Origin of the sequence: Solirubrobacter soli DSM 22325, from assembly GCF_000423665.1 — a bacterium.
In the GTDB taxonomy this organism is placed as follows: domain Bacteria; phylum Actinomycetota; class Thermoleophilia; order Solirubrobacterales; family Solirubrobacteraceae; genus Solirubrobacter; species Solirubrobacter soli.
In genome coordinates, this window is sequence record NZ_AUIK01000031.1 from 1 (window position 1) to 57,671 (window position 57,671).

The 57,671-nt window shown below is 71.4% G+C and carries 51 protein-coding genes (1 of these 51 running past the window's edge); 28 read left to right on the forward strand and 23 right to left on the reverse strand.

Annotation, left to right across the window (positions count from 1 at the left end; genetic code table 11):
- Positions 1-1,082, forward strand: a 1,082-nt coding sequence (locus G569_RS0124575) for an IS110 family RNA-guided transposase (protein WP_211233068.1), incomplete at its 5' end; no start/stop codon positions are given.
- Between the two features lie 835 nt (positions 1,083-1,917).
- On the opposite strand, the gene G569_RS0124580 is transcribed toward G569_RS0124575, so the two are convergent.
- From G569_RS0124580 to G569_RS0124610, 7 genes are all read right to left on the reverse strand, one after another.
- The gene (locus G569_RS0124580; protein WP_028065388.1) at positions 1,918-2,313 is read right to left on the reverse strand and encodes a hypothetical protein; all 396 of its coding nucleotides are present in this window, start codon (positions 2,311-2,313) and stop codon (positions 1,918-1,920) included.
- Between the two features lie 60 nt (positions 2,314-2,373).
- Positions 2,374-2,553 carry a hypothetical protein gene (locus tag G569_RS0124585; protein WP_028065389.1) on the reverse strand — a complete coding sequence of 60 codons (180 nt, stop codon included), beginning with the start codon at positions 2,551-2,553 and terminating at the stop codon, positions 2,374-2,376.
- Positions 2,554-2,640: 87 nt separating this feature from the next.
- On the reverse strand, positions 2,641-2,979 hold the full coding sequence (locus G569_RS0124590) for an STAS domain-containing protein (protein ID WP_053226933.1): 339 nt from the start codon (positions 2,977-2,979) through the stop codon (positions 2,641-2,643).
- A gap of 138 nt (positions 2,980-3,117) precedes the next feature.
- Entirely contained in the window at positions 3,118-3,411 is a 294-nt protein-coding gene (locus G569_RS0124595) for a hypothetical protein (protein ID WP_028065391.1), read from the reverse strand.
- Between the two features lie 306 nt (positions 3,412-3,717).
- Positions 3,718-4,152 carry an SRPBCC family protein gene (locus G569_RS0124600; protein ID WP_053226934.1) on the reverse strand — a complete coding sequence of 145 codons (435 nt, stop codon included), beginning with the start codon at positions 4,150-4,152 and terminating at the stop codon, positions 3,718-3,720.
- A gap of 433 nt (positions 4,153-4,585) precedes the next feature.
- Positions 4,586-5,191 (reverse strand): hypothetical protein, encoded by a 606-nt coding sequence (locus G569_RS58845; protein ID WP_053226935.1) that lies wholly within the window; start codon positions 5,189-5,191, stop codon positions 4,586-4,588.
- Between the two features lie 360 nt (positions 5,192-5,551).
- On the reverse strand, positions 5,552-5,836 hold the full coding sequence (locus G569_RS0124610; RefSeq protein WP_157592280.1) for a hypothetical protein: 285 nt from the start codon (positions 5,834-5,836) through the stop codon (positions 5,552-5,554).
- 253 nt (positions 5,837-6,089) lie between these two features.
- Between G569_RS0124610 and G569_RS0124615 the strand changes: the two genes are divergently transcribed.
- The 3 genes from G569_RS0124615 to G569_RS0124625 are packed head-to-tail and all read left to right on the forward strand — an operon-like array spanning position 6,090 to position 10,509.
- Positions 6,090-6,974: a hypothetical protein gene (locus G569_RS0124615; protein ID WP_157592281.1), complete on the forward strand. Its 885-nt coding sequence runs from the start codon at positions 6,090-6,092 to the stop codon at positions 6,972-6,974.
- Positions 6,971-8,407 (forward strand): hypothetical protein, encoded by a 1,437-nt coding sequence (locus G569_RS0124620; RefSeq protein WP_028065395.1) that lies wholly within the window; start codon positions 6,971-6,973, stop codon positions 8,405-8,407. The genes G569_RS0124615 and G569_RS0124620 overlap by 4 nt, the downstream gene beginning before the upstream one ends.
- 56 nt (positions 8,408-8,463) lie before the next feature.
- Positions 8,464-10,509, forward strand: a complete 2,046-nt coding sequence (locus tag G569_RS0124625) for a transglycosylase domain-containing protein (RefSeq protein ID WP_028065396.1) — start codon at positions 8,464-8,466, stop codon at positions 10,507-10,509.
- Between the two features lie 52 nt (positions 10,510-10,561).
- On the opposite strand, the gene G569_RS0124630 is transcribed toward G569_RS0124625, so the two are convergent.
- The 4 genes from G569_RS0124630 to G569_RS0124650 all read right to left on the reverse strand — a co-directional run bounded on the left by G569_RS0124630 (position 10,562) and on the right by G569_RS0124650 (position 13,825).
- Entirely contained in the window at positions 10,562-11,371 is an 810-nt protein-coding gene (locus G569_RS0124630) for an SAM-dependent methyltransferase (protein ID WP_028065397.1), read from the reverse strand.
- Positions 11,368-12,174, reverse strand: a complete 807-nt coding sequence (locus G569_RS0124635) for a hypothetical protein (RefSeq protein ID WP_028065398.1) — start codon at positions 12,172-12,174, stop codon at positions 11,368-11,370. The genes G569_RS0124630 and G569_RS0124635 overlap by 4 nt, the downstream gene beginning before the upstream one ends.
- A 256-nt stretch (positions 12,175-12,430) precedes the next feature.
- Positions 12,431-13,432 (reverse strand): serine/threonine-protein kinase, encoded by a 1,002-nt coding sequence (locus G569_RS61450; protein WP_157592282.1) that lies wholly within the window; start codon positions 13,430-13,432, stop codon positions 12,431-12,433.
- Between the two features lie 204 nt (positions 13,433-13,636).
- The gene (locus G569_RS0124650) at positions 13,637-13,825 is read right to left on the reverse strand and encodes a hypothetical protein (RefSeq protein ID WP_028065400.1); all 189 of its coding nucleotides are present in this window, start codon (positions 13,823-13,825) and stop codon (positions 13,637-13,639) included.
- Between the two features lie 162 nt (positions 13,826-13,987).
- Between G569_RS0124650 and G569_RS0124655 the strand changes: the two genes are divergently transcribed.
- Entirely contained in the window at positions 13,988-16,858 is a 2,871-nt protein-coding gene (locus tag G569_RS0124655; protein ID WP_028065401.1) for a helix-turn-helix transcriptional regulator, read from the forward strand.
- A 78-nt stretch (positions 16,859-16,936) separates the two neighbouring features.
- Positions 16,937-17,464: a hypothetical protein gene (locus tag G569_RS0124660; RefSeq protein ID WP_028065402.1), complete on the forward strand. Its 528-nt coding sequence runs from the start codon at positions 16,937-16,939 to the stop codon at positions 17,462-17,464.
- A 5-nt stretch (positions 17,465-17,469) separates the two neighbouring features.
- On the opposite strand, the gene G569_RS0124665 is transcribed toward G569_RS0124660, so the two are convergent.
- On the reverse strand, positions 17,470-18,207 hold the full coding sequence (locus tag G569_RS0124665; protein WP_169542233.1) for an FHA domain-containing protein: 738 nt from the start codon (positions 18,205-18,207) through the stop codon (positions 17,470-17,472).
- 41 nt (positions 18,208-18,248) lie between these two features.
- On the opposite strand from G569_RS0124665, the gene G569_RS0124670 reads away from it, so the two are divergent.
- Positions 18,249-19,124: an NAD(P)-binding protein gene (locus G569_RS0124670; RefSeq protein ID WP_084285512.1), complete on the forward strand. Its 876-nt coding sequence runs from the start codon at positions 18,249-18,251 to the stop codon at positions 19,122-19,124.
- Between the two features lies 1 nt (position 19,125).
- Here the strand turns inward: G569_RS0124670 and G569_RS0124675 are convergent, their stop codons facing one another.
- The 5 genes from G569_RS0124675 to G569_RS0124695 are packed head-to-tail and all read right to left on the reverse strand — an operon-like array spanning position 19,126 to position 24,054.
- On the reverse strand, positions 19,126-19,719 hold the full coding sequence (locus G569_RS0124675) for a hypothetical protein (protein ID WP_028065405.1): 594 nt from the start codon (positions 19,717-19,719) through the stop codon (positions 19,126-19,128).
- Between the two features lie 18 nt (positions 19,720-19,737).
- The gene (locus G569_RS51275; protein WP_053226937.1) at positions 19,738-20,304 is read right to left on the reverse strand and encodes an HD domain-containing protein; all 567 of its coding nucleotides are present in this window, start codon (positions 20,302-20,304) and stop codon (positions 19,738-19,740) included.
- Between the two features lie 46 nt (positions 20,305-20,350).
- Complete coding sequence (locus tag G569_RS0124685) at positions 20,351-22,285, reverse strand: hypothetical protein (RefSeq protein WP_028065406.1); 1,935 nt, start codon at positions 22,283-22,285, stop codon at positions 20,351-20,353.
- Positions 22,286-22,330: 45 nt separating this feature from the next.
- Positions 22,331-23,623 (reverse strand): MFS transporter, encoded by a 1,293-nt coding sequence (locus G569_RS51280; protein WP_053226938.1) that lies wholly within the window; start codon positions 23,621-23,623, stop codon positions 22,331-22,333.
- Positions 23,620-24,054 carry a MarR family transcriptional regulator gene (locus G569_RS0124695; protein WP_028065407.1) on the reverse strand — a complete coding sequence of 145 codons (435 nt, stop codon included), beginning with the start codon at positions 24,052-24,054 and terminating at the stop codon, positions 23,620-23,622. Before G569_RS0124695 ends, G569_RS51280 begins: the two co-directional genes overlap by 4 nt.
- A 47-nt stretch (positions 24,055-24,101) precedes the next feature.
- Here G569_RS0124695 and G569_RS0124700 point away from each other — a divergent pair, with 47 nt between their 5' ends.
- From G569_RS0124700 to aspS, 6 genes are all read left to right on the forward strand, one after another.
- On the forward strand, positions 24,102-25,028 hold the full coding sequence (locus tag G569_RS0124700; RefSeq protein WP_028065408.1) for an aminopeptidase: 927 nt from the start codon (positions 24,102-24,104) through the stop codon (positions 25,026-25,028).
- Positions 25,028-25,810 (forward strand): glutamate formiminotransferase, encoded by a 783-nt coding sequence (locus G569_RS64005; protein ID WP_306765226.1) that lies wholly within the window; start codon positions 25,028-25,030, stop codon positions 25,808-25,810. Before G569_RS0124700 ends, G569_RS64005 begins: the two co-directional genes overlap by 1 nt.
- Before the next feature lie 5 nt (positions 25,811-25,815).
- Positions 25,816-26,178, forward strand: a complete 363-nt coding sequence (locus G569_RS0124710; protein ID WP_028065409.1) for a hypothetical protein — start codon at positions 25,816-25,818, stop codon at positions 26,176-26,178.
- Positions 26,179-26,181: 3 nt separating this feature from the next.
- A complete protein-coding gene (locus tag G569_RS0124715; protein ID WP_028065410.1) occupies positions 26,182-26,817 on the forward strand; it encodes an MBL fold metallo-hydrolase in 636 nt (211 codons plus the stop codon).
- A gap of 67 nt (positions 26,818-26,884) precedes the next feature.
- Entirely contained in the window at positions 26,885-28,129 is a 1,245-nt protein-coding gene (gene hisS / locus G569_RS0124720) for a histidine--tRNA ligase (protein ID WP_028065411.1), read from the forward strand.
- Positions 28,126-29,901 carry an aspartate--tRNA ligase gene (gene aspS / locus G569_RS0124725; protein ID WP_028065412.1) on the forward strand — a complete coding sequence of 592 codons (1,776 nt, stop codon included), beginning with the start codon at positions 28,126-28,128 and terminating at the stop codon, positions 29,899-29,901. The genes hisS and aspS overlap by 4 nt, the downstream gene beginning before the upstream one ends.
- On the opposite strand, the gene G569_RS58850 is transcribed toward aspS, so the two are convergent.
- Positions 29,891-31,069, reverse strand: a complete 1,179-nt coding sequence (locus G569_RS58850) for a hypothetical protein (RefSeq protein ID WP_053226940.1) — start codon at positions 31,067-31,069, stop codon at positions 29,891-29,893. The two genes, aspS and G569_RS58850, sit on opposite strands and share 11 nt — an antisense overlap.
- A gap of 114 nt (positions 31,070-31,183) precedes the next feature.
- On the opposite strand from G569_RS58850, the gene G569_RS0124735 reads away from it, so the two are divergent.
- Genes G569_RS0124735 through G569_RS0124745 form a run of 3 tightly spaced genes read left to right on the forward strand, consistent with a single transcriptional unit; the run spans position 31,184 to position 34,651 of the window.
- A complete protein-coding gene (locus tag G569_RS0124735; RefSeq protein WP_157592284.1) occupies positions 31,184-32,236 on the forward strand; it encodes a hypothetical protein in 1,053 nt (350 codons plus the stop codon).
- Positions 32,237-32,248: 12 nt separating this feature from the next.
- Positions 32,249-33,670, forward strand: coding sequence for a tRNA 2-thiouridine(34) synthase MnmA (gene mnmA, locus G569_RS0124740; protein WP_053226941.1), 1,422 nt, complete (start codon positions 32,249-32,251; stop codon positions 33,668-33,670).
- Between the two features lie 51 nt (positions 33,671-33,721).
- Positions 33,722-34,651: a type IV toxin-antitoxin system AbiEi family antitoxin domain-containing protein gene (locus G569_RS0124745; RefSeq protein WP_169542234.1), complete on the forward strand. Its 930-nt coding sequence runs from the start codon at positions 33,722-33,724 to the stop codon at positions 34,649-34,651.
- Here G569_RS0124745 and G569_RS0124750 read toward each other — a convergent pair.
- Positions 34,596-35,117, reverse strand: coding sequence for an NUDIX domain-containing protein (locus G569_RS0124750; RefSeq protein ID WP_028065467.1), 522 nt, complete (start codon positions 35,115-35,117; stop codon positions 34,596-34,598). The genes G569_RS0124745 and G569_RS0124750 overlap by 56 nt on opposite strands.
- 24 nt (positions 35,118-35,141) lie before the next feature.
- Here G569_RS0124750 and alaS point away from each other — a divergent pair, with 24 nt between their 5' ends.
- The 9 genes from alaS (at position 35,142) to G569_RS0124795 (ending at position 50,749) form a co-directional block, all read left to right on the forward strand.
- Positions 35,142-37,766: an alanine--tRNA ligase gene (gene alaS, locus G569_RS51295; RefSeq protein WP_037498892.1), complete on the forward strand. Its 2,625-nt coding sequence runs from the start codon at positions 35,142-35,144 to the stop codon at positions 37,764-37,766.
- Positions 37,763-38,167, forward strand: a complete 405-nt coding sequence (ruvX, locus tag G569_RS51300) for a Holliday junction resolvase RuvX (protein ID WP_037498895.1) — start codon at positions 37,763-37,765, stop codon at positions 38,165-38,167. Before alaS ends, ruvX begins: the two co-directional genes overlap by 4 nt.
- A gap of 15 nt (positions 38,168-38,182) precedes the next feature.
- The gene (locus G569_RS0124765) at positions 38,183-42,865 is read left to right on the forward strand and encodes a PAS domain-containing protein (RefSeq protein WP_084285521.1); all 4,683 of its coding nucleotides are present in this window, start codon (positions 38,183-38,185) and stop codon (positions 42,863-42,865) included.
- A gap of 101 nt (positions 42,866-42,966) precedes the next feature.
- The gene (gene mltG, locus G569_RS58855) at positions 42,967-44,976 is read left to right on the forward strand and encodes an endolytic transglycosylase MltG (protein WP_157592285.1); all 2,010 of its coding nucleotides are present in this window, start codon (positions 42,967-42,969) and stop codon (positions 44,974-44,976) included.
- The gene (gene aroE, locus G569_RS0124775) at positions 44,973-45,767 is read left to right on the forward strand and encodes a shikimate dehydrogenase (RefSeq protein ID WP_037498898.1); all 795 of its coding nucleotides are present in this window, start codon (positions 44,973-44,975) and stop codon (positions 45,765-45,767) included. The genes mltG and aroE overlap by 4 nt, the downstream gene beginning before the upstream one ends.
- A gap of 80 nt (positions 45,768-45,847) precedes the next feature.
- Positions 45,848-47,566: a GspE/PulE family protein gene (locus tag G569_RS0124780; protein WP_028065418.1), complete on the forward strand. Its 1,719-nt coding sequence runs from the start codon at positions 45,848-45,850 to the stop codon at positions 47,564-47,566.
- Positions 47,567-47,618: 52 nt separating this feature from the next.
- Positions 47,619-48,728, forward strand: coding sequence for a type IV pilus twitching motility protein PilT (locus tag G569_RS51310; protein ID WP_053226943.1), 1,110 nt, complete (start codon positions 47,619-47,621; stop codon positions 48,726-48,728).
- The gene (locus G569_RS0124790) at positions 48,728-49,939 is read left to right on the forward strand and encodes a type II secretion system F family protein (RefSeq protein WP_028065419.1); all 1,212 of its coding nucleotides are present in this window, start codon (positions 48,728-48,730) and stop codon (positions 49,937-49,939) included. Before G569_RS51310 ends, G569_RS0124790 begins: the two co-directional genes overlap by 1 nt.
- Positions 49,940-49,978: 39 nt before the next feature.
- Positions 49,979-50,749 (forward strand): hypothetical protein, encoded by a 771-nt coding sequence (locus G569_RS0124795; protein WP_157592286.1) that lies wholly within the window; start codon positions 49,979-49,981, stop codon positions 50,747-50,749.
- Here the strand turns inward: G569_RS0124795 and G569_RS0124800 are convergent.
- Together G569_RS0124800 and G569_RS0124805 are read right to left on the reverse strand one after the other, a co-directional pair.
- Positions 50,742-51,176 carry a hypothetical protein gene (locus G569_RS0124800; RefSeq protein WP_028065421.1) on the reverse strand — a complete coding sequence of 145 codons (435 nt, stop codon included), beginning with the start codon at positions 51,174-51,176 and terminating at the stop codon, positions 50,742-50,744. The two genes, G569_RS0124795 and G569_RS0124800, sit on opposite strands and share 8 nt — an antisense overlap.
- The gene (locus tag G569_RS0124805) at positions 51,173-52,075 is read right to left on the reverse strand and encodes a M91 family zinc metallopeptidase (protein WP_028065422.1); all 903 of its coding nucleotides are present in this window, start codon (positions 52,073-52,075) and stop codon (positions 51,173-51,175) included. Before G569_RS0124805 ends, G569_RS0124800 begins: the two co-directional genes overlap by 4 nt.
- Before the next feature lie 85 nt (positions 52,076-52,160).
- On the opposite strand from G569_RS0124805, the gene G569_RS0124810 reads away from it, so the two are divergent.
- From G569_RS0124810 to G569_RS0124820, 3 genes are read left to right on the forward strand one after another with little or no spacing between them, the layout of a single operon-like run.
- Positions 52,161-53,147, forward strand: a complete 987-nt coding sequence (locus G569_RS0124810) for a hypothetical protein (protein WP_028065423.1) — start codon at positions 52,161-52,163, stop codon at positions 53,145-53,147.
- Positions 53,148-53,174: 27 nt separating this feature from the next.
- Positions 53,175-54,881 (forward strand): SulP family inorganic anion transporter, encoded by a 1,707-nt coding sequence (locus tag G569_RS0124815; protein WP_028065424.1) that lies wholly within the window; start codon positions 53,175-53,177, stop codon positions 54,879-54,881.
- Positions 54,881-55,984 (forward strand): peptidoglycan-binding domain-containing protein, encoded by a 1,104-nt coding sequence (locus G569_RS0124820; RefSeq protein ID WP_157592287.1) that lies wholly within the window; start codon positions 54,881-54,883, stop codon positions 55,982-55,984. Before G569_RS0124815 ends, G569_RS0124820 begins: the two co-directional genes overlap by 1 nt.
- Here the strand turns inward: G569_RS0124820 and G569_RS0124825 are convergent.
- Together G569_RS0124825 and G569_RS51315 are read right to left on the reverse strand one after the other, a co-directional pair.
- Positions 55,971-57,143 carry a hypothetical protein gene (locus tag G569_RS0124825; protein WP_028065426.1) on the reverse strand — a complete coding sequence of 391 codons (1,173 nt, stop codon included), beginning with the start codon at positions 57,141-57,143 and terminating at the stop codon, positions 55,971-55,973. The two genes, G569_RS0124820 and G569_RS0124825, sit on opposite strands and share 14 nt — an antisense overlap.
- A gap of 66 nt (positions 57,144-57,209) precedes the next feature.
- Positions 57,210-57,671 carry the 3' portion of a YceI family protein gene (locus G569_RS51315; RefSeq protein WP_084285525.1) on the reverse strand. Its footprint extends 213 nt past the window's final position, so only the last 462 of its 675 coding nucleotides appear in the window; its start codon lies beyond the right edge, outside the window; it ends in the stop codon at positions 57,210-57,212.

Sequence of the window (57,671 nt, forward strand, 5' to 3'; positions counted from 1 at the left end):
GGTGCGAGATGGTTCGCGCAGTTGGCAATTGCCGGAGCTCGGAGGAGGCCCTGATGGCGATCGTAGCCGGGTTTGATGTGCACCGTAGGCAGATCACGTTCGACGCGCTCGAGACCGACACAGGTGAGGTGATGCGTGGCCGGATCGCGGCCACGCCGGCAGCGGTGACCGTGTGGGCGAAGCGCTTCTCCGGTCGCGAATTGCACGTGGCGGTGGAGGCCTGCACCGGGTGGCTGTTCGTGTGTGACGCGCTGACCGCGGCAGGCGCGGTGGCGCATCTGGCCGAGCCGGTAGAGACGCGCGCGTTGCGGGGTCGCAAGCGCCGGGCCAAGACCGATCGCGAGGACGCCCGCTGGCTGCGGGAGCTGCTGGCTGAGGGTCGCTTGCCGGAGGCGTGGATCCCGCCCGAACACGTGCGTGAGTGGCGCTCGCGGGCGCGGCTGCGGCACACGCTGATCGGCGAACGCACGCAGTGGATGCAACGCATCCAGGCGACGCTCTATCACCACGGCGTCAGCGGCACACCCGAGAAGCTGCGCACCGATGAGGGCCGCGCCTTCCTGGCCGCGCTGCGCCTGCCGATCGACGCGCGCGAGCGGATCGAGGTGGCGCTGACGATGATCGATGCCATCGAGTCCCAGATCGCGCCGCTGGAGCGCGACCTGCGCCAGCTCGCGCGCCGCCAGACGGGCTGTCGCGCCCTGATGGGTCTCTACGGGATGGGCGAGTTGACCTCGCTCGTGACGCTCTGCGAACTCGGCGACGTCGCCCGGCTCTCAGCATCGCGCAAGGCGGTCCGCCTCGCCGGGATCGACATCGGCGTGCACCGCTCCGACCGCCGCGCCCGCACGGGCAAACTGACCCGGCAAGGCTCCCCACAGCTGCGCTGGGCGCTCTACGAAGCCGCGCTGGCAGCCTGCCGGCCCAGCAGCCCAGACCACGCCGACTACCTCGCACTCAAGGCCCGCGGCCTCAGCCACACACGCGCATCACTGACGATCGCCCGCAAGCTCGCACGGCGCTCCTACCACGTCCTACGCGAACTCGGCCCCAGCGCGCTGGACCGAGTCGCAACGGCCTGACCGCAACGGCTTCAGGGTCGCTTCGCCACGCCCACCTTCTCAGATGACCACCACCCTTCCGGCCAGCTCCCGCAGCTGCTGCGGCTCCCGCCCACGGACGGCGGCCCACCAAAGACCGAGCGGCCGGAGTCACTCCAACCGGACTGACCCATCGACCATCACGTCACCGACCCCCGCCGGGTCGCGGACCCAGATAAGGCCGGGCATCCACGGAGCCGACCCGCCAGCCAGCGAACACAACCACTCACCACCACTGCCCCTTGACACCCAGCCCGATTCAGATAAGGAGCAGTCGTCTCTTGGCGCTGCCCGAGTGCTCCTCGTTTCTTGACTGAAGCATGACCTGGAAGCAGTCGAGAGTGCTGCAGGCAGGCGGAAGCGTCCTGGCCTGCTTGCATGGCGCACATACGAGGCCGGCGCCGCGTATCCCGACGACGCCCACCATGGCCTGGCTCGATCGGACGGCGGCCGCGCACGGGCGACGGCAAGGAGACGAAGACGCATCGAGACCGGTCCGGGGCGTTCGTTCACCGACCCGGGGGCAGAAGCACGGAGCGGTCCTTCGACTACGCCGGGCTGCGCGAGTCGCCGACCTCAGCCAGATCCAGACGGGTGATCCGCTTGAGCCCTGGCCGACAAGGCGATCCTTCGCTCCCCGAAACCGTGTACACCCTGTCGTGCAGGCGGGACCGCGACACACAGGCTGACACTTGTGTCCACCTGTGTGTCCACCAGTACTGATTGCGCCTTCTATTGAGCCAAATCGGCCGGGAATCATGGTCCGCGTGTCGGGGGTTCGAGTCCGGCATCCCGCAGTTTCGCGGTTTTCTGCGCTCTAAGTGGGTTCGAGATCGATCTCGCGAGCGAGGTCCCGAGCTGCGTCCTCTTCGGGGCCCGACGTCGGGTTTCGAGGATCGGTTTCGAGGAGCAGTTGCATCCGAGCGCTCGGTTTCTCGATCATCTCGTAGCCGTCGAAGGATCCCACGACGGTCTCCAGGTCAGGAATGACGTGGCCGGGGAGAACCGCGAAGTGCCGCGGGTCACTGCGGACTGCTTCGTACTGCTCGCGCGTCAGTTCGATTCGTTTGCGGCACGGCTGCTCGGCGCACTCGCAGAGGTAGAGTTCCGTTCGGCCTTCGGAGTGGCGCTCTTCCCATCGCGCCGTACGTTCGTTCGCGATCCGGAACGCTGCTTCGATCAGGCCGATTTCACGTGCACGGTCGGTTGACATTGATTCTCCTTAGTTCGGCGGCTACGGCAGAGCCAGACGGGCGACCGTCGGGCTCAAAACTCAGGCCAGGGGATTTCCGCCGGTGACCGCGAGGATCTCGCCCGCGACATCGTGCCGTTCGATCATGACTACTGGTCGATCTTCCGCGGACACGAGCGAGACGTCGGCGAGGCACTTGTCGATGGCCACCGCCGCGTCCACGAAGCCGAGATGAACGAGCGCCGGCGAACGCACGGCCATCCTGCGCACACTGCGCGTCCCACGGCGACGTGACCGATCGCGCCTCGCGCCACGCCCGTGACTGGAGCATCTGAAGGCCTCGGCGGGTCAGTCGCGCGCGACGTCGCCGATACCCGTCAGGTCCAGAAGTTTGCGGACGGGCCCTGAGACCCGGGCGAGCTGAAGCTCGATGCCGCGCTGGCGCGCGTGGTCGCGGAGCGAGAGCAGGGCGCCCAGCCCGGCGGAATCCACGAAGTCCACCTGAGCGAGATCCAGGACGACCGACTCGACGCCGCCCGCGGCAAGGTGCGCGTCGACCGTGGACTCGAAGCTGAATGCCGCCGTCATGTCGAGCTCACCCGCGACGACGAGCTCGAGCGAGGCGTCGCGGACCGTCGAGTGCAGGGTGAAGCGGCTGGCGGAGTCCTGCGTGGCGTGGTCTTGCATGCAAGGACCCTGCCCGCGACGGCCGTCGACCAACCGGACGGTGTCAGCGCGATTGCTTCGGGCGGGAGCGAATGTCACTTCCGGATCGAGCACAACGAAGGCCCAGCGAATGCTGGGCCTTCGGTACTGCGACGGGTATCAGGCGTGGTCGTGCGTGGAATACGGCTCGCGGCTACCCGACTTCGCCAGGCCACGGCTGACCATGTAGCCGACCGTGAGGATCGTCACGTACAGCCAGGCCTGCTTGGCGCCGAAGCCGCCGGCGTTGGTCTCGTCGACGACGGCCGCCGCGACGAGAACGCCGATCGCAACGGCCAGGAACGCAAAGAACTCGGTCGTCTTGAACGACGCCTTGGTCTCGGTCGAAAGGCGGCGAACGGTGTCGGCGCGGCCGTTGGTGTGCTCGGCGTTGCGGCTGCTGATGGTGCTCATGGGGTGACTCCAAAGTGTTTGAGACGGACCGAACGACCGCCACTCACCTGTCCCGGGAAGGGACCTGCGGAGTCGTGCCAACGGAGAGGAGGAAACGCGGCGAGATCGCTTGAGCGCTCCCTGCCCCAAGGCTGCCCGTTCGCAGTGCGCCCCCAAACGTATGTTCCGCTGTGTGAGCGGTCGCACATACAAATACATGCGCCTGAATGCCGCGAACGTCGGCGACGGGACCAGCTCGGACGAGGCCGCCGACGAGCGCCGCAGGTGTCCGACTTGCAAGCGCGCGTCAGCTAAGGGTCAGGCGAGTTATACGCGGCGTTCAGCGAGGCGGCGCAGTCGTTGAAGCGATCGGACGTTGCGAGCGTGGACGAGCGGGTCCGAGAGGCGGTTGAGCAGGAGCCGGCTGGGTGTGTCTCCGGCGACCTCGGTCATCCGGACTCGGGTGCCTGCGCCCTCGGCAGCGAGGCGCAGATCGACTCGAGCGGTGCCGAAGGGCCGCGTCTTGGCGCGCAGGATCAACTTCGACGGTGTCTCGTGTTCCAACACCTCGGTGTGATCGTTGAGCACGAGCGGCGGGACGCCGACCTGGTGGTGAAAACGTGAGCCGACGGCGGGGAACTGCGGGTCGGCATCGCGGATCTTGCGCGCTCCGACGACCCAGTTCGCATAGCTTCCGGCGTCGCTGAGCACGGCGTGGACCGTCGCGGGCGCCGCGTCGATGTAGATCTCGTTGTAAGCCATCGCAGGCGGGTCTACCCATCCGATCGAGGTCACCGCACTCCGCGGGGCCGGAAGTAGGCGGGAGCTGGGTGCGCGGCGCGCCAGGCTCGGCGCAGGAGCTCTTCGTCGTGAGCGCCGAAAGCGCGCCGCCCTGTGACATCGTCGAGGACGCAGCAGAGCACCTCGCCGGACGCACCGGCGGCCAGGATGGCCGGACGATTAGGGGTGGCGCGTCGTGATCAGCGCCATCAGCCGCTTGCTGCCGGACCTCGCCTGCCCGAGCGCGGCCAGCCGGCCGCACCTCTTCGCGCGGACAGGCGAGCGCGTCTCGGACCTCGCCGTCGACGGACACGGCGCGCCCCTGGTTCGCGCACCAGCAGATGCTCGTCTTGGGCGGAGCCCTCCGCCCAACGACGAGGCGTCTGAGCGCGCCGCAAGGGCGGTCGACAAGTTGTTAGGCGACGAGTTCGCGGGCGACAGAGGCCTGCGCCTTGGCCACGTCGCGCGCGAGGTCGGCCTGCGCCGACGCGACGGTGGCGATCCAGTCGACGTTCGTCGCGCGTGCGGCGTTCTCGTAAGCGTCCGTGATCGAGAGCCAAGCTTTCTCGTAGGAGTCCAGGTACGCACCGAGGGTCGGCCTGCCGACCTCGACGGGCTCTCCGTGTTGGGCCTCGGGCCGGGTGGTGGCCTTGGCCTCGGAGGGCGCCTTGCGCTGGGCCTGGGCCTGTGCGGCGGGCTTGGAGGTCGTCCGCGCTGCGGGCTTGGAAGTCTTCCGCGCTGCAGGCTTGGAGGTCTTCCGCGCCGCGGGCTTGGAGGTCTTCCGCGCCGCGGGCTTGGAGCTCTTCCGCGCCGCGGGCTTGGAGGTCTGCTGCGCTGCAGGCTTGGAGGTCTGCTGCGCTGCAGGCTTCGATTCCTGCTGCGCTGCGGGCTTGGCGGTCTGCTGCGCCGCGGGCTTGGAGGCCTGCTGCGCCGCGGGCTTGGAGGCCTGCTGCGCCGCGGGCTTCGATGCCTGCGCCGAGGCGGGCTCGGGCTTGGGCTTGGGCTGAGTCGGGGCGGTCATTGGGTTCTCCGGGGTCGTGGCTTGTTAGCCAACTTAGCAAGCTCGTTGCTAACCCTCTGCATAAAATGACTTCAGGTCAGGAATAGTACGTTCCTGTCGACTTCAGGTCCGGCTTCTCGGGTGGCCTGCCGTACGTGCGTATAGGTGACTTCAGCTCAAAATGAGCACGCTCGCATCGTCTCCCCGGACGTCAACTCCGCCTCGGCCGGTTCGTCAGCGGAGTTCCCGGTGTGGGCCGCCTCGCGGACTACGCGAGACGATCCATGAACCTGAAGAGATGATCTTCAGGCTGCGGGTAGGCCGGGAAGGTGACCTCGGGTTTTCGGCTGAGCGATCCGGAGTTGAGCCGGGATCTGAGCCTTACGGGGCGGTGCCGGGACCAGCGGTGGAGGGATCCGCCGTGCGTTGGCCGAGCGCCTCGATGCTTTCCTGGATCTCGGCCAGGACCCCGTAGATGGCCAGCAGCGCGTGCGTGTTGGCCTCGGCGGCGGTCTTCTCCCAGTTCGACACCGCCATCTGCATCCGGCGGTTGTCCGCGAGGCGCGCGTGTTCTTGGTGCGACGTGCCGCGGAGCGCTTCGCTCGGGGTCTTGTTCTTGCCAAACATCGTCACGTCCTTTCGATGCGGCGGTTCTCGACCGGCCAACGCTATCCGCTCCGTGACACGGCCGCATGCGCAGCGGCCGAACTGGCTGCAGAGGCAGGGGTTTGCGATCGCTCGCGCGACCTGAGAGGGTGACCTGACGAGGTCCGCTGCGCTACCCCTGGTTGCGCTCGTCCTGTTCGTTGAGCTGGGGCGCATGTCGTCGTCGGCGGTGGCGGCGAGTCCTCCCGTCTCGGGCGGGCGGTTCGATGGCCAGGTCGACGTCCACACCGCGTGCGCGGACTGCGATCACCGCGTGACGCTGGTCGTGGCCGACGATCGCGCCTCGCTGTTGTCCCCCTCGAGCATCGAGTACGCGGATGTCTGCCCATCGGGCACGCCGGGCGCGCCGGCGGCCACCACCGTCAGCGATGCCGAGGTTCCGGAGGGGACGAGGATCACGCGTCGCGGCCGGTTCGCGTGGCGCGAGCGCCTCGGCCGGACGCGTCTGGCCGTCGCGGGAGGCTTCGAGCGTCGTGGCCGGGTGGTGCGTGGAACGCTGACCCTGCGCTCGTCCGATCCGGCTCGCGCGGCGTGTCCTGAGGTCGTGCTTTCCTTCCGCGCTCGGCTCTCCGGGCGACCGTATCGGCCGCGCGCCGGACGCGTGATGCGTTGTCCGCGGCCCTTTGGCTTCTTCGGCTTCGGGATCAATGTCCAGCCGCTGCACGTCAAAGGGGGCTGCACCGCGGCGATCGAGCTTGCCGATCGTTGGCGCAGGAAGCGCGCGTGCCGCTCCGGTCCGACGCGCCTGCACCGCTGCGTGGTGGCTGGGCATGTGTGCGAGCCGACGTGGGCCGCGGAGCTGAGTCCGTTGGCCGGCGTGCGCTGCAGCGACGCCCGTCACCCGGCGGCGCGCTACGAACTGGTCGTCGGCTGGGGGTGCAACGGCGTCGACACCGAGCTGGTGGCGGAAGCGATCAACGTGTCCTGCGCGACCGCGCGTGCGGTGCTCCATGCATGGGCGGACGAGACGGCGTGTTCGGAGCCCCGCGCGGTGGGTGCGGCGTGCACGCCGCTGACCGGGTGGCGCTGCCGAGCACTGGTCGCCGACTTCGAGCCGGCCGGGCTGGTGAGCTCGCGCTGTCGCCGCACCGGGTCCGTGCGCGAGGCGGTCGAGGTCGCCTGGGTGTTGCCGCCGTGACCGTGCGGGCCGTCACGCACCGGGTCCGCCGCGCCCATCGATGGCTCGTCCGCAACCTGCGGCCGGGAGACGACGGCTGCGGAACGTTCTCGTGGGTTCGTCGCGGTCTCGTGGTCTTGGCGCTCGCGTCGGCGACCCTGCCCGACGGGGCCGCGGCGGAGTGGGGGCGGCCGAAGCAGATCGCCCCATGGGGTGATGAGCCGCTGGCGTGCTCGACCGGTGAGGTCGTGTTCGGCAACGGCGCGCGTCAGCGTTTCTCGTACGTTCGCTGGTCGGCGGGCGCGTTCTCCCGGATTCGGAGGCTCCCGCAGCTGCCGGGGCGAACGACCGACCCGGAGCTCGCGTGCGACGGGCGCGGACGGTTCCTCGTCGCCGTCGTCCAAGGGCGTCGCATCTCTGTTGCCCGCAGTGCTCCATCAGGCGCGTGGTCGCGCCTGCGATCGGTCTCGTCTCCGCGCCGCGATGTCGGGCCGCCCGAGCTGGCGGTGTCACTTTCGGGCCGCGCCATCGTGGCGTACCCGGCGCGTACCCGACGCGGCTGGCGGGTCGAGGCGAGCACACGCGCGCGCCGTGACGGGCGCTTCGGATCGCCGCGGGTGTTGAGCGCGTCGGGTCCCGACTACCCGTCGGTCGATGTCGCGATCGGGCAACGCGGCGACGCGCTCGTCACGTGGCACGTCGAGCAAGAGGCGGACGGCCTCCTCACCGGGAGCGAGGGACCGGTGTGGGCGTCGTTCAAACCGGCGGGCGGTCGCTGGGCGCCGGCTCAGGCACTCGGCGACGGCGGGGAGTTCTCGAGTCTCTCGTCGGCGGTCAGCCCCACGGGCCGGATGCTCGTGGCCTGGCTCCCCTGGTACTACGGCACGCGCGGTACTGAGGAGCCGTCGCGGCTCATGATCGCCGAGCGGGCCCCCGGCGGCGCGTTCGCCGGCGCGCGCGAGCTCGCCCGCTCGACGCCTGGCGCCGTCGAGGATGGAGGCCCGGTCACGAGCGTCGCCGACGATGGCCGCGCGTTGGTCGCATGGGTGCGTCCGGCCGGTCCGATCGCCTTCGGCACCGGGCTGTCGACCGTTGAGGCGTTCGCCCGGCCGGCGGGCGGCGACTTCACGAGTGAGACGTTGACCTCCCCTGACGGAGTCCCCGAGTTCCCCGTGTTGTCGGTGCGACGGGATGGTGCGCTCGCGCTCGGCTGGACGCAGGCGTCGCCGGGCGGTGTGCGAGTCGTGTTCTCGCTCGGCGAGCTCGGCGCGAGGCTCGGGCGACCGCGTCCGGTTTCGTCTCGCCGAGACGAGCCGACGTGGCCGACAGTGGCGTTCGCCGGCACCGGCGACTTGATCGCGGCGTGGCTGAAGGGCGGTTTCGGCTCCGGCGAAGTCATGGCCGCCGTCGATCACGGCAGGGACGTGGGTCACTCTGCGGCTGCCGGCGGTTAGCCTGGATTGCCTTGCCGAGCCTGGCGTTGAGGCGAAGGCGACGGAGCTCGCCGTGGATGTGGCTTGTACTCATCGCAGGCCTGCTGTTGGTGCTTGCCGCGGCGGCGGCCGGCGCCGGAGCCATCTGGTTCCTGCGGATCTACAACTCGGCTCCGGCGATCAGCGATCTGAAGCCTCGCAAGCAGTCGCTGGTGACGAAGGTCTACGCCGCTGATGGCACGCAGCTCGGCGTGATCCATTCCGAGACGATTCGTGAGCCCGTGGCGGGCGACCTCATGTCGCACTGGGTCAAGGACGGCACGATCGCGATCGAGGACAAGAACTTCTACAAAGAGGGCGGGATCGACGTGCAGGCGATCGTCCGCGCCGGCTGGCGCGACGCGAAGGCCGGCGGCAAGCCGCTTCAGGGCGCCTCGACGATCACGCAGCAGTTGGTGCGCAACCTGTACATCACGAACCCGAGCGAGACGATCCGGCGCAAGATCGTCGAGGCACACCTGGCCAACGAGGAGAACGACGCCAACTCGAAGGACACGATCCTCACCGAGTACTTGAACACGGCTCCTTACGGCACCAACGCGGGCGCCACCGCGCTCGGGGTGCAGGCCGCCGCCGAGACCTACTTCTCGCGCCCGGCGAAGCGGCTGACGCTGCCTGAGGCGGCGCTGATAGCCGGGCTCCCGCAGGCCCCGTCGGAGTACAACCCGCTGCTCCATCCGAAAGCGGCGCTGACGCGCCGCAACGACGTGCTGAAGGCGATGCTCAAGCAGCACTACATCAGCGCGACCCAATACACGAGCGCGGTGACGCACAAGCTCGCGCTGCATCCGTCCAAGCGCTACACCCAGATCAAGCAGCCGTACATCTTCGACTTCGTCCAGAAGGAGCTGATCCAGCGGTACGGAGCCAACGTGGTCCGCACCGGCGGGCTGAAGGTGTACACGACGATCAACCCACGTCTGCAGAAGGCGGCGCAGAGCGCGGTCGACGCGTGCGCGGTCTGCAGTCCGAACGGGGGACCCGCGTCGGCGTTGGCCTCGGTCGATCCGAAGACCGGCGAGATCGTGGCGCTCGCGTCCAGTCAGCACTACTCGGGCGAGAGCCAGTTCAATTTCGCCGCCCAAGCGCACCGGCAACCGGGGTCGTCGTTCAAGCCGTTCGTCCTCGCGACCGCGATCAAGCAGGGCGTCGACCCGAGCTCGACGTTTTACGACGGCAGCGCGCCGTTGACGTTGACGCTCCCGGGCGGCAGCTCGTGGACGGTCAACAACTCCGAGCCGGGGAGCGGGACGATGTCACTCGTCGACGCGACGGTGGACTCGGTCAACGCGGTGTTCGCCCAACTGGTGCTCGACGTCGGCGTGCAGCAATTCGCTGACACCGCGTACTCGATGGGGATCACGTCGCGTCTCGGCGTCACCGCCAAGGGCCATGCCTGCAAGCGCGGCCCGAACTGCTACATCCCACCGGCAGCCGCGATCGGCGGGCTCAGCGAAGGCGTCACGCCGCTCGAGATGGCCAGCGCCTACGCGACGCTCGCCGACGGTGGCGTCCGCCGCACTCCGACCATGATCGCCAAGGTCGTCTTCCCGGACGGTCACGTCGAGCGGCCGGCGAGCGCTTCCGGCCACCGCGTGCTCACCGAGGGCGAGGCCTATGAGGTCACGAAGGTCCTCGAGGGCGTGATCACCAAAGGCACCGGCGCCGGATACACCTCGATCGGCTGCAGCTCGGAGGCGGGCAAGACCGGAACCACCGACGGCCTCTCCGACGCCTGGTTCGTCGGCTACACGCCGCTCTACTCGACCGCGGTGTGGACCGGGCATCCGCTCTCGCGTAGCTACACCGGGTTCGGCGGCCCGACATCCGGACCCATCTGGCGCTCCTACATGAAGGCCGCCCAGGGCCGCGACTGCCCGGACTTCAAAGTGCCCGCCGAGCTGCCGTCGCTCACCGCGCTGCACAGCACCCGCACGGGCGCCCGGCCAACACCGACGCCCAGCCCGGGCACGACGACGAGCCCGACACCTCAGGGCGCGACCGCCGGCCCGAGCCCGACCGCCGGTGCCAGTCCGACCGCCACGCCCACACCGGGGAAATGACCCGCACGAGCGCGGCGACGAACGCGGCCGCCGCCGACACTCGTGGTGTGCGTCAGACGACGCTCTGCGGGGCCATCGCTCGCATACGGGCGTAGATCATCGGATCTGACACCGTCGGGAACGCCGGTGGGATGTACAGCGTGTACCCGGCCGATTTCGGGACCTCGCCCAGGGTGCGCAACGGGACCGGGTTGATGATCGGTTCGCAGCCCGGGAACACGGCCGCCTCATACAGGTAGACGATGTGGTCGGGGGGATAGATCTGCAGCAGCCGTTCCATGAGCAGCGGGAAGGCTGAGAGGTCGTATCCGTAGCGTTTGTACGTCGCGTCGCCGACGACGCCGATCTGCCACAGGATGACCGAGCTCGTCGGGTCGATCCTCCGGCCGTTGGCGAGGAAATCGGTCGCTTCGTAGGACTGGCAGCCGTAGATGCCGGGGTCGATCCCGAGGTCGGCGAAGAGGCAGTCCTCGGCTGAGATCCCGGGCAGCATGCGGGCGGAGTATCCCTCCATGCGGGCGCGGCGGATCGACTCGTGCGAGGGGTACACGAAGACGCCCGGATGCCCGTAACACGCGAGGCAGGTGAGCATGCCCGCGCGCACGCACTCGAGGATTCGCTGGATCATCTCCTCGTAGGTCGTCAGGCGCGACTTGTTCTCGGCGTAGAACCCGGACAGCGATTCTGCGCCATCCGGGTTGAGCTTGGCGATCATCGCCTCGGCGACGGGATCGCCGATCACGTAGAGCACCCGATCGGCACGCTCGATCCACGCGATGGCTTCCACGGTGAGCTGACCGACGGTCCGGATTCCCGTCCCGACGACGACCAGCGAACCCACCTGCTTGCCGTTCTCCGTCATGACTGGCCGAACAGCGGGGCGACGATCTGGGGGGCGACCTGCGGAAAGATCTGGGGCAGGATCTGCGGGTGGACTTGGGGGAAGATCTGCTGCGGGTGGATCTGCGGCAGGATCTGCGGCGCGACCTGCGGGAAGATCTGCTGCGGGTGAATCTGCGGCAGGATCTGCGGCGCCACCTGCGGGAAGATCTGCTGCGGGTGAATCTGCGGCAGGATCTGCGGCGCGACCTGCGGGAAGATCTGCTGCGGGTGAATCTGCGGCAGGATCTGCGGCGCCACCTGCGGGAAGATCTGCTGCGGGTGAATCTGCGGCAGGATCTGCGGCGCGACCTGCGGGAAGATCTGCTGCGGATGGATCTGCGGCAGGATCTGCGGCGCCACCTGCGGGAAGATCTGCTGCGGATGGATCTGCGGCAGGATCTGCGGGTGGATCTGGGGGAAGACCTGCTGCGCCAGTTGGACCTGCAGCGGCACCTGCTGAAGCGCCGGCGCCGCAAGTCCGCGGACGGACACATTCTGCTCGCCCTCGGCTCCCGGCAGGAGGTCGATGATGAGGATGACCATGGGCGGCGCGCCGCCCATGCCACCCGCCAGACGGGTGTTGATGGCTCCCGCGTTGCCGCTGGCGAGGACGGCCTGATCGGCCGGATCCAACTCGGCCGCGGACATCGACGCCTGGGGATCCTTGACGAACCGCCCGAGCTCTGCCGGGTCGGTCGCCAGGCTGACCAGGAAGTCGCGCAGACGATCACCCTTTTTCTCGGGATCGTCGCCGCCGGAACGTCCGGAGCCACGCGTGGGCATGAGACTCTCCTTCCCGCTGCTTGTAGCGTCGCGGTCGGCAACGCTCGGCATAAGCTCAGCAGTTGAGTCCTACGCTCGCGAATGGTCTAAGTCAAGTCAACGCATACGAAGACGTGCCCGCGGCCTCAGCAGGCCACGCCGTCCCCGCCTCGGTCGAGGCCGAAGTCGTCAGGACCCACGACCTTCAGCGGCCCGGAGACGTAGTTCGGCCCGTTGCCGCCGTTGCCCACGCAGTCGTAGTCGCCCGCGTCCTGCTTCAGACACGCCCCCTTGTAGCTCGGGTGGCACCCCGCGTTCGAGGCGGCTCCGTCGGCGAGCGATGCGAGGCCGTAGGCGACGAGCGGCGTGACGACGACCGCTGCGGCCGCCACCCTCCACCACCGTCCGGCGAAGCTGCGCCGCCGCGACGGAGCAGGACCGCTCGCGGGCCGAGTCGCGACGACGTCGTCCGGTGCCGCGGCTGATCGAGCGCCTCACGCAGGTCGGAGACGAACGAGCGGGCGTCGCGGTGGCGACGCGCCGGCTCCCGAGCCAACCCACGCAACAGCACCCGGTCGACTTCCGGCCCGAGCCGAGCGTTGCGGCGCGACGGCGGCACCACCGGCGTGTCCGCCGGCGCCCCGTGCCCGCGCGGCAGCGTGTTGGTCGCCACGCGGTAGGCGACCGCGGCGAGCGCCCAGAGGTCGCTCGCGGCCGTCGCGCGCCCGCCGTCCAGCGTCTCCGGAGCCATGTACGCAGGCGTGCCGATCAGCTTGCCCGGGCCGGTGATCGTCGCGAAGTCCTCGGCGTGGGCGATGCCGAAGTCCGCCAGCAGGCCTCGACCGGTCTCGGACTCCACGAGCACGTTCGCGGGTTTGAGGTCGCGATGGACGATGCCCTGGGTGTGGCAGTAGTCGAGGCCTTCGGCGACTCCGGCGAGGAGGTCGACGACGTCCTCCAGCGACGGCTGCCGCGCGGCGAGCACGGCCTCGAGCGAGCCGCCGCGCACGTAGCGCATCGAGAAGTACGGCAGGCCGCGCTCGACCCCGTGGGTGAAGATGGGGACGACGTTGGAGTGCTCGACGGCGACCATCGCGCTGACCTCGCGCTGGAACCGCTCCACGAAGACCGGATCCTGCGCGAGCGAGGAGCGCACGAACTTCAAGGCGACCGGGCGTCGCAACCCCAACTCGGTGGCCCGAAACACCTCGCCGAACCCGCCGGCGCCGAGGCGCTCCTCGATCAGGTAGTTGCCGACTGTTTCGCCTGCGGAGAACATGAGTGGGTCGGCGAACCCCACTCCGGACGGCGGGACCGCGCAGCGAACCTACAGTGAAGACGGCCGGGCGAGCAAGTCACGCTGCGAGGTGCGGAACGGGCAACCTCGTCGAGGTAGTCGCTCAAGCTGACCTGCTGGGTGTCGTCGGCCCGCCGATAGCAGGCGTCGTGCCCCGGCTTGACGGCCGGGGCACTCAGCGGTGGACTAGTGGCCGGACGCCTGCCGACCCAGCGCGGCGCACACGTCGGCGTCGAAGATCGGCGTGTTGTCGGCGTCGTAACAGATGGGCGTCGGGCCCGTGGGCGGATCGTCATCCGCGAAGGCGGGGGCGGCGGCCCCGGCCAGCGTCGCGGCGGTCAGGACGGTGAGCAGGGCCTTGCCGGTGCGGGACATGTTCGTCCTCCGGTGGGTGAGTGGAAGTGACACTCACAGCCTCCGTCAGTTTCCGTAAATCGCCAGAACGGGTTAAGGTAAGTGAGTCATACGGTCAGGGAGGGGTTAACCTCCGTCAAGGTAGGGGTGACAGATCCCCGCGGCGCGGTATAGGGTTCGCGCGTGTCCCAGCGGATCACGAGCCCGCGCCTGATCGGCCGCGAGCCCCAGCTTCAACGCCTGCGTGAGCTCTATACCCGCGCGGCGGCAAAGAGGTTCACCCTCGCGCTGATCAAGGGTGACGCAGGGATCGGCAAGTCGCGCCTCGTGGACGAGTTCGAGGCACCCGACGCACTCCTCTTGCGAGGGAGCTGCTTCCCGATTTCGGGTGAGGAGGCTCCGTACAGCCCGCTCGTCGCCGCGCTGCGCGACGTGCCCGCCGAGCGCCTCGACGCCGCGGCCGGCCGGCTCCCGGAGTCCCTGATCGCCGAGCTCGCGATCCTGCTTCCGGCCCTCGCCCCCCAGGCCCCGGCCGCCCGCGACGGCTCGCGCGGAGCGCAGGGCCGGCAGTACGAGTACCTGCTCGAGCTGCTCGCGCGGCTGGCCGACGAGACGCCGGTGGTCCTGATCGTCGAGGACATCCACTGGGCCGACCCTTCGACGCTGGACTTCCTGTCATTCGTGGCGCGCAACGCGCGCCATGAACGGGTCCTGCTCGTCGCCACCCACCGGCTGCACGACGGCGGCGACCTGCAGGCGCTCGAGCGCTACGTGGACCAGCTCGAGCGCTGCCAGGCCGTCGAGACGATCGTGCTCGGCCCGCTCACCGAGGATCAGGTGAGCGAGCAGATCGAGGCCATCCTGCAGCACCCGGCCGACCACTCGATCACCCGCCGCATCACCGCCCGCACGCAGGGCAACCCGTTCTTCGTCGAGGAGCTGATCGCCCAGGGCGACACGGCCGAGACGCCGCTTCCGGCGGGGCAGGCGGCGACGCTGCTCGAGCGCGTCAGCACCCTCAGCCCGCGGACGCGGCAGATCCTGCAGGTGCTCGCCGCGTTCGGCCGCGCGATCGAGCACGACGTGCTGGCGCAGGCGGCCGGAATCGAGGAGCCGGAGCTGTCCGCCTTGCTGCGGACCGCCGTCGACGCGCACGTCATCCACGCGGACGGTGCCACACTGACGTTCCGCCACGCCCTCACCCGCGAGGCGGTCTACGACGCGCTGCTCCCGGGAGAGCGCGAACGCCTGCACGCGGCCGTGGCGCGGGCGCTCTTCGAGCGGCCTGACATCACCGACGCCGCCGAGCTCGCGGTCCAGTGGCGTGCCGCCGGCGAGCCCGCCGCGGCGCTCGCCGCGTCCGTCGAGGCCGCGCGGGCCGCGGCCGGCATGTACGCGTACAGCGAGGCCGTGGAGCACTACACGGCCGCGGTCGCGCTCTGGCACTCCGCCGAGGCCGACGCGACGGACCTGGACCGCGCCGCGATCCTGCTCGACGCGGCCGACGCCGCCTACCGGGCGGGCGTGGACGACCTGCCGATCAAGTGGTGCGAGCTCGGATTGGCGGCGCTCGGGGAGAACCCGGACCCACGTCGCGCCGCCACGTTCTTCGAGCGGCTCGGTCGCTTCCAGGATCACCACCTGGACAAATCGCTGTTGTACTACAACGAGGCCCTGCTCCGGCTCGACGAGGCCCCGAGCGCCGAGCGCGCCCGCATCCTCGGCGACGAGAGCCTCACGCTCACCTTGAGCGTGCGCTGGACCGAGGCGCGGGATCGTGCCGAGCGTGCCCTCGAGGTCGCGCAGGAGGCGGGTGCCACTGCCGAGGAGGGCTTCGCGCGGTCGGTCCTCGGGCTCGTGCTGGCGTACCTCGGGGAGTTCGAGACGGCCGAGGCGCACCTGGACGAGGCCCGGCGGATCGGCGAGGCGCTCGACCGCCCGGAGGAGGCCACCCGGGCCTACGTGCACCTGGGCGAGATCCGTCGCCTGCGCGGGGACCTGCCGGGCGCGCTGGAGGTCATGTCCGATGGCCTGTCGGCGTCACGTCGGCTCGGGGTCGAGGCCTCCTACGGCCGCTACTTCGCGCTCAACGCCGCCGAGGACGAGTTCGAGCTGGGCCACTGGGACGCGGCGCACGAGCGGATCGACCGGCTCGCGGGCGCGTCGCTGACCTGGAGCGAGACGCTTCTGAAGCTGACCGTCTCGGGCCAGCTCGCGGCGGGGCGGGGCGACTTCGAGAGGGCCCGCGCCTGGCTCGACGAGGCCAGTGGGCAACTGCGCGAGTCGTCGGCGACGGAGTGGACGGCCTACGTGGGCGCCTGCGTGATCGAGCTGTTGCTGACGGCGGGGGAGACCGAGGAGGCGCTGGCGACCGCCACCGCCGAGTTGGAGCGTGTGCGGGGGCGCGAGGAGCAGCTCTACACACCCGCGCTGGTCGGCGTCGCGGTGCGGGCGGCCGCGGACGCCGGTGACGCGCTCGACGCCGAGCGTCACACGGCCTGGCTGGAGGGCTTCCTCGACGACGCCGCGCCCCCGACGGCGCACGCGCACCTGGCCGGGGCGCGCGCGGAGTGCGCCCGCGCCCGCGGGGCGTCGTCGGCCGAGCAATGGGGCCGCGTCGCGAGCGCCTGGGCGCGGTTGGAGCATCCGTACCGGGCCGCATACGCCCGCGTCCGCGAGGCCGAAGCCCGGCTCGCCGACGGCGACCGCGAGGAGGCGGCCCGCGCGCTGTCGCAGGCGCTCACGGTCGCCGACGCCCTCGGCGCGACCCCGCTCAGGAAGTGGGCCGACGGCCTCGTGTCCCGCAAGCGGCTCCGCCGCGCCGTCGATACCCGGCTCGAGTCCACCGGCCCTGAGGAGCGCTTGACGCGGCGCGAGCGACAGGTCCTCGTGCTCGTCGCCGAGGGCCGGACCAACCGGCAGATCGGCGAGGCGCTGCACATCACCGAAGGAACCGCCGCCCTGCACGTCTCGCGGATCCTCAGCAAGCTGAAGGTCAAGACGCGCGGTCAGGCGGCGGCGATCGCCCGCAGCACCGGGCCGGTCGACGTGTGAGAGATATGGCTCCGGGCGGCGATATATATGCACTTCGTGTGATGGCAGGAAACGCCCCGTCACATAGCGTCGCCGGGCATGAGCCTGCCCGCCGCCATCGAGTGCGATGACGCGCTGATCGTCTTCGAAGGGCCGCGCCGGATCCGTCGTCGGACCGCCACGGGCTTAGAGCTGTGGCCTGACGCGGCGGCGGCGGAGGAGGTCCGGGACCGCATCGAGACCGGGCGCCCGATCCTCGTGATCCTCGGCGGCGCGCAGGCGGAGGCGACGGTCCTGACGGAGCAGTTCGCCGAAGCCCCGCCGGCGTTGGCGAAGCTCGCGCACGCGCTCGCGAGCGACCTGTCGCCGCTCCCGGTACCCGCCCTGGACTGGCTGCCGAGCGAGGTGCGCGACCGCGGCCTGCGCTTCCTGATGGCCAGCACGTTGCACGCCCGCCGCACGCCGGCGCTGCTGTGCCCGGCGCTGGCGCTCGACACCCTCGACGTGACGTGCCCGCACGTGCGGTTCGCGCACCTCTTCCGGGACGGCGTGCAGACCGAGCGCGAGCTGTCGCACGTCGTCGCCTACGCGTTCGCGGACGTGACGCCGCCGAGGCTGGCGCGATGAGCGGTCTAGCCGTAGTCGCCCGCGTCGAGCAGGTAGCGCTTCGCGAGCCCGACGAGGTTCGCGCGGTTCTGCTCCTTCGTCCCGTTCAGGTCGTAGCGCCGGTACATGTCGCTGAGCAGGTCGCTCACACGCTCGGGGCCGATCGGCGGCTTCAGCCGGCCCGCGATCTCCGCGTTGCTCGGGGTGGCCGGGTACCCGCCCGGATCGTCGAAGAACGGCCGGCAGAGCTCGACCAGCACCTCGCGCTGGCGGACGGTGGGCTCGGGCAGCAGGTCGCGGTCCGAGGTGCGGCCCTCGTCGAGCGGCACGCCGCCGATCAGGATGTAGCGCTCGCGCGCGAGCCGCACGTCGTGGTCGCCGGCGTCGAGTTGCGCCGGGCGGGCCGGGACGCGCGGCGCGGCACGCCACTCGCCGACCTCCAGCGCCACGCCTCCGCGCAGCCGCACCTGCCGGTGCTCGGTGCCGTGCCTGGAGTCGACATCGCGCAGGTAGACGCAGATCGCGGGCGGATCGGTGTGCTCGCGCATCGTCACCTCCGCGTGCTCGCGGGAGACCTCGCGGTGCGCCGGGAACGTCACCGTCCCGGTGACCCGCCCCACCGTCGCCGGAGCCCCCTGGCTGAGCTCGTGCACCTGCAGCGTGCCGTCGGCGTCGCGCCACGCGACGTAGGGCCGTCTGTTCGCCGCCTGGGCGAGCCGGGCGACCTCGGCGGCTCCCGCCGGGCGCAATGGTTCACGAGTCACACGCGCACAGTACGTCATCAGCGATCAGTTGAGGAGAAACGATGAGGATCGCGATCGTCGGAGCCGGACGGACAGGGCTGTCCGCCGCGCACCTGCTGGGCGAGGACCCTCGCCACGAGACATCCGTATTGGAGACCCGCGCGCGATTCGGAGGGCCGGTGGCCCAGCTGTTCCGCCTCGGCGTCACGTTGCGCCACACCGCGCAGGTCGAGCGGCTCGCCGTCGATGTCACGGGCGCCGACCTGTGGATCAACGGCGTCGCCGAGCGCTTCGACCTCGCGCTCGTGACGACCTCGCCGGCGGAGGCGCGGGCGCTGCTCGTCCGTTCCGGCATCAGCCGGTGCGCCGGATCGATGCCACTGTGCAAGCGCGTCTACTTCGCCGTCGATCCGGAGGACTCCGCGCACGCCGCGCTCGCCCGGATCGCCGCGGACCACCCCGGCGTGCGAGCGCCGCAGGACCACCCGCCGAGCGACCCGCGCGTCGCGGGCGCCCTGCGCTCGCTCGCGCGGCGGGCCGGCGGCGCCGCGATCGACTACGTCGACCTCAGCGGTCATGCGTGGCCGCTCGACGTGCCCGCGGTCTACGTCGCCAACCAGCGGTGGCTCCTCGACGTCGTGCCGTGCGACTTGATGGTGCGGAGCTTGCGGAGCAGCTCCGCCGCGTTCGTGGTCGATGGCCGCCTCCCGCAGGGACGCGGAGCGGCCATCGCCGCGCTGGCGGTCAACGCGCCGATCGTCCCGATCGCCGCGGTCGACCGCCCTGCCGGCACGCGGATCCGACGGTCCAGGGTCCGCGTCGTGATCGGGGAGGTCTTCTACCCGGAGACGTCCTCGGTCGACGAGCTCGCCGAGGACATGCGTCTGGTCGTGCGGCATCTCGAACGCCTCGCCGGCGAACCCGCGACGATCAGGTGAGTCAGCTCGCGTCGAAGCGGTGCGCCGCCGCGAGGCGGTCCAGGGCGTCATGGCCGACGCACGCCAGCCCGTACGGCGCACCCACCTCGAGCAGGTACTCCCACAGCTCCGGTCCGCGCTCGGCGGGGAGGAGGACCTCGTAGCAGCCGAGCGCCTCCTGGATCACGGTCCCGGACGGGTTGAGGTCGATCTCCATCAGCAGCTCTTTGGCGCGCGGCCCGATCAGGCCGATCGCGGCGTACGCCGACGTTCGCAGCGTGGCGGTCAGGCCGTCGATCCGCCCCAGCAACCCCGAGCACGCGGCGACGTGCTCGTGCTCGAGGCGGGCGAGCGCGCGGTCGGCGGTCACGAAGGAGCACCAGGCGTACTCGCCGACGGCGACCAGCGCGCCCTCGACGACCGTGGGCGCCCCGCGCAGCTCGAACGTGTCACGGTCGGAGCGGTCGGCCATCCCGACGGCGCGCAGGCACACGGCCTCTTCGGCGCCGACGGACCCGAAGTGGGCGGGTACGCGGCGGCCGTGGCGCGAAGCCATCGCCGCTCCGTGGTTGCGGGCGACGGTCTCCAGCGGGCTCGACGCGGTCGGCGTGCTCACGTCATCGCCAATCTAGCGTCACTGCGGCGGCAGCGTACGCAGCGCCCACAGCTCGAACGCGAGCTGGTCGACCATCGGCTGGTCGTCGCCGACGGCCAGCAGCTGGGTCAGGCTGGCTTCGTAGTGCTCGAGCTTGAGCACGTTCTGCGGGTCGACCAGCACCGAGGGGTCGTGCGCGGCCTGCGCGCGCAGCTCGCGGGCCTTGGAGATCTTGTCGGCGGTGTAGACGGCGCGCGCCTCCGGGCCGGCGGCGCACGCCCGCGCCCGCAGCTCGGCCTTGCGTTCGCCGTAGTCGGCGATCGAATCGTCCTCGCTGACCGAGTCGACGATCGTCGCCACCCGCTCTCCGAACCGCTCGCCCACGTCGGCGACGCTCGCCTCGGTGTTCTCGACGAGGTCGTGGAGCACGCCCGCGACGATCACGTCGTCGTCGAACCCGCGCCCGTAGAGCAGCGAGGCGACCTCGAGCGGGTGCAGGACGAACGGCGCACGGTCCACCGAGCGCACCTGATCGCCGTGCAGGTGCGACGCCCAGGCGACGGCCGCGAGCACGGTCGGTCTGCCGTCGGCGAAAGGTGGCTCCATGAGCGCGACGCTAGCGCGAACCACTTTCCCGCGCCCTGTCCGGTCTCTAACCGGAAACAAGTGCCCTGCAGCGGGCCGGGAGCGAGCGTCGCACCCTGCGTCCCGGCGCCGCGACGCCCTTGAGCCTGAAGCCCTGGCCGAGCGTCTCGGTGAACGATCCGCCGACGGCAGCGGGGCCGGCCAGCGTGGAGAACGACCCCTCGAGCGTCTTCGAGACCCGCAGGGTGAACGCCAGGCAGAGTCGTGCCCGCCGCGCGCCCGTCGCGACCACGACGCCCTTGGCCGTTCCCGTGCCGCCCGTCATCGCGATGTCGTAGCGCGCCCGCCAACTCCCGTGGGCGAACGCGCGGAACGCCCTGCCCGCGCGCGGTGCCGAGCCGGCGAAGCGGCCGGATGCCCGCGCGCCGCGCTCGCGCGTCGTCGCACCGGAGCGTGTGACCGTGCCGCGCGTCGAAGCCGTCGTCGTCATCGTCGCGCGGAAGGTCGCCTTGGCCGCGGCGACGCTCGCGGCCGGGCACGACGTCGGGGTCGCCGGCCCGAACTTCTGGACCCGCGAGGAGTCGAGCACGTAGAGGTTCGCCGCGCAGTCGCCGGCGACGCCGATCGGACTCTGGTAGCGGCCGTTGGTCGTGCCGGATGAGCCGAAGGCGTACGTCAGCACGCCGGCGGTGTTGAACATCTCGATCCGGTCGTTGCCGGTGTCGGTGACGAACACCCGCGCGGCCGAGTCCACGCCGATCCCCTCCGGCAGCGAGAACTGACTGTCGCCCGTCCCCGCGCTGCCCCACGCGGTCAAGAGCACCCCGGCGCCCGTGTACTTGCTCACCTGCGCGGCCGCCCGGCTCACCGCGTAGACGTTGCCGTCGGCGTCGGTGGCGACGCCCACCGCGCCCGCGGCCCACTGGCCGGCCGCGGCGCCCGCCGACGTGAACTTGGCGATCCGCGCGTTGCCGGTGTCGGCGACATAGACGTTCCCGGCGTGGTCGGCGGCGATCCCGGTGGGGGAGGAGAGCGAGCCGAACGACGTGACGAACCCACCCGTGGCCGTGTACTTCTCGACGCGGCCCAGCTGCCGGTTGACGACGAACACGGTCCCGTCCGGGCCGACGGCGACGCCGTACGCGTACCCCTCCAGCGTCCACGAGCCGAGGAGCGCGCCGCCGGAGCTGAAGCGCTGCACCCGCCCGAGCTCGCCCGGGTTGTCGGTCACGTAAACGGTCCGCGCGGGGCTGACGGCGATCCCACGCGGGTTGGTGAGCTCGCCCCACGCGAGCAGGAAGCCGAGCTCCGGGCCGGGGTTGTGGTAGATCGACAGCGCGACCTCGTTGGACGGCTCCCCGATCGCGCCGCCGGAGTCGACCGCCGCCACCACGTAGCGGTAGAGCGTGCCGCCGACCACGTCCTCGTCGAACACGAACGACGCGCCCGTGCGCGTGAGCTCCGCGTAGGCGCCATCAGGCGTCGTGCGGCGGTACACGACGTACTCGCGCGCCTCGGCAACCCCGTCCCAGTCGAGCTTGATGCTGTCGAAGAAGTGGCTGACCCGCAGCACCGGGGCGCCGAGGCGCGGGCGCGGCGGTGGAGGAGCCGGGACCGCGGAGGCGACCACCGACGGCGGGCTCTCGTTGCCGGCGGCGTCGCTGGCCGTGACGCGGTAGAGGTAGGTCGTGCCGTTGGCGAGCATGTAGCCGTCCATCAGGCCCGGCTCGAGCGTCGTGCCGATGTTCGTGAACGGCCCGTCGGCGCTCGTCGCCCGGTAGACGTTGAAGACCGAGAGATCCGGCTCCCCGCCGCCCTTCCAGCTGAGTGTCACCCGCCGGTCGCCGGCGACGGCGACGACGTCACGCGGGGTCGCGGGCGCGACGTCGTCGAGCGCGTACCCGCACAGCCCGAGCGAGCAGACGAACCACTCGCGCGGGTCGCACGCGCTGAGCGAAAGTCCCAGTGCCAGCGCCATCACGATGGTCGCGAGCCGTCTCATATTGTCTTCGAGCTGACACTACGCCCGCTCGCGGGCGCGGTGCAACTAGCCGACGCGATCGCGCGCGTACGCCACGAGCCGCCGTGGCGCGCGGATGCGGCCGCCGTGGGGGCGGCCGCGGACCGGCTCGACGTCGCCCGCCTTCGCGTACCAGACCCACGCGGCGACGCCCGCGGCCAGCGCGGCCACGGCGCCCGCGAGCAGCCCGGCGCGTGGACCCGCGGCGCCCGCGAGCCAGCCGACGAGCGGCGCGCCGATCGGCGTCGACCCGAGGAAGACGACGCTGTAGAGCGCCATCACACGCCCGCGCATCTGCGGCTCGACCGCGATCTGCAGCGAGGAGTTCACGCCGGCGGCGAACGTGACCGACGCGGCGCCCAGCGGGACGAGCGCGAGGATCTGCAGCTCCAGGGTCGGCGCCGCCGCGGCCAGCAGCATCGCCACGCCGAACAGCAGCGAGGAGCCCACCAGAAGCTTCGGCGTGACCCGGCCGCGGGCGCCCGCGGCCAACGCGCCGGCGACCGAACCGAGGCCCATCGACGCCGTCAGCAGCGCGTAGGTCGTCGCGGTGCCGTGCCAGGTGAAGTCCGCCAGCAGCGGCAGCAGCACCTGGAAGTTGAAGGAGATCGTCCCGACCAGGGCCATCATCAGCAGCGGGATCAGCAGCTCGGGTGTGCCGCGCACGTAGCGCAGCGCCTTCTTGACCTCGCCGGGCTTGCGGACCGCCGGCTTGGGCGTCTGCAGCTCGCGCGGGTTCATCGTCCGCAGCGCGATGAACATCGCCAGGAACGAGAACGCGTTGACGAGGAAACAGGGCGCGATGCCGATCAGCGCGATCACCGCTCCCGCCAACGCGGGACCGAGGATGCGCGAGGAGTGCACGACGACGCTGTTGAGCGCCACGGCGTTGACGACGCGGTCCGGCCCGACCATCTCGACCACGAACGACTGGCGCGACGGGTTGTCGATCGCCAGCACCGACCCGCGGACGAGGACCAGCGCGAGCACCATCCACGGCTCCGCCGCCCCGGAGGCGGCGAGCGCGAAGAGCGTCAGCGCCGGCACGACGAGCGCAAGCTGCGTGTAGGTGAGCACGCGGCGCTTCGGCAGCCGGTCGGCCAGCAGGCCGCCCCAGGCGCCGAACAGCAGGATCGGGAGGAACTGCAGGCCCGCGGTGAGGCCGACGAGCGAGCCGGACCCGGTGAGCTTGACCATCAGCCACATCTCGCCGACGGTCTGCATCCAGTTGCCGGTGATCGAGGCGAGCTGCCCGCCGAAGTAGCGGCGGTAGTTCGGGACCTTCAGTGACGAGAACGTCCGCGCGACGGCGGGACTCACTCCTCCCCCTCCTCGAGCACGCGCTCGAGGATGCCGGCGGCACGATCCAGCACAACAAGCTCTTCGGGGCTGAGGCGGTCCAGGCGCTCAGCGAGATACAGGTCCTTGCGCTCGCGCGTGCGGGCGAGCAGCGCCTCGCCCGCCTCGGTCGCGGCGACAAGGGAGGAGCGGCGGTCGGCGGGATCGGCGGCGCGGGCGATCAGCCCGGCCTCTTCGAGCCGCGCCAGGACCCGCGTGGCGGTCGGGCGCTGGATCTTCTCGCGCGCGGCGAGCTCTGACGGCGTCAGCGGGCCGTGGCAGGCGATCGTGTTCAGCGCGGCGCCCTGGGTGGGGCTGAGGTCTCCGCCGGCCTGCTGGCGCATCCGCCGCGCGAGCCGGGCGATCACCGGGCGCAGGCGATGAGCGAGATCGGTCGTGGAGATGGTTTGCATTGCTAATTAGCTTAGCGAACGAATTCGGGCTGCCAGGATCAGGCGGCATGAGACAAGCCGCAGAGGCCGTGGTGCGGGACTCGCTCGGTGTGCGCGCGGGGGAGACCGTGCTCGTGATCGCCGACACCGGGACGCAGGCGATCGGCGAGGCGCTGAGGGCGGCGGCGTCGCACGCGGGCGCGGAGGCCGTGCTCGCCCTGATGGACCCGCGCGAGCGCTCCGGGCAGGAGCCGCCAGAGGCGATCGCCGCCGCGCTGCTGCACTGCGACGTGTTCATCGCGCCCACGACCGCCTCGCTCAGCCACACGCAGGCGCGCAAGGCCGCGACCGAGCGCGGCGCCCGCGGCGCCACGCTCCCGGGCGTGACCGAGGACCTGCTCACCCGCCTGATGACGGCTGATCTCGACCTGATCAAACGCCGCTCGGACGCCGTCGCGCACCTGCTCACCGACCACGACGAGGCCCGCCTCACCTGCCCGCGCGGCACGGACTTCACGTTCGACCTGACCGGTCGCGCCGGCGTCGCCGACGACGGGCAGCTCGCCACCGCCGGCGCGTTCGGGAACCTCCCGTGCGGCGAGGGCTTCGTCTCGCCGCTGAACGGGCACGGGCGCCTCGTCGTCGCCAGCCTCGCGGGGATCGGCCTCGGCCACGGCGAACTGACGGTCGAGGGCGGGCGCTTGATCGCCGCGACCGGAGACGAGGGCGAGAAACTGCTCGAGACCCTGCTCGGCGCCGGCGAGCTCGGCACCAACCTGGCGGAGCTCGGCGTCGGGACCAACGAGCAGGCGACCCTCACCGGCAACGTGCTCGAGGACGAGAAGATGCTCGGCACCGTGCACATCGCGTTCGGCGCGAGCATGGGGATCGGCGGGACGGTCTCCGTGCCGGTCCACCTGGACTCGGTCGTGCTCGAGCCCACGCTCCACATCGGCGACGTCCCCGTGATCGAGAGCGGCACATTCCTCCTCTGATCGCCGTCCCCAACGTCTCCGAGGGCCGCGACCAGGAGGCGATCTCGGCGATCGCGAAGGCGTTCGGCCAGGGCCTGATCTATGACTCGAGCGACTGGGACCACCATCGGTCGGTCTACACGCTCGTGGGGGAGCCCGGGAAGCTCTACGAGGCGGTTCTCGGCGGGGCGCGCGAGGCGATCGAGCGCCTGGACATCACCGGGCACGCGGGCCTGCACCCGCGCGTGGGGGTGGTCGACGTCGCCCCGATCGTCTACCTGACCGAGGAGCAGCGCGGCGCGGCATGCGCGGAGGCGCTCGTGCTGGCGGAGGAGCTCGGGCGGCTCGGCGTTCCCGTCTACCTCTACGGCGACCTCGGGGGCGGCCGGACCCGCGCGGAGTTGCGCAAGCCCGGCGGGCTGGACGGGCTCGCGCCCGACTTCGGCCCCCCCAGCCACCCCACCGCGGGGGCGACGCTCGTCGCGGCGCGGCCGCCGCTGGTGGCGTTCAACGTGACCATCGACGCCGAGTTGGCCACGGCGAAGGAGATCGCGAAGGTGCTGCGTGAAGAGCTCGACGTGCGCGCGCTCGGCCTCCAGCTCACCGACGGCGTGCAGGTCTCGACCAACATCGAGGACCACACGCGGGTGACCGCCGCCGATGTGGTCGCGGCGGTCCGCGGGCATGCGCGCGTGACCGGCGCCGAGCTCGTCGCGCCCGCCCCGCGCGCCGCGCTGAACGACTTCCCCGAGGACGTCCCGCTCCGCGGCCCGAAACCGCTCGAAGATCATCTACTCTCGTAGGGGCAATGGCCCAGACGAAGCGCAAGAGGCGGACGAAGCACCGCGGCAACGCCGCCGGTTCGATCGAGGCGCGTGGCCGTACCGGCCGCAAGCCCACCGCGGAGGAACAGAAGAAAGCCGGTCGCCAGTCCGCGCGTGACCGCCGGGCGGCCAAGCCGCCGAGCTGGAACAGCGCGGCGCTGAAGGCCGGCGCGATGGCGGTCCTGCTGTTCATCCTCACGCAGGTCGGGATCCTGGGCAACACCAACACGAGCATCCAGCAGGGCCTGTTCCTCGCGCTGCTCGCGCTGGTCATCTACACGCCGCTGGCCTACACGACCGACAAGTGGGTGTACGGCCGCATGCTCAAACGCCAGGGCAAGAAGTAGGCGATGGAGGCGCGGTGGCTGACCGTCGGGCCGGTCCAGGAGAACACCTGGATCGCCCGCCAAGAAGGCGCGCCGGCAGCGCTCCTGATCGATCCGGGTGACGAGCCGGACACGCTGTCCGCGGCGCTCGACGAGCTCAAGACGAGCGTCGAGGCGATCCTGATCACCCACTGCCACTTCGACCACGTCGGCGCCGTCGCCGAGATGGCGCGCCGCACCGGCGCGCCGGTCTACTGCCCGGCGGGCGAGGTCTTCATCCTCGAGAACATCAACGACTACGTGCGCTTCCCGGGCTTCGGGCCGTTCGAGTCCTACACGCCCGAGCACACGGTCAAGCACGGCGACACGCTGCAGCTCGCGGGCTTCGAGATCGACGTGATCGGCACGCCGGGCCACAGCATCGACCACGTGACGTACAGCATTCCCGCCGAGAAGGCGATCTTCTCCGGTGACGTGCTCTTCCAGGGCTCGGTCGGGCGCACCGACCTCCCGGGCTCGGACCACGCGACGTTGATGGCCTCGATCGCGCGGCTGCTCGACACGCTGCCCGCCGAGACCGGTGTGCTTCCGGGTCACATGAACCCGACCACGCTCGGAGCCGAGCGCACCAGCAACCCGTTCCTGCACGAACTGGCGTGAACGAGCCCGGAGGCCCCGCTGCGGGGGACCATGCGTGCGGTTTCGGGCATCCCGGGTGTGTTCCTGAATGACTGATCGCAAGTTCCAGACGCCGCCGGGCACGTCCGACGTGCTGCCGGAGACCGCCGTCGCGCGCGAGCGGCTCGAGGCGGCTGCGCGCAAGATCTTCGACCGCGCCGGTTACGGCCGGATCGAGACGCCCACCTACGAGGCGACCGAGCTGTTCGCCCGCGGCGTGGGCGAGGCGACGGACGTCGTCCAGAAGGAGATGTTCACCTTCGAGGCCGACGACCGGTCGTACACGTTGCGGCCGGAGGGGACCGCGCCGACCGTGCGCGCCTACATGGAGCACGGGATGCACAAGCTCCCGCAGCCCGTGAAGCTCTGGTACCTGTCGAGCTTCTTCCGCAAGGAGACGCCGCAGGCCGGCCGCTACCGGCAGTTCTGGCAGGTCGGGGTGGAGGCGATCGGCTCCGCGGATCCCGCGGTCGACGCCGAGGTGATCCTGCTGCTCGCCGAGCTGCTGGAGGCGCTCGGCGCGCGTGACGTCGAGCTCGTCATCGCCTCGCTCGGCCAGCCCGAGCACCGCGCCGCGTACCGCGATGAGCTGACCGCGTACCTGCGCGCCAACGAGGACCAGCTGTCGGAGGAGGTCATCTCGCGGATCGACCTCAACCCGCTGCGGGCGTTCGACGCCAAGCACGAGCCGACCCAGCGGGTGATGGCGAAGGCGCCGCGGCTGATCGACCGGCTGCCGCAGGAGGACCTCGACCACTTCGCGTCCGTCCAGGACCTGCTGCGCGCCGCGGATCTCTCCTACACGGTCGACACGACGCTCGTGCGCGGCCTGGACTACTACACGCGCACGCTCTTCGAGTTCAAGTCGGGCGCGCTGGAGGCCGCGCAGAACACGCTCGGCGGCGGCGGGCGCTACGACGGCCTGGCCGAGGTGCTCGGCGGGCCGGCGACGCCCGGGGTCGGCTGGGCGGCCGGCGTGGAGCGGATGCTGATGGCGGCCACGCAGGCGCCGCAGGTCGAACCGGCCGTGGACCTGTTCGTCGCCTACGAGCCGGCGCACAAGGTCGACGCGTTCAAGCTCGCCGCCGACGCGCGCCGCACCGGGCACAGCGTGAGACTCGAACTCGCCGGGCGCAGCGTCAAGGGCCAGCTCAAGCAGGCGTCGCGCATCCGGCCCCGCTACGTTGCCATCTTCGGCGACGACGGCGTCCAGCTTCGCGACCGCGACGGCGGGGAGGACAAGCTCGTCGCGCCCGAGACCGTCATGCACCACATCCGGGGGAACATCCTTTGAGACCACCACGCGCGAACCCGTACCGCGACGCCTGGGCCGGTGAGCTCGACGCCGCACGCGTCGGCGAGCAGGTACGCGTGGCGGGCTGGGTCAATCGCCGCCGTGACCACGGCGGCGTGATCTTCATCGACCTGCGCGACCGCTCCGGGATCGTGCAGCTGACGTTCCATCCCGAGTCGCCGTCGTTCGCGCTGGCGGAGGCGCTGCGGCCGGAGCACGTGTTGTCGGCGGTCGGCGAGGTCGTCCGGCGCGAGGAGCGCAACGTCAACCCGAACATCAAGACGGGCGAGATCGAGCTCTCGGTCGCGGCGGCCGAGCATCTGGCGGAGTCGCTGACCCCGCCGTTCGCGATCGATGAAGACTCGCCGGTCGACGAGATGATCCGGCTGCGCAACCGCATGCTGGACCTGCGCCGGCAGGGCATGCAGGAGACGATGATCCTCCGGCACACGATCAACCGGGCGATCCGCGACTACCTCAACGCGAACGACTTCCTCGAGATCGAGACGCCGATCCTGACGCGCTCCACCCCCGAGGGCGCGCGCGACTTCCTCGTTCCGGCGCGACTGTCCCCGGGGGCGTTTTACGCCTTGCCGCAGTCGCCCCAATTGTTCAAACAGCTTTTGATGATGTCGGGGTACGAGCGCTACTACCAGATCGCTCGCTGCTTCCGCGACGAGGATCTGCGCGCCGACCGGCAGCCCGAGTTCACCCAGCTCGACCTCGAGATGGGCTTCGTCGAGGAGGAGGACGTCCTCACGACGATCGAGGGTCTGCTGACCCGGGTGTTCGAGGCGACCGGCTTCAACACGCCTCCGGCGCCGTGGCGGCGGATGGGCTACGACGAGGCGATGCTCAAGTACGGCTCCGACAAGCCGGACCTGCGGTTCGGGCTGGAGATCGCCGATCTCGGCGCGGCGGTCGCCGACACCGAGTTCCGGGTCTTCCGCGGGGTGATCGACGGCGGCGGCGTGGTGCGGGGCTTCAACGCGGGCGCGCGCGAGGCGTCGCGGGCGGTCGCTGACCAGCTGACCGAGGTCGTCAAGCGCTACGGCGCGGGCGGACTCGTGTGGGCGGTCGTGCAGGAGGACGGCACCTGGCGCTCGCCGGCGGCGAAGGCGCTGAGCGACGAGGACCGCTCGAAGATCGAGCAGGCGCTGGGCGCCTCCGCGGGCGACCTCCTGCTGATCGTGGCCGATGCGAACCCGTCGGTCGCCGCGACTGCGCTGGGCGAGCTGCGGCTCGAGGTCGCGCGGCGCTACGACCTGATCCCCGAAGGCCGCCACGAGCTGCTGTGGGTCGTGGACTTCCCGATGTTCGAGTGGAACCCGAACGAGCAGCGCTGGGACGCCCTGCACCACCCGTTCACGGCGCCGCTGGGCTCGTTCGACGACCCGGGCGCGCTGCGGTCGCGCGCGTACGACATCGTGCTCGACGGCTCGGAGATCGGCGGCGGGTCGGTCCGTATCAACCGCCCCGAGGTCCAGCAGCAGGTGTTCAACGCGCTCGGGATCTCCGAGGAGGAGGCCGACGCTCGCTTCGGCTTCCTGCTCGAGGCTTTGAAGTACGGAGCGCCGCCGCACGGCGGACTCGCGCTCGGCATCGACCGCATCGTGGCGATCGTCGCGGGCCGGGACTCGATCCGCGACGTGATCGCGTTCCCGAAGACCGCCTCGGGCTCTGACCCCCTGACCGGCGCGCCGGCCGCGGTGGACGCGGGCCAGCTCGCCGAGGTCGGGGTTCGGTTGACGGTCCCGCCGCCTACTTCTTGATGCGGACCGCGCGGGTGGTGACGGTCTTCGTCCCGCCCGCGTTGGCGCCGGTCACCGCGCAGGTCAGCTTCTTGCCGCGGTCGGCCTTGCGGACGGTGTAGGTCTTCTTGACCTGGCCCTCGATCGACTTGCCGTTGCGCTTCCACGCATAGGTGAGCTTGGGCGCGCCGGTCCACGTGCCGGCCGAGCAGGTCAGGCGCTTCCCGACCCGCGCGGTGCCGGTCAGCGCCGGGCCCTTGCCCGCCAGTCTGGGCTTTGCCGTCGGCGTGACCGTCGGCGTCGGCGGCTGCGGGGAGACGGGCGGGGCAGAGGCCGAGTACGCGACGCTGAAGCTCAGCCAGGGCTCGTTGGGCTCCGTGCTCCACTCCTCGTTGCCGGCGTCGCCGACGCCGAGCCGGAACCGCGCATTGACGCCGGAGGGGATGCCCAGGTCGTTGGGGCTCGCGCTGAGCGTGAAGCCCGTCGCGCCGAAACTCGCGATGGGCAACTGCCGTTGCTGGTCGTTGGCCCACTGCTGCTTGCCCGGGTTCCACGGAGTCATCGACACGCCGCGGGTCGAGAAGTTCAGCGCGAGGTCCTCACCGTTGGTGCTCCCGGTCGCGGCGTTGCCGTCGGCGTCCAGGTACATCACGGCGTTCGGCGGCAGCCGGTCGCTCGTCGCGAAGACCGCGCTGATCGACAGCGTGCAGGTCGCGTCCATGCGCACGACGACCTCGGCGAGGTCGGGGGAGATGCCCTGGTTGTCGCCGAGCCGGTCCGCGAGGTGGACCTCGGACGGCGTCGACGAGGCACAGGCGCCCGGCGTGGCCGCCGGCGGCTGCGTGGACGTGGTCTCCGGGTACGGGTCGCTCAGCGCGCCCATCCGATACCCCTCGACGCTGACGACCTCGACCAGGCAGATGAGCTGGCTGCCGATGTCGTCGGCGGTCACGACGTGGGTGCTGCCCGTGTCGATCCGCTGGCTGCCGCGGCCCCAGCTCTTGGTGATCGAGGCGAGCGAGTACGCCCATTCGCCATCGCTGCAGCTCAACGGCTGCCCGACGGCGTATGTGCCGGAGATCACCGGGCGCTTGATGCCCCAGAAGGGCGGGTCGGCCGCGTGCGCGTTGGCGGGGATGAACGCGAGCACGACGGCCAGCGCCGCGCCCGTCCAGAAATGCTTGAGCATCGCTCAGCAATCTAGTGGCCCCGACCGCGCGCGCTCGCTCGGACATGCGTCCAGGGTCGGGTCGGCACCCCATACGCCTCAACCTGCAGGCCGCTGATGCCGATTGTCTGGTTCGTGAGCCAGATCTCCCAGCCCGTCCGCATCCTTCTCATCGGCGCCGTCGTGTTCCTTGCTGCCTGGTTCACGCTTCTCCGGCCGAAGGGCGAGACCGCCGTGCCGCCTGTCACGACGAGCACGACCACCACCCCGGCCGCCACCTCGACGCCGCAGACCGGCCTCGGCAAGGCCGTCGACGCCGCCAAGAAGGCGGCGGGCGTCAAGCCCGAGGCGACCGCCACGGCGACGCCGACCACCGGCACCGCGACGACGACCACGCCCGAGACCAAGCCCGAGAACGCCGCGATCACGGCCGTTCCGAAGGACGTCCTCGCCAAGCTCCCGAAGAAGGTCGCCGGCGCGTTGACCGACCGCAAGGTGCTCGTGCTGGGGGTGCTGAGCGAGGACGCCAAGAGCTGGCGCCCGCAGGCCGACGACGACCGCTACGTCCGCAACGCGCTCAAGCGCACCAACCGTTACGAGGGCGACGTCGTCGTCAAGACGGTCGCGCTCGACAAGCTCTCCACCTACGGTGCGCTGGTCAACGACCTCCACGTCACGCAGAGCCCGAGCATCGTGGTCATCGACCGCAACCTGAAGGGCACGGTCCTGACCGGCTACGTCGACCGGGTCGCGATCAACCAGTCGATCGCCGACGCCCGCCGCGACAGCATCACCCCGAACATCACGGACACCTACCTGCGCAAGGCCAACTCGCTCTGCGGGCACTACGAGACCCGCGTGGACCGCTGGTCGCTCCCGACGGTCGACGGCCGCAAGGCCGAGGTCAAGTCGCTGCAGCGCTTCAAGGCCATCCTCACCGCCTACGGGCACCGGATCGCCGCGCTGGACACGCCCGCCAAGTACAAGGGCCTGCGGACGCTGTGGCTCAAGAACGAGCGCGCGCGCCGGGTCGCCTGGGACAAGGTCATCAAGGCGCACAAGACGGGCACGGGCTACGGCAAGACCAACGCCGCGATCGCCTCCTTCGGCGATGTCTACAGCCACAAGCTCAACACCCGCTTCAACGAGCTGGGCCTCACCGACTGCGCGGTGGCGCGTACCTCCTAGACTCGGCGGTCCATGGACCGCGAGCGTTTCACTGAGCACCTCGCCGCGCCCATGGGGCGCGGCGTCGTGCTTTCCGAGGGCTTCGACGGGCACGCCGGCGGCGCCGTCTGCGGCGATCTGATCCGTATCTCCGTGTCGGTGCGCGGCGATCGCGTGATCGCGTGTGGGTTCGATGCGTCCGGTTGCGGCGCTCTGACCGCGGCGGGCAGCGCGGCGGTCACGCTCGTGTCCGGCGAGCTGCTGCTGGACGCGGCGCGGGTCGGTTCGCGGGAGATCGCCGAGGAGCTCGGCGGGCTCTCGCCGGGCAAGCTGCATGCGGCCGACCTGGCCTCGGACGCGCTGCACCGCGCGTTGGGGGCGGCCGCGCGGACGGCCGACGTGCCGGCGTCGGGCCGCACGCTGGTGGCGATGAGCGGGGGCGTGGATTCGGCGGTCGCGGCGCTGCTGTGCGGGTCGGACTCGGTCGCGGTCACGTTGGAGCTGTGGCGGGACTCGGAGAACGACGCCGAGGCGTCCTGCTGCTCGGCGGACGCGGTCCGGCTCGCCCGCTCGGTCGCCCACCGCATGGGGCTGCCGCACTTCACGCTGGATCTGCGGCCCGAGTTCCGGGCAGGCGTCGTCGAGCCGTTCCTGGCGGGCTACGCGGCGGGGGAGACCCCGAACCCGTGCGTGGGCTGCAACGGCCACGTGCGGCTGGACGCGATGCTCGACCTCGCGACGCGGCTCGGCTGCGCGTCTTTGGCGACCGGCCACTACGCGCGGGTGACCGACGACGGCCTGCTGCGGGTCGCGGCGGATCCGGCCAAGGACCAGACGTACATGCTCTCGGCCCTATCACCCGCTTCGCTCGCCCGGATGCGGTTCCCGTTGGCGGAGTTGACCAAGGCCGAGGTGCGGACGCTGGCTCTGGAAGCCGATCTCCCGGTGGCCAAGCGGCCGGACTCTCAGGATCTCTGTTTCCTGGCCGGCGTGGGCAAGGCGCGGTTCCTGGCGCGGCACGCTGCTTTGGAGGACGCCCCAGGTGAGATCGTGTCTGTCTCCGGAGACGTGCTCGGCACCCACGATGGCTTCCACCACTTCACCGTCGGCCAGCGTAAGGGCCTCCGCGTCCAGTCGGAGGACCCGCTCTACGTCCTGCGCACCGAGGCTGCCTCCAACCGGGTCGTCGTCGGCTCCCGCGAGGCGCTCGCCGTCCGCCGTGTCCCGGTCCGCGGCGCCCGCCTGCACCGCCCCGGCTGCGAGGTCGACGCCGTCCGCCTGCGCTACCACTCCCGCGCCGTGCCCTGCCGCGTGGCGGGCTCACCGGACGCCGGCACCCACCGCTCGCTCGAGCTCGAACTCGACGAACCGTTCCACGGCGCCGCCCCGGGCCAATCCGCCTGCCTCCTCCGGGGCGACGTGATCGTCGGTTGGGCGACGATTTCGGCACAGTAAAGACGCAAACGCGTCTTGTTCCGTCACAGCCGCCCGGGCGATCCTGCCCGGGTGAGCCGAAATCGTCAGGCAAGGCCAGACCAAACCGGCTCACCCGACGAGCGGGCCGCGCGGATCGCGGCTGCGCAGTGGGGGGTGGTCGACAACGCGGAGCTCTGGGCGTGCGGCTTGACGCGCGACGCGATCATGCGCCGTTGCCGGAGCGGGGCGATCCGCGAGGTGCACCGCGGCGTGTACGCCTGGGGTCACGACGGGCTGACGTGGCGCGGGCGCTGCCTCGCCGCGGCGAAGGCCTGCGGGCCGAAAGCGGGCCTGAGCCACCACGCGTGCTGCGCGGCCTGGCGGCTGATCGAGCTCGACGAGGACCGCCCGATCGACGTCACGATCCCGATGCGCGGGGCGCGCGAGATTCCGGGCGTCGTGATCCACCGGACGCGCGTTCCCTTCGAGGTGATGCGGCTGGACGGCATTCCGGTGACCACACCCGCGCGCGGCCTGCTGGACCTGGCGTCGGTCGCGACCTACGAGTTCACCCGCCGGGCCGTGCGCGAGGCGATGGCGCGCAACCGGGCGAGCATCCGCGATCTCACCGCCGTGCGGGGCCGCAAGGGCGGGAAGATCCTGACGCGCATCCTCGCCGACGGCCACACGCCTACGCGCTCGGAGCTGGAGGACGCGTTCCTCGACCTCGTCGAACGGGGTGGGCTCGTCAAGCCGCTCGTCAACCAGCGCAACCACGGGCGGGTGCCGGACTTCCGCTGGGGCGAGCTGGTGGTCGAGGCCGACGGGGCGCAATGGCACGACCACAAGCTCGCCCGCGAGGACGACCTCGAGCGCCAGGCCGAGCTCGAAGCGCACGGGTTCCGGATCGTCCGGGTGACGTGGAAGCAGGTGATCGGGCGGCCGGCGCAGACGCTCGCGCGGCTCAGGGCCGCCGGAGCACCAGATGCCACGCCGCGATCGATGCCGCGTCCTGGATGACGTTCTCGTCCACCATCCGCTCGACCTCCGCGACCGGGAAGCGGCGGGCGACGATCCCGGCCTCGGTCGGCTCGGGCGCCATGTCGCCCTGCGTGAGCTCGGTCGCCCGCCAGACGTGGAACGGCTGGTTGGCGATGCCGTAGGCGTAGAAGAGCCGGCCGAGGTTCTCCATCCGCCCGGCGCGCAGCCCCGTCTCCTCGGCGAGCTCCATCCGCGCGAGCTCCTCGGCGGCGACCTCCCCGTCTTCGAAGGACCCTTGGGGGAACTCCCACATGCGCTCCCCGACGAGGTACCGGTACTGCTCGACCAGCCAGACGCCGTCGTCGTCGACGGGGACGATCACCGTTCCCGGCCGCTTCTCGATCCACCCGTACAGGCCGGCCGACCCGTCGGAGAGCTCGGTGATGTCCTCATGGACCCGCATCCAGCGGTTCTCGTAGACGACTCGCGAAGACGTGGCACGCACGCCGCGCAGCCTAGACTCACCGACGTGACCTCCGACGAGATCCGTGACCGCTACCTGAGCTTCTTCGAGAGCCGAGACCACAAGCGCCTGCCCTCCGGTTCCCTGGTGCCGGCCGAGCACGATCCGTCGGTCCTGCTCACGACCGCGGGCATGCACCCGCTCAAGCCGTACTTCCAGGGCCGCGAGAAGCCCCCGCACCACCGCCTGACGAGCTGCCAGAAGTGCTTCCGCACGCCGGACATCGACAAGGTCGGCCTGACCACGCGCCACCTGACGTTCTTCGAGATGCTCGGGAACTTCTCGATCGGCGACTACTTCAAGCAGGGCGCGGTCGAGTTCGCGTGGGAGCTGAGCCTGGAGGGCTTCGGGTTCAACAAGGACGACATCTGGGTCACGGTGTTCGAGGGCGACGAGGAGCTCGGCCTCGGCCCGGACGAGGAGGCGATCGAGGCGTGGCTGGCGATCGGCGTGCCGCGTGAGCGGATCGTCGGCTGCCCGCGCAGCGAGAACTTCTGGCAGGCCGGCCCGACCGGTCCGTGCGGGCCGTGCAGCGAGCTCTACCTCGACCGCGGGCTGGACTTCGGCAAGGCCGACGACCTCCCGGGCGGCGAGAACGAGCGCTTCCTCGAGTACTGGAACCTCGTGTTCATGCAGTTCGAGCAGAACCCGGTCAACACGCTGACGCCGCTGCCGGCGCAGAACATCGACACCGGCCTCGGCCTGAACCGGATGGCGCTGATCAAGCAGGGCGTCACGAGCATCTTCGACACGGACCAGTTCGTGCCGCTGATCGGGCTCGGCGAGCAGCTCTCCGGCAAGCGCTCCGGGTCGAGCCCCGAGGTCGACCGCGCGCTGCGCGTCCTCGCCGACCACACCCGCGGCATGAGCTTCCTGATCGCCGACGGCGTCGTCCCGTCCAACGAGGACCGGGGCTACGTCCTGCGCCGCCTGATGCGGCGGGCGATCGTGCAGGGGCGGCAGATCGGCATCGAGCCCGGCTTCCTGCCCAAGTACGCGGAGGTCGTCCGCGAGACGATGGGCGGCCACTACGGCGAGCTGCTCGAGCAGGCCGACACGGTCGACATGTGGCTGAGCACCGAGGAGGAGGCCTTCAACCGCACGCTCGAGTCCGGCCTGCGGATGCTCGACGACGTGATCGCGAAGGCCCAGAAGGCGGGCGAGGAGGGCATCGGCGCCGATGAGGCCTTCAAGCTGCACGACACGTTCGGCTTCCCGTTCGACCTGACGCTCGAGCTCGCGGCCGAGCGCGGCGTGGGCGTCGACGAGCAGGGCTTCGAGGACCTGATGGAGGACCAGCGCACCCGCGCGCGGGCGAGCGCCGGCCGTGAGGGCGGGGAGGACGCGCGCGAGAAGCTGCGCGTCTTCGCCACGAACGCCGGCGAGCCCAGCGTCTTCACCGGCTACGAGACGACCGAGCAGGCCACGGCCGTGGCGTCCGTGACCGTCGAGAACGGCCGCACGCTGGCCAAGCTCATCGAATCGCCGTTCTACGCCACCGGCGGCGGCCAGGTCCACGACGACGGCGTGATCGAGTGCGAGGACGGCGGCTGCGCGGCCAAGGTCGTCGACGTCGTCCGCCTCGGCGACGACCAGGCGCTCGTGCTGGAGCCGATCAAGGGCGCGCTGCACGAGGGGGAGCGGGTCGTCGCGCGGGTCGACCGCCACGCCCGCCGCGCCACCGAGTGCAACCACACGGCGACGCACCTCCTGCACGCCGCGCTGCGCGAGCGCCTCGGCACCCACGTCCGCCAGGCCGGCTCCTACGTGGGCCCGGACAAGCTGCGCTTCGACTTCACCCACGGCGCGCCGCTCAGCGACGAGGACCGCCGGTGGGTCGAGGACCGCGTCAACGCGATGGTCCTGGAGAACCAGCCGGTCCGCGCGCTCACGACGACGCTCGACGAGGCCAAGTCGCTCGGGGCGATGGCGCTGTTCGGCGAGAAGTACGGCGACGTCGTGCGGATGGTCGAGGTCGGCGCCGGCGACTGGTCGCGCGAGCTGTGCGGCGGCACCCACGTGCGCGCCACGGCCGAGATCGGCGTCTTCAAGATCACCCAGGAGACCTCCAGCGCCGCCAACGTGCGCCGGATCGAGGCGATCACCGGCCCGCTCGGCATCGAGCTGCTGCGCAAGCACGACCGCGAGCTGACCGCGGCCGCCGTGGCGCTGCGCACGCAGCCGGACGCGGTGGCCGACGTCGCCGCGGCCCAGGTGGCCAAGCGGCGCGAGCTCGAGAAGGCTCTCGAGAAGGGCGCGACCGCCGAGGCCAAGCCGGCCGAGGTGATCGACATCGACGGCATCCGCGCGGTCTTCGAGATTCGCGAGGTCCCGAACCCGAAGGCATTGCCGGATCTGGCGGATCGCCTCAAGAACGAGCTCGGCGACCCCGCGGTGGTCGTGCTGGGCGCTCCCGGCGAGGGCCGCGCGTCGCTGCTCGTGGCCGCGACGCCCGGCGCGATCGAGCGCGGCGTCAAGGCCGGCGCGATCGTCAAGGTCGCCGCGGCGGCGGTCGGCGGCGGCGGTGGCGGGCGCGACAACATGGCCCAGGCCGGCGGGAAGGACCCCGACAAGCTGCCGGACGCCCTGGCCGCGGCCCGCGCGGAGATCGAGCGCGCGCTGGGCGTTTGAGGGTCGTCGCCCTCGACTACGGCTCGGCGCGCTGCGGCGTGGCGGTCAGCGATCCGACGGGAACGCTGGTCACGCCGCGCGACCCGGTCCTGAACCCCGCGACGAAGAAGGGCTTTCAGCGCCTGAAGGCGGTGATCCGCGAGCTCGAGGCCGAGCGGGTCGTCGTCGGGCTGCCGCTGTCGCTCTCGGGCGGCGACTCCGCTCAGACCGTCGAGGTGCGCGAGTTCGCGGCGCGGCTGGCGCGCGCGATCGAGGTCCCGGTCACGCTCTACGACGAGCGATTCACCACGTCGCTGGCGCTGCAGGCGGGCGGAACGGGGTCCCTGGACTCGCGCGCCGCAGCGACCTTATTGGACGAATGGCTAAGTCTGCCGATTAGAGAGGAGAACCCGCCCCTGTAGTCCGGAGACTTTTCGATGAACCCAGCCACCAATCCGCCTTCCAGCACGGCCGACGCCGTGATGGCGGAGACGGCTGGGCCCGTGGATCCGCTCGACGCGATCCTGCGCCAGATCATCAACGGCTACTTCGTCCTCACCGACGGCCAGGGCTCCGTCTCGAAGTGGTCCGAGCCGGCCGAGCTGCTGTTCGACCAGCCCGCCGAAGCGATCCTCACCCAGAACTTCTTCGCGACGCTGATCGGCGGCGCGCTGCCGCCCGCCGGCCAGGCCTGGCGCGAGTTCCTCGACCTCGGCGAGCCGCCGCGGGTCCCCGGCACGGTCGAGCTCGTCGGTCGCCGCGGCGACGGCTCCGAGTTCCCGATGGAGACGGTCTTCGTCCCCGTCAAGCTCGACGAGGGCTTCGACTTCTCCCTCTTCCTCGAGGACCTGTCCTTCGAGCTGCCGCTGAACCTGATGCTGCTGCGCATGCGTCAGCAGCACCCGGTCGTCGTCCGGGCGCTGAAGTCCGCGCTCGAGACCGAGGCGCAGCCGTGGGAGGGCTGGCGCACCGCCGGCACCCTCGTCATCTTCAAGCCGCTGCAGGCGACGCCGTGGGTCGAGCAGGAGCTCGCCCGCCGCGAGGCCGAGCGCGCCCTCGCCGACGCCGAGGCCGAGGAGCGCCTCACCAACTTCGACCCGGGCATCCAGGGCGACTTCCGCGATCTCGACGACGCCGCCGCGGTCGTCGCGCGCCTGCTCAGCGCCGTCGAGCGCATCGACGAGCTCGAGCGCGTCGCCGGCGGACTGCCCGCGCAGCTCGACGAGGCCCGCCGCGACGCCGAGAAGCGCAACGCCGAGTCCCAGCGCCAGTCCGAAGCGCTGCGCGCCGACATCCAGCGCGCGCTGCAGGGCGTCCCGTCCGAGCTCGACCGCCACGAGCAGCTCGCCCGCCTGGAGCGGCTGGAGCGCGCGCAGGGCGACAGCTCCGCGCTGGCCTCCGTCGAGGCCGCGACCGCGCGTGTCGGCGCCCGCCTCGACCAGCTCGAGCGCGACCGCGTCGCGGCCGAGGCCGCCGCCGAGCGTCGCCTGGCCGAGGCCGAGGCGCGTGCCGCCGCGGCCCTGGCCAACGCCTCCAACGACGAGGCGCTGCGCACGATCCGCACGGAGCTCGCCGCGACCGTCGAGCGCCTCGAGCGCGAGCGGGAGTCCGAGCGCGAGGCCGCCCGCGAGGCACTCGCCGGCGCGCTCGAGCGTGTCGAGCAGGTCCAGCGCGGCGCCGACGCGCTGCGCGAGCAGCTCTCCGCCGCCACCGTCGAGCGTGCCACGGCCGACGGCCTGGCGGGCGACGATCGCCGCCGCCTCGAGGAGCTCCAGCGCGAGACCGACGGTCTCCGCGCCCGCGTCGAGGCGATGCGCGAGCAGGACCTCGCGGGCGAGCTCGCGTCGCTGCGCGAGGCCGTCGGCGACCTCGCCACGCTGCGCGAGGCGGTCGCGCGCCACGAGGCCGCCGCCGGCGACACCACCGCCCGCCACGAGGCGCTGAGCGCGATGGTCGCCGCCCTGCGCGAGGCCGTCACCCAGAGCGACGTCACGGCGTCCGCGTCCGACGTCGCCGCGCTGCGCGAGGCCGTCGAGCGCGCAGAGGCGTCGACGGGTGAGCTTGCCGCGCTGCGTGAGGGTGTCGAGGCGTCGACGGATCAGCTCGCGGCTCTGCGTGAGGCGGTTGCGCGCGCCGAGGCGTCCACGGATGACGTTGCCGCGCTGCGCGAGGGTGTCGAGGCGTCGTCGGGTGAGCTCGCAGCGCTGCGCGAGGCGGTTGCGCGCGCGGAGGCGTCCACGGATGACGTTGCCGCGCTGCGCGAGGGTGTCGCGGCGTCGTCGGGTGAAATCGCCGCGCTGGGCGAGGCCGTCGCGCGCGTCGAGGCGGCCACCGGCGACCTCGCCGGGCTCCGTGAAGCGGTCGCGCGTGCCGAGGCCGCGACGGGCGAGCTGGCCGCGCTCCGCGAGGCCGTCGAGCGCACCGAGGCGGCCACCGCCGACCTGTCGACGCTGCGCGAAGCGGTCGCCCGTCACGAGGCCGCCGCCGGCGACACCGCCGCGCGCCACGACGCGCTCTCCGGCATGGTCTCGGCGCTCAACGAGGCCGTCGCCCGCCAGGAGCAGGTCGCCGGTGACGTCGCCGCGCTGCGCGAGGCCGTCGCGCGCCAGGAGGCCGCCGCGGCCGAGATCGCCGCGCTGCGGGAGTCCGCCGCCGATCTCGACGAGCTGCGCGACGCGGTCGCGCGCCACGAGGCCGCCACCGGCCAGATCGCTTCCCTGACCGCGGTCGTCGCCCGCCACGAGGCGCTCGCCGACCAGGTCACCCAGCTGCGCGGCGAGGTCGACGCGGTCGCCGACCTGCGCCGTGCGCTGTCGGAGCTGCGGGCGCAGTTCACCGAGCAGGAGCTGGTCGCGGGCCGGATCGCCGAGCAGGAGGTCGTCGAGCGCGAGGTCCAGTCGCTCGTCGGCGACACTCAGCGCCAGATCGCCGCCCTGCACGCCCGCATCGCCGTGCTCGGCGACGCGCGCGAGGAGCTCGCCCGCCGCCTCGATTCCACCGTCTCCAACGACGAGATGGCGGCGCTGCACGCCCGCATCGACGCGCTCCCGGCGAGCGACGAGCTGGCCGAGCTGCGCCGGCGGCTGGACGAGCTGGCGCCGCGCGACGCGGTCGCCGAGCTGCACGAGCGCATCGACGTCGCCCACGACTCGCTCGCGGCGCGGATCGAGGGCCTGGCCGGCAGCGGCGACCTCGACCGGGTGTGGGAGCGCGTCGACGGCCTCGTCGGCCGCGAGGAGCTCGACGAGCTGCGCGGGCGCTTCGACGGCGTCGCCGGCCGCGAGGAGCTCGACGAGCTGCGCGGGCGCTTCGACGGCGTCGCCGGCCGCGAGGAGCTCGACGAGCTGCGCGGGCGCTTCGACGGCGTCGCCGGCCGCGAGGAGCTCGACGAGCTGCGCGGACGCTTCGACGGCGTCGTCGGCCGCGCCGAGCTCGACGAACTGCGTGCGCGGCTCGAGGGCGTCGTCGGCCGCGATGAGCTCGACGAGTTGCGCGGGCGCCTGGACGGGCTCGCCTCGCGCGACGACGTCGCCGGCCGTGACGAGCTCGACGAGCTGCGCGGGCGCCTGGACGGGCTCGCCTCGCGCGACGACGTCGCCGGCCGCGACGAGCTCCACGAGCTGCGTGCGCGCCTCGAGGGCGTCGTCGGCCATGACGAGCTGCGCGACCGCCTGCTCGGCCTCGTGGGCCACGACGAGCTCGCCGCTCGGCTCGCGACGCTCGCCGATCACGACGAGGTCATCGAGCTCGCCGCGCGGGTCGAGGAGCTCGCCGGTCGCAATGACAACGCCGCGATCTCCGCCGAGCTCGCGCAGCTGCGCGAGCGCCTCAACTCGCGCGAGGACATCGGCGTCGCCCAGCAGGCGCTCTCGGCCGCCGAGGACGCGCTCCAGCGCATCGCGGCCGTCGATCGCGGCGCCGGCACCGTCCTGTCCGACGTGCGCACGCTGCGCGCCGCGGTCGACGAGGCCATCTCCCTCGCCCAGGGCGCCCAGGAGAGCGGACGCCAGGACGCCGAGGAGTTGCGCGAGCTGGTCGCCCGCATCGGCGGCGAGCTGGAGGTCTCCAAGGGCCAGGCGAATGGCGCCGAGACGGAGGCGCTCGGCGCCCGTCAGGCCGCGAACGCCGCCCGCGACGACGCCGCCCGCGCCCGCGAGGAGGCCGCGGCCGCGCGGCGCGAGCTCGAGTCCGTCCGCGCCGAGGGGCTCTCAGAGCGTCTCGAGGCGGCCGACCAGCGTGCCGCCGCGCTGTCGACCGAGCTGGCCGCGAGCCGCGAGCGCCTCGACACGGTCGGCCTCCACGTCGACCGCCTGGGCGTGACCGCCGCCGCGGAGCGCACGGCGGGCGAGGAGCGCACCGCGGCGCTGCGCAGCGAGCTGGCCGACGTCCGGCACGTCGCCGAAAGCGCCGCGCGTGGCCTCGAGCTCCTCCGTGCCGAGCTGTCGGGCGCCCGCGAGGCCGCCGAGGCCGCCCGCGCCGCGTCGACCGCGGGCGACGAGCGGATCGTGGCGATGCAGTCCGAGCTGAACTTCGCCCTGAAGAGCCTCGAGGAGATGAAGCAGGGGCTCAGCTCCGCCGGCCAGGCCGCGGTCATCGCGCGCCGCGAGGCCGAGCAGGCGCGCAAGGCCGCCCAGCACGTCGGCGACGGCTCGACCGAGCGCGTCACGGAGGTCTTCCAGCAGATCCTCGGCCTCGCCGCCGCCCGCAACCAGCCGGCGCGCCGCCAGCCGACGATGGCCACCCCCGCCGCCAAGCCCGAGCCGGTCAAGCGCGAGCCGCGCCACGGCTTCGACGACGCGATCCAGCCGATGGCGATCCTCGCCCTCGACGGCAAGTTCAAGGAGCTCAACCCGGCGTTCACCAAGCTCGTGGGCTACAAGGAGCACGAGTTCACGAAGGCCGCCTGGCCGTCGCCGCACGACCGCCGCGACTACAAGGACCAGCTCGAGCAGCTGCGGGCGATGGGCGTGGGTGAGCTGCGCGAGGTCGAGGTCTCCAGCACCTACATGCACGGCCAGGGCCTGATGGTCCCGGTCGTCGGCAAGCTGTCGCTCTCGACCGACGAGGGCGGCCAGCCGCAGCACCTGTTGCTGGTGGCAGAGGACCGACACACCACATAGTCCTGTCGTACGGGCTCGCTAGGATGCCCGGCGGTCGCTGACCCTGTCGCCCTCCGGGAATCCGCCCGGCGCGCCAGGGCGGCATTCCCGCCGGTTTATCCGTGTTCGGCAAACGCTCGGACCAACCCCGCACAGCTGAAGACCGCGCTCGCGCCGCGGCTGATCGCGCTGCCCGCCGCCGGGGCGGAAGCGGCCGCGCGCTCCCGCCCGAGGCCTTCGAGTACACCGTCCGCCCGCCGGACGTCGAGCCCCACGAGCCGTTCGCCCCGCCCGTGGAGGAGCCCGCGCCGCCGGCCGAGGAGGCGCCGCGCGCGGCCGAGCCCGCGCCGCCCGTCGACGAGTCGCCGGCGCCGGCCGACACGCGCGTCGAAGAGCCGCCGCCGGCCCCGTCGCCGCGCGACGACGCCGCGCGCCCTGACGTCGCGCCGCCGCGCGACGAGGCGGCGGACGCCGATGCCGCGCCGTCGCGTGAAGACGCGCCCCACGCGGACGCCGCGGCGCCGCGCGAGGACGCCGCGCGCGCCGACGCCGCGCCGCCCCGCGAAGACCCCGCGCCTCCGCGCGACGACGCCGCGCGCGCCGACGTCGCGCCGCCCCACGAAGACCCCGCGCGCGCCGACGCCGCGCCGCCCCACGAAGACCCCGCGCCTCCGCGCGACGACGCGCCGGCCGACGACGAAGCGGCCCTCGCCGCCGCTCGCGCCGAGCGGGCGGCCGAGGCCCGGCAGCTGCGCGAGAACGCCGGCGCGGCGCAGCCGGAGCTCGAGCCGACGCCCGAGGTCATCCACCAGCCGACCGTCGAGTACACGCCGTTCCAGACCGAGGAACACGTACTGCCGCAGGACGATGCGGAGCCTCGGCTGGTGGCCGTCCACGCCTTCGCCGCGACCGAGCGGCCTGAGAACCAGGAGCCCGAGACGGTGCTCGAACCAGAGCCCGAGCGCGAGCCGGTCCCGCTGCGCAAGGCGCCGGACCGCCCGGCGGACGCCGCGCCCACGCGTCGCCGTGCCGCGCCCGACCAGCCGCGCCGCCGTCCGCCGAAGACACCCAAGGGGCCGCGCTCTTCAGGGGGCTCGCACTGGGGCCGCCGCATCTTCACGCTGATCGTCGTCCTGCTGTTCGCGGCCGTCCTGTACGCGTTCAACAAGACGTTCCAGCCCTTCCACGGGGACGGCAGCGGCGCGGTCGCGGTCGACATCCCGGAGAACTCCGACGCCGCCGACGTGGCGAAGCTGCTCGTCGCCAAGGGCGTGGTCGACTCGGCGCGGTTCTTCGAGCTCAACGCCACGATCAGCGGCGAGCGCAGCAAGCTCCGCCCCGGCCACTACACGCTCAAGAAGGGCATGACCAACGGGGCGGCGATCGATGCGCTGACGACGCCGCCCGCTGAGGCGACGCCCGTTCCGACCGTCGACGTGACCCTCATCGAGGGCCCGTCGATCAAGGAGAACGACCCGGTCGTCAAGAAGTCCGAGAAGGTCGACGGCAGCTACGCCAAGGCCGCCGACTCGGCCGCGGTGCTCAAGCGCATCCGCGACCTGGGCGCGCCCAAGGGGACCAAGACCGCCGAGGGCTTCCTGTTCCCGGCGACGTACAAGCTCCCGGTCGGCTCGCCGGCGGCGGATCTGGTCAACCAGCAGCTCGACGCCTTCAAGGACAACTTCGACGGCGTCTCCATGAAGTACGCCAAGTCCAAGAAGCTCACGCGCTACGACGTGCTGATCATCGCCTCGATGATCGAGCGCGAGGCGCAGCTCCCGCGCGAGCGCAAACTCGTCGCGGCGGTCATCTACAACCGGCTCAAGCAGGGTATGCCGTTGGGGATCGACGCCACGACGCGTTACGAGACGAACAATTGGCAGCGCCCGATCAACCAATCCGAGCTCGACAAGCCGGGGCCGTACAACACGCGGCTCAAGCGCGGCCTGCCGCCGACGCCGATCGGCAACCCCGGCCTCGCGTCGATCAAGGCGGCCGCCGCGCCGTCCAAGAAGAAGTACCTCTACTACGTTCGCAAGCCGGGCAAATCGGGCGAGCACGCGTTCTCGTCCACCGACGCGCAGTTCGAGAAGGACGTCGCGAAGTACCAGGCTTCCCGCGACGGCAAATGATCCGCCTCGGTGTGTGCGGGTGGCCGGTGGCCCACTCGCGTTCCCCGCGGATGCAGAACGCGGCCTTGGCCCACATGGGCCTCGATGACTGGCACTATCAAGCTCTGCCGTTGCCGCCGCATCTGTTCACGGAGACCGTGAAAGCCCTGCCGCCCCTGGGCTTCCGGGGCGTGAACGTGACGATCCCGCACAAGGAGCAGGCGCTCGCGCTCGCGGACGAGGCGACCGAGACCGCGAGGGCGATCGGCGCGGCGAACACGCTCACGTTCAACGCCGACGGCACCGTCCACGCCGACAACACCGACGCGCCAGGCTTCCTCGCCGCGCTCAACCGCTCCGCGTACGACCGCACCGCGCTCGTCCTCGGTGCCGGCGGCACCGCCCGCGCGGTGCTCTACGCGCTCAAACAGGCGGGCGCCAAGCAGATCCACCTGTGGAACCGCACCCCCGCACGCGCGCAAGCGCTTGCCGACGAATTCGGCGCCACGTTGGGCCACGCGCGCGCCGAGATCGTCGTCAACACGACCTCCGTCGGGCTGCGCGACCCGGAGGAGACGTTCAAGGCGCTCCCCTTGCAGGCCGATGAACTGGGTGCCGGATGCACGGTGGTGGACATGGTCTACCGGCACGGCGGCACACTTCTGCTGAACACCGCGAGAGCGAATGGGGCAGAGGTGGTCGACGGGTTGGAGATCCTGGTCGCCCAAGGCGCAGCGTCATTGGAACGCTGGACCGGCCGGACGGCTCCCGACAAGGCGATGCGGGAGGCCGTCAAAGACATCGCCCAATGAGCTCGACCTTCGACACCGCTACCAGGCCCAGACGGGGCAACGGCATTACCACGCCTTCCCGGCGTGGCGGTTCAGGACGCGTGCTCACGGATGTCCTCGTCGACCTCGGTTTCGTCGACCGCGGGACGATGGACATCGCGCTGGACCGCGCGACGCAGAGCGGCGGCGCGCCCGAACGCATCCTGGTCAACGACGGGACGCTGACCGACGACCAGCTCGCCCGCGCGGTCGCCGAACGCTTCGGCCTCGACCACGTCGACCTCAAGCTCTACCGCGTCGACCCGGACGCCGCCAAGCTGGTCGCACCCGCCGCGGTGCGCCGCTACCAGGCCGTCCCGGTCTCCTTCGTGGGCGACCGCACGCTGCTGGTGGCGATGGTCGACCCGGCGAACGTGCTCGCGATCGACGACATCGCGGTCATGACCGGTTACGAGGTCCGCCCCGCGGTCTCCTCGCTGGCCGACGTCGAGTGGCTGCTGACGCGGTTGGAGGACCCGAACTTCGGCGTCGGCGCGACCGCACCAGAGGACTTCGAGGACGACCCCGAGGCCGATCAGTCCCCGGCGGCGGCCGAGCGCCCGCCCGCGCCGCTGTACGACATCCGCGAGAACGCGCCGATCAACTTCGGCGCCGGCGGCGAGGACGCGAGCGTCATCCAGCTCGTGCACCGGGTGATCAAGGAGGCCGTCGAGCGCGGCGCGTCCGACATCCACTTCGAGCCCCAGGAGGAGGAGATGCGGGTCCGCTACCGCATCGACGGCGTCCTCCAGGAGGCCGCGACCGTGCCGGTGAGCGCCATCCCGGCGGTCATCTCCCGCATCAAGATCCTCTCCGACCTCGACATCGCCGAGCGCCGCATCCCGCAGGACGGCCGCATCTCGCTCGAGGTCGACGGCAAGCCGATCGACCTGCGCGTCGCGACCCTGCCGGCGTCGCACGGCGAGAAGGTCGTCATGCGCATCCTGGACCAGAGCAAGGTCATGATCCAGCTCGAGCAGCTGGGCATGCTCCCGCAGGCGCTCGAGCGCTTCTCGAAGGCGTTCGGGCAGGCGCACGGCGCCGTGCTCGTGACCGGCCCGACGGGCTCCGGCAAGTCCACCAGCCTGTATGGCGCCCTCAACCAGCTCAACACGATCGAGAAGCACATCATCACGATCGAGGACCCGGTCGAGTACCAGCTCGAGGGCATCACGCAGGTCCAGGTCAACAACAAGGCGGGCCTGACGTTCGCCTCCGGCCTGCGCTCGATGATGCGCGCCGACCCCGACATCATCATGGTCGGCGAGATCCGCGACCGTGAGACGGCCCAGATCGCGATCGAGGCCGCCCTCACCGGCCACCTCGTGCTCTCCACGCTGCACACCAACGACGCGCCGGGCGCGATCACGCGTCTGATCGAGATGGGCGTGGAGCCGTTCCTGGTGGGAAGCGCGGTCGACTGCGTGGTCGCCCAGCGCCTGGCCCGCCTGCTGTGCGAGGAGTGCAAGCGCCGCACGACGATCACGTCCGAGGTCATGCGCGCCAACGGCTTCAACGTCGGCCTCGACCTCGAGGCCTACGAGCCCGTCGGGTGCGCGCGCTGCGGCGGCTCGGGCTACAAGGGCCGGATCGGCCTGTACGAGGTGATGTGGGTCAGTGACGCGATCCGCTCGCTCGCCGTCTCCCGCGAGCCCGCCGAGACGATCATGCACGCCGCGGTGCACGAGGGCATGATGCGCCTGCGCGAGGACGGTCTGGAGAAGGTCCGCCGCGGCCTGACCTCGATCGCCGAGATCGCCCGCGTGGCGGGTACGCGCTAGGGCCTGCGCCCCACTACAGATCGGCGTCCCGGATGCCGATGTAGGTGGTGGCATGAACTTCGACTTCGCGGACATCCTGCTCAAGGTCGTCGAGCACAAGGCTTCCGACCTCCACATCACATCGGGTGCCCCGCCCACGATTCGCGTCCGCGGCTCGCTGGTCCCGCTCGAGGGCTACCCCAACATGACTCCGACGGACACGCGCGAGATCATCTACGCGATCCTGAGCTCGTCCCAGCGCCAGACGCTCGAGACCGACTGGCAGCTCGACTTCGCCTACTCGGTGCCGGGTGTGGGTCGCTTCCGCGTCAACACGTTCTTCCAGCGCGGCACGCTCGGCGCCGCGTTCCGCCTGATCCCCTCGGCGACGGTGCCGATCGAGGCGCTCGGCCTCCCGCCCGTCGTGCGCGAGTTCGCCAAGAAGCCGCGCGGGATCGTGCTCGTGACCGGGCCGACCGGCTCGGGCAAGTCGACCTCGCTCGCCTCGCTGATCAACGAGATCAACGAGACCCGCGACGACCACATCCTCACGATCGAGGACCCGATCGAGTTCCTGCACAAGCACAAGCGCTGCATCGTCAACCAGCGCGAGATCGGGCAGGACGCGCCGTCCTTCGCCCTCGGCCTGAAGGCCGCGCTGCGCCAGGACCCCGACGTGATCCTCGTCGGCGAGATGCGCGACATGGAGACGATCGGCACGGCCCTGACCGCGGCCGAGACCGGCCACCTCGTCTTCGCGACGCTCCACACGCAGGACGCGCCGCAGACCGTGGACCGCATCATCGACGTCTTCCCGCCCGAGCAGCAGGGCCAGGTCCGCGCGCAGCTCGCGATCGGCCTCCAGGGCATCGTCACCCAGACGCTGCTGCCGACCGCCGACGGTCAGGGCCGCTGCGTCGCCGCCGAGGTGCTCGTCCCGACCCCGGGCGTCCGCAACCTCATCCGCGAGGGCAAGACGCACCAGATCTACTCGCTCATCCAGACCGGCGGGGAGCAGGGCATGCAGACGATGGACTCCTCGCTCGCCGGCCTGGTCCGCGCGGGCAAGATCACGATGGCCGTCGCCGAGTCGCGCTCGTCGCAGCCGGCCGAGATGCGGCGCCTCGTGCAGGGCATCAGCTCCAGCGGCGCCGGCGCCCCGCCGAGCATGGTGGGTGCCTGATGGGCGCCGCGGTCTACACCTACAAGGCCGTCGACGGGATGGGTGTCCCGTCGAAGGGTCAGGTCAGCGGCGCGTCCAAGGACGCCGTCACCGAGGTACTGCGCGCCCAGGGCCTGAAGGTCATGGAGCTGCAGGAGAAGAAGTCGGTCTTCCAGTCCGACCTCTCCTTCGGCCGCATCAAGGCCGCCGAGCTGACGGTCATGACCCGCCAGCTGGCGACCATGATCACCTCCGGCATGACCCTCCTGCGCGCGTTCTACGTGCTCGAGGACCAGCTCGAGAACAAGAAGCTCAAGGACACCGTCGGCGCCGTCCGCGAGGACATCGAGTCCGGCCTGGCCTTCTCCGACGCGCTCGCCAAGCACCCCAAGGTCTTCACGCCGCTGTACGTCGCCATGGTGCGCGCCGGCGAGACCGGCGGCGTGCTCGAGGCGTCCCTGGACCGGATCTCCGACCAGCTCGAGAAGGACGACGAGCTGCGCCGCCAGGTCAAGGGCGCCATGGCCTACCCGATCGTGGTGCTGACCTTCGCGCTCTGCGTGCTGATCGGCCTGATCGCGTTCATCGTCCCCGTGTTCGTGAAGGTCTTCGCCGACTTCGGCGGCGACCTCCCGATGATCACCAAGATGACGGTCAAGGCCTCCAACGTCGTCACCGGCCAGTGGTACCTGCTCGTCATCGCCGCGATCGCCGGGCCGATCGGCTTCAAGAAGTGGCGCAAGTCCGCCGGCGGCCGCAAGCAGTGGGACCACGTCCGGCTCAAGTTCCCCTTCAAGATCGGCGTCACGGTCCAGAAGATCGCGCTCGCCCGCTGGTCGCGCACCTTCGCCGCGCTCTACTCCGCCGGCGTGCCGATCATGGCGGCGATCGAGATCACCGGCCAGACCTCCGGCAACTGGGTCGTCGAGAAGGCCATGGCCGACGTCATCGAGTCCGTCAAGGCCGGCGGCTCGATCGCGGACCCGCTCAAGGAAGCACCGATCTTCCCCTCGATGGTCGCCCAGATGATCGCCGTGGGTGAGGAGACGGGCAACCTCGACGCGATGCTCAGCAAGGTCGCCGACTTCTACGAGGCCGAGGTCGCCGCCGCCGTCAAGGCGCTCACCTCGATCCTCGAGCCGGTCATGATCATCCTCGTCGGCGGCATCGTCGGCTTCATCGTCATCGCGATGTACATGCCGATGTTCAAGGTGTACGACGCGATCAAGTGATTGCGTGAGGCGGTCGCGCGGGCGGATACTCGCGGCATCATGCGCCGCTGCCTCCCGCTCGCCGCCGTCACGATGCTGTGTGCGCTTCCCGCGCCCGCGCTCGCCAACCCGTCCTTCACGCTGCAAGTGGCTGCCGAGGGCGTGCCGGGGAACCTTCCGTCGAAGGTCACGCACCAGCTGTCGATCACCGCGGGGGCGACACCCGAGGTTGTCCGCATCCAGACGCTCGGCGCGCCGGCGGTCTCCGGCGCGACGGTGAACGAGGCGACGGCCGTCAGCGTCTCCATCTCCCGCTGTCCCGGTCGCTGGATGCGCATGCACGACGCGCTCGGCGAGACCGTCTTCAGCACCACGACGATCACGGTCGCGGCGGGAGCCACGGCGCTGGTGCAGTCGGCGCGCTCCTTCAAGGCGCCGCCATGGGCGGCGGACACGCTCGACGCGACGTGGTCGATCACGCCCGCCCAGGGCACGGCGTTCGACCTCGTCTCCACCGCACCCGCCTATCAGGGCGCGCTGGGCGTCCAGCTCGGCTTCGGCGTGGTGCGCACCTCGGCGCGGGTGTACGCCGTCTCGGGCACGGCCGCGAGCGACGTGAACTCGGGCCGGGTGCAACTGTGGGGCTACGCCCCGCGGACCAAGCGCGCGAAGCTGCTGGCCGTCGCGCGCGTGCGTGGTGGGGCTTGGAGCATCCCGGCGCTGCAGCTGCGCAAGGCCGGCCGCTGGGAGCTCTATGCGCGCTACCGCAGCACGACCAAGACGTACGCCGACGACGCGTCGGAGTGCGGCACGATGGTCAGCGTCAGGTGAGCGTGACCGGTGGGGCGGAGGCGAGCTTCTGCCACGCGATCACCGACTCGATCGAATAGAGGTGGCGCTCCGATCGAAGGATCGGGGTGTCGCCGTAGCCGACCTCGCAGCGCACCGTGACCGGGCGCGGCAGCGGGGTCGGTTCGCGCTGGGTCTCGTAGTGGTCGCGCAGGTAGAGCGGGTCGAGTGAGACGTCGTGCTCGATCGTCGCGCCCGGCTCGAGCGGGCGCGTCGTCGGGATCTCGACGCCGTAATAGTCGACCTCCGGATCCGGCGGGTTGACGCCGAACAGGACGAGCAGGCCGGCGTCGTCGCGGATCAGGTACGGCATCCGCTCGCCGTCGAGGACGTGCACGGTCGCGTCGCCGTCGTTCTCGACCCGGACGCGCACCTGGGCCGCGCCGGTCGCCGTGCAGGTGACGTTCACTTGATCTTGATCCCGTGACCGAAGCGGACGTCGGTCATGCCGTGCTCGGCGCGCAGCTTGTTCTCGGTGAAGCCCGAGCCGGTGGCGATCGTCGCCTCCTCCTCGGCGTTGCCCCAGGCGGCGCTGGAGCCGGCCTTGTTGCGCTGGTTGCGCCCGGCGGCGTTGTGTTCGGCGTGGATGAGCTCATGGCCGAGGATCAGCCACACGGGCGAGGGGATCTCCTTGCCGTCCTTGTCGAACGCGACGACGGCGTCGTCCTTGAGGTCGGCGTCGATGCGGATCGTCGTCGAGCCGCCCGCGCCGGCGCTGCCGTCCGGGTTCTCGACCGCGCCCGCACCGCGCGTGGCCTGGGCGATCTTCTTCAAGGACGTCGGGCCGACGGTCACGACCTGGCTGCCGTTCACCAGCCCGGCGACCATGGCGCGGCCGCCCGGCTGCGAGAGCAGCTTGCCGAAGCAGACGAGCATCTTGGCCTGGAAACCGGCGTGGTCGCCGCCCGCGTCGTCCTTCTCGGTGATCTTGACGTTGCCGCTGCCGTCCTTGAGCTTGTTCCAGACGGCTTGAAGGGCCGCGAACTCGGTCTCGGTGATCTGCTCGCCGGTGACGTCCGCGAACGACTGCGTCGTCGAGTCCGGGACGATCCAGTACTCGCCGAACTCCGTGCTCACGCCGCGTCCGGGCGGCGACGCGGTCGCCACGTCGTCCTCGCGGGCGAGGGTGCGCAGGGAACGGGCCAGCGCGGCGTTCCCGCCCGTCTGGGCGGAGAGCGCGCGGGCGCGCTCGGTCTTGGTCATCCGAGCCAGGGCGGCATTCGCAGGCGCGGGCGGCGACGCTTCGACGGCCACCTCCGGCTCGGTCGCCGATGTCGGGTCGAGCTCGCGCTCGTGACGGCGCTCCACGTGCCGAACCTACCTGAAACGCTCGGGTGCGCGTCTAGGGCACACCCGATTGTGCGCGGCCGGACATGCGATGAGCATGTCGGCCATGACCCGCACGACGATTCCCGTGCTGGCGGTGTCGGCAGCGCTGCTGCTCACCCCCGGCGCAGCGCAGGCTACCTGTGGCGTGCCCTCCGCCAAGGCCGACTTCGAGAACGCGGAGGTTCAGGTCTTCTCGCATGGGGATGACCTCTCGGCGTCTCACTACGCGTGCCTGCGCGCGACCGGCAAGCGCCGGCTGTACGGCTCGGACTCGAGCGGCGAGGGCTCCTCGAAGACGATCCTGCTGGGCGTGTCCGGCCGGTGGTTGTGGAGCCAGGGCCAGGACTACGACCCGGACTCGGACGCCACCTCCATCCGGGACTACCTGCTCGACCTCCGGACCGGGAAGCAGGTGTCGGTGAGCGCCGTCGAGTCACTCGCGCTGCCGGGTGCGCTGGTCGCCACGGACAACGGCGTCGTCGCGCGCTTCACCGACGGCCGCAAGGTCCAGCTCAGCACTGACCAGACCGCCGCCGGCCTGGCCGTGCGCGGGTCACGTGTGTACTGGCGCACGGGCGACGTGGCGCACACGGCGTTGCTCGACCTACCGAAGGGCGATCCCATGCGCACAGGTCCCAAGGCGACGACGATCGGGCGGTGCAAGCCGCGCAAGGGCGCGCGGCTGCTGCTCTGGTCGGCGCGCGCGAAGCTCGTCCTCACGACCCAGGGCGGAAAGACCTGGGCGTGTCGTGCCAGGACAACGCGTGCCGTCGGAACGGTCACCGATCTGCAGGTCGTGTCCGACCGCAAGCTCGCCTATGTGCGCGACGGGATGGTCGGCACGTTCGACACGGCCACGGGGAAGCGCTCAGAGGTCGCGGGAACCGCCTACGCCGCGACCGCCGACCGGCTCCTCGTGATCGCGGCGGACGGGCTGCACAGCCCCGTCGACCAGCTCGCGGCCACGCCGGCGACCGAGCCCGCGCTGGCCGGGAACGTCGCCTATTGGCTCGACGGCGCGGGGGCGCCACAGATGAAGCTCCTCGGGTGACGCCTCGCGGGGCGTTAGGGTCGAGATGTGAACGGGTCGTCGCTCACTCGCTGGGTACCTGGCGTCACGCTGCTTCGCACGCGCCGCGGGCCGGGTCTGCGCCGTGACCTGATCGCCGGCGTGGCCCTCGCCGCGTTGCTAGTCCCGCAGGGCATGGGGTACGCGCAGCTCGCCGGGCTGCCGCCCGTCACGGGCCTGTACGCGACGCTGGTGCCACTCGTCGCCTACTTCTTCATCGGCCCGTCGCGCATCCTGATCGTCTCGCCCGACTCGGCGGTCGCTCCGTTGGTGGCCGCCGCGATCATCCCGCTCGCCGGCGCGGATGCCGACCAGCGGGTCGCGATGGCTGGCCTGCTCGCCCTCGTCGTCGGCGCGATCATGTTCGCCGGCGGCCTCGCGCGGTTCGGCTTCGTCACCGAGCTGTTGTCGCTGCCGGTCCGGGTCGGGTACCTGGCCGGCATCGCGTTGACCGTGGTCATCTCGCAGCTGCCCAAGCTCTTCGGCTTCTCGATCGACACCGAGAACGTGGTGGCCGCCACCCGCGACTTCATCAGCCAGTTGGACGAGACCAACGGCACGGCGCTGGCGATCGGTGTCGGCTGTCTGGCGGTGATCGGCGTGCTGCGCGCGGTCGCGCCGAAGATGCCCGGCGTGCTGATCGCGGTCGTCGGTGCGACGGCCGTGGTGGCCGTCGGCGGGCTCGCCGACCAGCTTCCCGTGGTGGGCAAGGTGCCGGCCGGTCTGCCCCCGCTCGACTGGCCGAACGTCGCCCTCGACGACATCAAGACGCTGCTGCCCGCCGCGGTCGGCATCGCGTTCGTGGCGTTCGCCGACACCAGCGTCCTGTCGCGCTCCTACGCCGCGCGATTGGACCAGCACGTCGACCAGAACCGCGAGCTGGCCGCGCTCGGTGCCAGCAACATCGTCACCGGGTTCTTCCAGGGCTTCCCCATCTCCACGAGCGCGTCCCGCACCGCCGTGGTCGATGACATGGGCGCGGGCAGCCAGATCGCCGGACTCACCGGCGCGCTCGTGCTCGGTGTCCTGCTCGTGGTCGGCACGGGCCTGGTGGAGGACCTGCCCGTGAGCGCGCTGGCGGCGGTCGTGATCGTCGCCGTGCTCGGGCTGTTCGACGTCGGCGCCGCCCGCCTGCTGTGGCGCTGGCGGCGCACCGAGTTCGCGCTCTGCATCGCCACGTTCGCCGGTGTCGCGGCGTTCGGGGTGCTGTGGGGCGTCGGGCTCGCGATCGCCCTGTCGCTGCTGAACTTCGTCCGTCGCGCCTGGTATCCGCATGGCGCGGTGCTCGGGCGCGTCGAGCGGCTGAAGGGCTACCACGACACCGGCCGTCACCCCGACGCCCGGCTGATCCCGGGCCTCGTGCTCTACCGGTTCGACGCGCCGCTGTTCTTCGCCAACGCGGACAGCTTCGACGCCCGCGTGCGGGCGCTGGCGGGGGGCGACGGCGTGGCCTGGGTGGTCATCGCCGCGGAGCCGATCACCGACGTGGACGTCACCGCGGGGGAGACCCTGCTGACGCTGCACGCGGACCTCGCCGACCACGGCGTGACGCTGGCGTTCGCCGAGCTCAAGGATCCGGTGCGCGACTACCTGCGCCGTTACGGGGTGGAGGAAGCGATCGGCGCACCGAATTTCTACCCGACGCTCGGCGTCGCCGTCGCCGCGTACGTCAAACAGACCGGGACCCACTGGGTCGACTGGGAGGAGCGGCCATAGTGCCCGCCCCTCATGTCCGGACCCCCGCACCGTCGCGCGAGCGCGAACCGGGGCGGAGCGCCCAGACGCCGGCAGCGCACGTCCTGCTCGGATTGCAGCGCGCCGCCGGCAATCGCGCGGTGACGGCGTTCGTCCAGCGCCAGGCGATCGAGACGGCGCCGCAGCTGAGCGCGGGTCAGGCGTCCGCTGCGGTCTCGTTCTACACCAGCGCGCCGGACCTCTATCCGAGTGACGTGATCCTGAAGATCCAGCACGCGGTCGGCTCGCCCGAGACCGGCGTCGCGGACCCGGCGATGGCCCAGGCCGTGGCCGCGTGGCAGGTGCCGCAGGGACTCAAGCCGGACGGGATGGCGGGGCCGCGCACGCTGCCGCGGATGTTCGAGAGCGGCCTCGCCGCCAAGACCTCGCGCGACGCCTACGTGAAGTCCGCCGAGGGCGTGCAGAGCGGCTGGAAGGACCTCAAGACCGCCAAGGCGCGCGCGGACGAGCTCTTCAAGGGCGTCAAGGAGCAGCTCGACGCGGCGCAGGTCCTGCCGACGCCCGGACACGACCTCAAAGACCTCGGCAAGGTCGCGGGCGTGTTCGTCGCCAAGGACTGGTTCATGTTCTTCGACGACGACGCGTTCTCCGCGGCCGACCTCGATGACGACGCCGCCCGCAGCGTCGCGGGGACGGTCTACCACGAGGCCCGCCACGCCGAGCAGCACCACAAGATGGCGCGGATGCTCGCCACCAAGGGCAACGACCCGGACCAGATCGTCGCCAAGATGGGCATCCCGAAGGACGTCGCGCAGAACGCGTTCGAGAATCCGCTGCCGAAGGGCAGCGTCGAGTTCGCGACGGCGTCGCAGCAGTTCGACTCGGTCTACGGCGCCGGGAAGGCCGCCCACGACAAGGCCGAGCGCGAGGCCCCGTCGATCGACGAGATCCGCGCGGCCAAGGCGGCGATGGACGCCAACCCGACGCCCGAGAACAAGGCCCGGCACGCGCGGCTGATCAAGGCCTTCCGCGCGTACCGCGACCTACCGACCGAGAACGACGCCTTCGCGACCGAGGCGTCGTTCGAGGAGAGCTGGGACGAGAAGCACCTCAGCGCCCAGTGACGATGAACTGGAAGTCCGTGTCGGCGAGCGCGGAGCTGCCGTTGTAGATGTAGACGTCGAAGGTGGTGCCGGCGGCGACCTGATCGGTGACGGCGAACCGGACGTTGGCCGCGCCCGTGGGCGGGGTGTCCAGGCCGATGGCGTCGAGCTCCGGCGTCACGACCGGGATCAGGCTGAAGCCGCTCTGCAGCGGGCTGTTGAGCGTGATGCGGTAGAGCCCGGTCGCGATCTTCGAGACCGACGCGACGTTGAAGTTCGTGTCCAGCGCGCCGGACGCCGTCACGCGGCCCCAGGCGTGGATGTTGTTGTCGCGGTAGCGCGTGCCGGCGGGAACGACCTTCGCGCCGCCGGCGTCGCTGGCGACGTACACGCCGTTCGTCGCGCGGATCGACATCTGGTTGTCCGCGGTCGACGTGAAGTCGGCGTTGGTGCTGTCGGCGAACACGAACGAGCCCGTGTTGACGGCCTTGGCTCGCCGCCCGGCGGCGAAGCCGAACGCGCCCGCCGTGTTGCTCAGGCCGCCGGGGACCGTGCCGTAGCCGCCCGTGGCGCGGTTGCCTTCGCCGCCCCCGACGGTCGCGCCGATCGTGTCGCTGGTGCTGCCCGAGGCGTTCCCCGCGGTGTTGCCGCGCCCGCCGGCCACCGTGCCGTAGTCGTCGGAGACGGTCTGCGCGCTGCCGGCCGCGCCACCGCCGGCGATCGTCGCCCCCACGACACCCGCCGTCACCGTGTTGGCCGCGGCGCCACCGAGGACGTTGGGGCTCGTGGCGTTCTCCTCGGTACGCAGCCCGGGGAGGGCCTTCGCGAACGGCGCGGTCGCCCCGTCGGCGAACATCGCGGTCGTGATCGTGCCGGCGGGGATCGGCGTCGCGGTGGGGATCGGCGGGATCGTGGGGATCGGCGGGATCGTCGGGATCACACCGGGCGCGATGTCACCCGCTCCGATCGACCCGTCGCGGATGTCGGTGCCGTCCAACGTCGCGGTCTTGATGTCGGCGCCGGTCAGCGACGAGTTCTTGACCTGCTTGCCCGTGATCGTCGACGCCTTGATCATGGCCCCGTTGACCGTGCTGGCGGCCCACGCGGGGCCGCCGAGCGCGATGAACAATGCGAGAAGACCGGCGACCTGCCCGACGTTGCCCCAGACACGCTTGACCATCCCGTCAACCCCCTTGAACGTGGACTGTGCGCCGTCCCGGCGCTGTGTCAGCGACCTTACACGTCCTCAGCCCCGCGCCAGCTTGAGGTCGAACTCGAGCGTCGCCTCGTCCTCGACACTCACGAACCCGGCGACGCTCGGCGCGGTCATGCCGAAGTCGCCCCACGGGAACGTGAGCGAGCCGACGGCCTCGACCGTCGAGTCGGTCTTGCGCAGCTCGAGCGGGATCGTCACGGTCTTCGTCACGCCGTGGAGCGTCAGCTCGCCCGTGGCGTCGGCCTTGGACCTGCTCAGCTCGAGCGGCTCGGTGAGGGAGAAGGTGGCCGTCGGAAAGCGGTCGCTCTCGACACCGATCTCGCGGATGCGCTGATCGCGGCGATCCTGGTCGCTCGTCAGCGTGGTCAGGTCGATCTTGAAATCGGCCTTGGTGAACGTGTCGCCGTCGGACTCCGCCGTGCCGGTGACGTCCGACGTCCGTCCGACGGCATCGTTCTTGGCGGCCAGGAACGCGAGCTTCTCACGGACGCG

Bases quoted from the DNA above. Each gene is read 5' to 3' on its own strand.
- G569_RS51275 (WP_053226937.1), bottom strand. From the start codon at position 20,304: ATGGAGCCACCTTTCGCCGACGGCAGACCGACCGTGCTCGCGGCCGTC.
- G569_RS0124580 (WP_028065388.1), bottom strand. From the start codon at position 2,313: ATGTCAACCGACCGTGCACGTGAAATCGGCCTGATCGAAGCAGCGTTC.
- G569_RS61450 (WP_157592282.1), bottom strand. From the start codon at position 13,432: ATGTTCTCCGCAGGCGAAACAGTCGGCAACTACCTGATCGAGGAGCGC.
- G569_RS0124700 (WP_028065408.1), top strand. From the start codon at position 24,102: ATGAGACAAGCCGCAGAGGCCGTGGTGCGGGACTCGCTCGGTGTGCGC.
- G569_RS58850 (WP_053226940.1), bottom strand. From the start codon at position 31,069: ATGCTCAAGCATTTCTGGACGGGCGCGGCGCTGGCCGTCGTGCTCGCG.
- G569_RS0124765 (WP_084285521.1), top strand. From the start codon at position 38,183: ATGAACCCAGCCACCAATCCGCCTTCCAGCACGGCCGACGCCGTGATG.
- G569_RS0124660 (WP_028065402.1), top strand. From the start codon at position 16,937: ATGAGCCTGCCCGCCGCCATCGAGTGCGATGACGCGCTGATCGTCTTC.
- G569_RS0124625 (WP_028065396.1), top strand. From the start codon at position 8,464: ATGTGGCTTGTACTCATCGCAGGCCTGCTGTTGGTGCTTGCCGCGGCG.
- G569_RS0124585 (WP_028065389.1), bottom strand. From the start codon at position 2,553: ATGGCCGTGCGTTCGCCGGCGCTCGTTCATCTCGGCTTCGTGGACGCG.
- G569_RS0124710 (WP_028065409.1), top strand. From the start codon at position 25,816: ATGGCCCAGACGAAGCGCAAGAGGCGGACGAAGCACCGCGGCAACGCC.
- G569_RS0124670 (WP_084285512.1), top strand. From the start codon at position 18,249: ATGAGGATCGCGATCGTCGGAGCCGGACGGACAGGGCTGTCCGCCGCG.
- G569_RS0124685 (WP_028065406.1), bottom strand. From the start codon at position 22,285: ATGAGACGGCTCGCGACCATCGTGATGGCGCTGGCACTGGGACTTTCG.
- G569_RS0124635 (WP_028065398.1), bottom strand. From the start codon at position 12,174: ATGCCCACGCGTGGCTCCGGACGTTCCGGCGGCGACGATCCCGAGAAA.
- G569_RS51310 (WP_053226943.1), top strand. From the start codon at position 47,619: ATGAACTTCGACTTCGCGGACATCCTGCTCAAGGTCGTCGAGCACAAG.
- hisS (WP_028065411.1), top strand. From the start codon at position 26,885: ATGACTGATCGCAAGTTCCAGACGCCGCCGGGCACGTCCGACGTGCTG.
- aroE (WP_037498898.1), top strand. From the start codon at position 44,973: ATGATCCGCCTCGGTGTGTGCGGGTGGCCGGTGGCCCACTCGCGTTCC.
- mnmA (WP_053226941.1), top strand. From the start codon at position 32,249: ATGGACCGCGAGCGTTTCACTGAGCACCTCGCCGCGCCCATGGGGCGC.
- G569_RS0124590 (WP_053226933.1), bottom strand. From the start codon at position 2,979: ATGCAAGACCACGCCACGCAGGACTCCGCCAGCCGCTTCACCCTGCAC.
- G569_RS0124695 (WP_028065407.1), bottom strand. From the start codon at position 24,054: ATGCAAACCATCTCCACGACCGATCTCGCTCATCGCCTGCGCCCGGTG.
- G569_RS0124650 (WP_028065400.1), bottom strand. From the start codon at position 13,825: ATGTCCCGCACCGGCAAGGCCCTGCTCACCGTCCTGACCGCCGCGACG.
- G569_RS0124790 (WP_028065419.1), top strand. From the start codon at position 48,728: ATGGGCGCCGCGGTCTACACCTACAAGGCCGTCGACGGGATGGGTGTC.
- G569_RS0124595 (WP_028065391.1), bottom strand. From the start codon at position 3,411: ATGAGCACCATCAGCAGCCGCAACGCCGAGCACACCAACGGCCGCGCC.
- G569_RS0124600 (WP_053226934.1), bottom strand. From the start codon at position 4,152: ATGGCTTACAACGAGATCTACATCGACGCGGCGCCCGCGACGGTCCAC.
- G569_RS0124795 (WP_157592286.1), top strand. From the start codon at position 49,979: ATGCGCCGCTGCCTCCCGCTCGCCGCCGTCACGATGCTGTGTGCGCTT.
- G569_RS0124810 (WP_028065423.1), top strand. From the start codon at position 52,161: ATGACCCGCACGACGATTCCCGTGCTGGCGGTGTCGGCAGCGCTGCTG.
- G569_RS0124630 (WP_028065397.1), bottom strand. From the start codon at position 11,371: ATGACGGAGAACGGCAAGCAGGTGGGTTCGCTGGTCGTCGTCGGGACG.
- G569_RS58845 (WP_053226935.1), bottom strand. From the start codon at position 5,191: ATGACCGCCCCGACTCAGCCCAAGCCCAAGCCCGAGCCCGCCTCGGCG.
- G569_RS0124715 (WP_028065410.1), top strand. From the start codon at position 26,182: ATGGAGGCGCGGTGGCTGACCGTCGGGCCGGTCCAGGAGAACACCTGG.
- G569_RS0124825 (WP_028065426.1), bottom strand. From the start codon at position 57,143: ATGGTCAAGCGTGTCTGGGGCAACGTCGGGCAGGTCGCCGGTCTTCTC.